Here is a 47,704-nt window from a genome sequence, read left to right as displayed (position 1 = left end):
CAATTCGCGTGACTGTGCAGCCTTCAGGGTTTTGTGAAGATGGCTAAAGGTTAAAGGGTAAAGGTTAATAAGAGCTAATATTCCCTTTCCCCCTTCCCCTTTCCCCTTCCCCCTACAAGTTTCCTGGTGCCTATGGCGCGGTGGAACCACTCTGACCCCATCCCGAACTCAGTTGTGAAACGCTGCTGTGGCGACGATAGTTGGCGGTAGCTGCCTGTGACAATAGCTCGGTGCCAGGACTATTTTTACAACCATAAAGCCCTCCAAGACATGTCTGGGGGGCTTTTGGTTTGCAATCAAGGCTAGCAAATACTTTATTTACAGCAGTTTTCACGTATTTGAACCACACTGTAAGGGCACAGCATTGCTGTGCCCCTACGGCAAATATGGTCTATTTACCTGAAAATAGCTGTAAATTTGAGATTTAAATTAGAGAATAAGATAAAAACAAAAGAAATCCCAAAAGGATTCCCGGCTCAGTCAATAAGGGGACTGTTTTGGGAACGACCAGAAATCCTCTGAGACCAGCTTAACACCCATCAAGAAGTTAACTGCTTTTGTTTTACCCACACTTCTATCGCAAGAAGGATGTGAATGTTACATTTAGATGTATGCTTGAATACGTTGTCAGCATGAAACCAGTGTAATGAATCTTGCGGATGATCTAAGCGGGTCGAGGTGCGATGGGCAGCGTAAAGTGAAACTCACTACCCTGATTTTTGCCACCAGAGACAGCCCAAATCTTTCCCCCTAATTTTTGAATAATTTGACGACAAATTGCTAAACCCAATCCAGTACCACCAATGGTACGTTGCAAGAATCCTTCTTCTTGATAGAAGAGTTCAAAGATAGCTTCTAGCTGACTTGGCTCTATTCCTCGACCTGTATCTGCAATCACCACTTCTAACATATGAGTATGATTTTGCTGATCTTGAGAATTCGCAACTCCAATAAATCCGGAACCCAGAACTTGGGCACGAATTGTCACTGTTCCCTCAGGATTGGTGAACTTGCAGGCGTTGTCCAAAAGTTTCATTAGGACTTCTATGAGTCCTTCCCCATCGGCTAGAACCAAAGGTAAGTCAGATGGCAACTCTAAAATAATCTGGGGTAAACTTTTGGGTGATTGATTTTTTTTGAAGCTACTGAGAACGAGATCTAAACTTGCCTGGAATGAGATAGGTTCAAGTTGCCAGTTCACCCAACCACCCTCTAAACGAGAAAGAGTGAGAAAATCTTGAATCAGCTGACGCATACGCTGTGAATCAGCCAGAGCAGTTTGCAGCATTGACTCCTGGAATTCTAGCGGCATATCTGGTTCGGTGGCTAAACTTTCCAAGCACACTTGAATTGTAGACAACGGAGTCCGCAATTCATGCCCTACAATGGCAATCAGGTTACTTTGGGTACGCTCTAAAGCTGCCAGTTGATGGTTAAGAGTTTCCAGGTTGTTGTATGCTTGAGCTTGTATCAAGGCAACTCCGACTTGGGTGGCGATCGCTTCTACTAATGCTTTGTCCGAATCACTCCAAACTAATGGTTCAACCCCACAGTGATGCAGTTCCAAAATTCCCAACCAGCTTTCTTGATAGCGAATAGGAACCACAAGGCAAGACCGAATCATAAAGCGCTGAAGTTGAGCGCTTAACTTAGGATACCCCCGAATACCCAAATCTTGTGTCGTGTCAGCAATGGCAACAGCTCTATCCTCAGCCAAAGCCACTTGAAACAGCTCATGCTTTGCTAAAGACCAAATTTCTCCCTTTAAAGAAGGTACACCATCAGTTACTGCTTCATACTCAATAGGCGCTGGTTGGTCAATTGCATTATAGCGGTAAAGCAGACACCGGCAAGGACTAAAAACCTCACCCAGTTCCCTCACCGTAATTTGGAAAATCTCTTCTGGGTTGAGAGAGTGGCGGATAGCGGTACTAATCGTATTAATGAGGCGTTCTTGACGCTCCTTTTTAGTAATGGTACGGTAGGCTTTGAGCTGCTTGTATTGATTGGATTGCAAATACGTCACCAAACGGTCAGTAAACAATCTGGCATCAATTTCCAGTACGCGCTCAGCTGTTATTTGATTCGAGCTTATCTGAGTTAGACCATAACGTTGCCGCGCTATTTCTACTTTATCAGCCAGTTCCGGTCGTTCACCTACAATCCGCTCTAGTAAAAGTCGGGCTGCATAAGTACTCACTTCACGCTCAAATGTCCAAATTCCTTTAAACTGTCTTGCTTGGTCTAACGATGCTGCGTCTACTGGGGAAGCATATTCTTGGCAGACTATGCAAGCGCTATACTGTTGTCCAATAATAATCAGATGCCACTCTTGCGCTAGAGTGTCGTTGGGGTCAAAAGGAACTGTAACATAAGGGTCTGAAATTGCGGCAAAATTCGATTCTGGTGCAGCTAAAATATATACCTGATCTGTCCGTTGGGCAATTCGCTGATAGCGACGGCTCTCCTGACGATAAAAACGCTCCTGCTGAAAATTGGCGATGACTAGCGGCTTATCTGTCCCTACCAGTACCAAGTCTTCCATTGCGTGAGATAGCGCTGTCAAGGAAGCTTTGAAATAAACTTGACAACGTAAATGTGGTGAAACCTGGAGGACATCGTGCAATAGGGAATTTAAAGTTTTCATCACTAGTAAACTATGGAGTTCCCTTTTGTTGCCAATTTCCAGTCAAAACAGAGGAGTCGCTCTTAGGGTTTGCTCCTCAAAAAATCATACCTTGTAAATTCATTAATGGATGAATGATACCACTGTCTAGGGTACTGCGAGTTCACCTTAATTGAGGGTTATTCACGTAAGTTCGTAGCGATTAAGTTTGCTTCACCTAGATCAACACCATCCAAATTGATGCTGCTGAGGTCGGCATGACACAGGTCGGTTCTTGACAAGATAGCTTTAGTGAAGTTTACTTTATACAAGTCTGCCTTTGTGAGTTTTGTACCCGTCAGGTTTGCTTTGCTTAGGTTGGCTCCTGCCAACTTAGCACCGCTAAGGTCAGCATAGCGCAAGTCCGCACCTTCTAGATTTGTGTTGCTCAGATCAGCGTAGCGTAAATCAGCTAACCGTAAGTCTGCCTTAGCCAAAGTAGCGTTGTGCAAGTCGGCTTTAAAAAGACTTGCTCTGATCAAATTTGCTTTGCTCAAATTTGCCCAAACCATGAAGGCTTCGCTTAAGTCGGCTCTCCATAAGTTTGCTTCTGCCAAAATCGCTTCACTCAGATTTGAGAGTCGTAAATTCGCCGCTGATAGAGTCGCCCCAGTTAAATCCGACCGACTTAGGTTAATTCCAGCTAAACAGATTTCGCTCAAATGCGCTTGGCGCAAGCTCACTTGCACAAAATCCCTGTTACCCACCCCGTAGTGTCTTATCAATTCATTAGCATCCATGATACAGACTGCAAAAATTGAAACTTCATAACCTGGATTTGACTGGAGAACCATAGTAAACAATTCAAAATTTAAAATACCCTGCGACAACCCGCTCGGGGTCTACAAAATTCACGCATTGGCACGCGCTACTTCCTGCAATCATCTTGCCAGAATGCTGTCTGCATTAATGTGAATCAGCCTATCTATCTGGTGATCAGTACATAGTTGTTGGCCTCTGTTGTCTTTTGTGTAATACATGAGCCTGTTTGATTTTTCAACTTTACGTTAATAAATGTAACAAAATATTAAAAAAATGAAAACTATCTTAACGCTTTTTTAATGAGTTTTGCTTTTATTAGCCATAATTTTTTTTATATAAAGCTGGCTTATGAGCCTGGGTATAGGGTGTGATACCGTTTCCACATGAAGGTGCTCCCGAAAGAACCCCACCGCCTGCGGCACCTCCCCGATGCTTTCGGGAGGTTAGGAGGGGAAAAATAATATGCAGGTTCATAGAGAATTGGTATGAGGCTTTGACAATTCAAGATACAAAATCATGAATTCAAAAAAATAATTTTGAATTTTGAACTTTTCTAGACCCTAACCTCTACTTCTGGTAGTATTCTTGTTACATTTTTCATGCTTTTACCTAAAAAATGAATCGCGAAAAGAGTCGGTCTTATTGGCGTGCAAACACTGCTTTGATTCGCAACCTTTTAATAGTTTGGGCGCTAGTGTCGCTCGTTTTCAGTATTTTGCTGGTGCAACCATTGAATACAATACGTTTTTTTGGCGTACCGTTTGGCTTTTGGATGGCACAGCAGGGCTCAATCCTGGTTTTTGTGGCGTTGATTTTCATCTACGCCTTTCAAATGGATAAGTTAGACCGCAAGCACAATATTAAAGGGTAAGCAAAAGCCGTGTCAGTTGAAATTTGGACGATTTTAATAGTTGGGCTTTCCTTCCTGCTCTACCTCTACATTGGTTGGCAGTCGCGGGTTAACGATAGTAAAGGCTTTTTTGTAGCGGATCAGGGGGTTCCGTCCATTGCAAATGGTGCCGCCACTGCCGCTGATTGGATGTCTGCAGCCTCGTTTATTTCCATGGCGGGGCTGATTAGTTTTATGGGGTACGATGGCTCTATCTATTTAATGGGTTGGACGGGAGGGTATGTGCTGCTGGCACTGTTACTGGCTCCTTACCTCCGCAAGTTTGGTAAGTATACAGTACCCGATTTTGTGGGAGACAGATACTACTCCAACGTTGCCCGTCTGGTGGCAGTCGTGGCAGCCATTTTTGTCTCCCTCACCTATGTTGCTGGACAAATGCGAGGAGTTGGTATTGTTTTTAGCCGCTTCCTACAGGTAGACATCAATACAGGTGTCATCATTGGCATGGTCATTGTGGGCTTTTTTGCTGTGCTGGGTGGCATGAAAGGCATCACTTGGACACAGGTTGCACAGTACGGCATCTTAATTATTGCTTACCTCATTCCAGCTATTGCAATTGCTGTATTACTTACAGGCAACCCAATTCCCCAGTTTGCATTTACCTTTAGTGATATTGCCGACAAGCTTAATCAAATTCAGGTTGACCTTGGGTTTGCAGAGTATACTCAACCATTTGTCAACAAGCCCATGCTGGACGTGCTATTTGTCACCATTGCCTTGATGGTGGGAACAGCCGGGCTACCCCATGTTATTGTACGGTTTTATACAGTTCCAGACGTGCGTTCAGCTCGGTTTTCTGCTGGTTGGGCACTGTTATTCATTGCCATTTTGTATACTACGGCTCCCGCCCTCTCTATGTTTGCCCGCTACAACCTGATTAATTCCCTGCACAATCATACAATTGCGGAAGTGCAGCAGTTAGACTGGGCAAACAAGTGGGAACGCACTAAGCTGCTGAGTTTTGAAGATAAAAACGGTGATGGGCGTTTACAGTTAACTCCAAAAAAAGACACAAACGAGATTACGATTGACCGAGACATCATTGTGCTTGCCACTCCAGAAGTTGCTAAACTGGCTCCTTGGGTCATTGCTTTGGTAGCGGCTGGGGGATTAGCAGCAGCTTTGTCTACAGCATCAGGGCTGTTACTGGTCATTTCTAGTTCTATAGCCCACGATGTCTACTACCGCATCGTCGATCCGGGAGCATCAGAACAAAAACGGCTGTTTGTCGGACGCTTGATGGTCGGTTTGTCCCTCGTTGGTGCTGGATACTTTGGGGTGAATCCACCAGGTTTTGTCGGTGAAGTCGTGGCTTTTGCCTTTGGATTAGCCGCTTCTAGCTTCTTCCCAGTTATCATCCTGGGTATCTTCGACAAACGCACCAACAAAGAAGGGGCGATCGCTGGTATGGTGACAGGTTTAATCTTCACTATCGCATACATCGTAGGCGTTAAGTTTGGGGGTATGCCAGCTTGGTTCTTCGGGGTTTCTGCTGAAGGAATTGGCACTGTAGGTATGGTGCTAAACTTTATTGTCACCCTTGTCGTGTCTCGTCTCACACCACCTCCTCCAGCAGAAATTCAGGCGCTGGTGGAGAATTTACGCAGTCCAGATATTGAGGAAACGCAACCCATTAGGACTGTCCATTAGTAGAAACTATCGCAGTTCTCAATTCGATGCAATTATAGAATGTGGAGACGCGCTGTTTAAAGCGTCTCTACACATATACAATCTCCAGAAACAACAGACTTCTTGTAAAAATCTGATTTATGAATTTTTGAACCACAGATGGGGACAGATAATTTATCTGTGTTTTTTTGCTCATAAGAATAACTTAGACCGCCACTGGCGCAATGCTCGGATCTCAAGATAAACCTTATTGCTGCATTGCTGGCGTTTTTGGAAAGTCAGGAGAAAGCTTTGGATCAGATGAAACCGGACGGCGATTTTATTCAAAGCATCACCCAAAATACTGACCCCAACGTTCAATATACGATAATCGCTGGCGATCGCTCAATTCGTCCGTCAGCATTAGAAATTGAACCTGGAAAAAACTCCAGTCAGATAAAGCGACTGATGCAGAAATTATTTAACTCTGCTGTAGATGGGATTATAGATAAAGTCTTTGTCCAGCAACCAAACGATATTGCAGTGACGCTGGAAAGCATTAAAAGTATCAGCCTAGAGCGAACGCCTCAGCCAAGAATCATATCACCAGATGTCGCTTGCGACCATCTCACCTATTTCACCACTCAAGCAGGTTTGGATGCGTTAGTAAAAGTGCTGTGTGACGATTTGTAAATCGGGAGCGTCCCAATTTTGCAAAAATAAAAGAAGAAAGATTATTCGCTATAAGTACTCGCGAAGTTTTTTCTGTTTCTTTCATCTTCTTACAAAATTGGGATGCTCGCTAGCAGTCGGTAGTTTTGGCATGGGAATGAAAAGAAGAAATAATTTGGGTACCTAAGAGAGAGGTTGGAAGCGTTACCTTTGCAAACTACGCGGATCTAAAGCATCCCTCAAACCATCACCCAGTAAGTTAAAAGCCAACACCGTAAGAATAATCAACACAGCGGGAGGCCAAATTAGCCAAGGTTGCAACACCAAAATAGAAGCGTTCGTTGCCAAAGACAACATATTACCCCATGAGGGATCTGGTTGTTGAATTCCCAACCCAATGAGACTGAGTACCGCCTCTGCTGCAATAAAGCTAGGAACGGCAAGCGTAGCGGAGATAATGATATAAGTGGCGGTTTGCGGTAATACGTGACGCACGATGATGTAAAGTGGATTAGCACCCATTGCTTTTGCCGCTTGGACATATTCTCTTTCTTTAAGAGACAGCACTTGTCCGCGAATCACTCGTGCTAATCCTGCCCAACTGATAAACGAAGTAATCACGACTATCAGCAAAAAGCGTTGGGTACTCGATAATCCTGGCGGTAAGACTGCGCCTAAGGTCACCAAAAGATAAATACTGGGAAAAGTCATCAGCACTTCGGCTAGGCGCATAATGACACTGTCAGTCCATCCACCGAAATACCCAGAAATTCCTCCAATCAACATCCCCAACGGAAAGGTGAGGGCAACTCCGATAATACCAATAAATAGACTGATGCGACCGCCATGCAGCAGGCGACTCAGTTGATCCCGACCTTGGTCATCTGTGCCTAAAAGGTTAAACTTTGCGTCACCGGCAGCACCAAACAAATGTATATTTAACGGGATACCACCAAATATTTCTACCTCATCCCATTTTGGAGGTAGAGGTAAACTCGTCTGCAACAAACGATACTCTGGTCCAGTGACAAATAGCCTCAGAGGAGAGGGCTTTTTGAAGTCTACAATAATTTGGCGATCGCCCGTTTTTAAATCTGTGTCTCCCTGAGTTGTTGGATAAATGTGAGGACCAATAAACTGTCCTGTTTGTTGAGAAACCCAGTAAACACGAGTTGGTGGCAATAGAGAACCGTTTGGTTGTGAGGCGTAAGGGTTGTAAGGGGCGACAAAATCCGCTGCAATCACTGCCACATAGAAAACCAAGAGTAAAATTGCCCCAAATTTTGCCAAAGGATTTTTCTTGAGTCGATGCCACCAATTCATAGGACTTATAAGTTATGAGTTATAAAATATGGATTATAAATTATGAATTATAAATTATGAATTATGAATTCTAGGCATTCATAATTCATAATTCTTAATTTTTAAGCGCGGAGTTTTTCAAGGAGATACAAAGGTTCTTCCTGAGGTTTTTCGTGTTCTACGACAAATACATTTGAGTAGAGATTAGCAATAATTTGCTTTCCCTGCTGTGTTAAGGAAATGTAGCGCAATGCATCCTTAATATAAGGATAAACGACATTCCAGTAGAATTTGGCATAATTCTTGCGTAAGTCGCCAGGGGTTTCATAACCCAACACGCGATTCATTCCAGTCTCTTCAAATTCGTAAAACAAAGAAGTAATCTTCTTTAAGTAACGCGGATCACTTAATTGTCCAATCAAATCAGCAGCACGCACTAAGCCCGCAAAATTATTTGTATCTTGATGGTCTTCTGCGGCTGGTACTGGAAACCGAGTTAACTCAATATTGCTCTTAATCACCTGTGAATCTATCAATTTATGCCCACCAAAACGCTCATCAATGAACAGTTTGGCTCTGTCTACATGATATGGTGTGAGACTGGCATCAGAAGCTCCAGGAGGAAGAGGAATCATTTTTGCATCTTTACCAGTGGCATACAAACCTTCGTCCTCTCGGTCTTGTCGGCAAACTCCTTTGACATAACCAATATCATGACACACCAAGGAGATCATAAAATGCAACCAGTCTTCACTGGAAACACCTCCTTCACGGATATGTTTGCCGCGTAAAATTTCTTGTCCAACCAGCGTGACTAAGATAGAGTGTTCTACATTATGATATAGGGCGTCACTATTAGCAATGTTTTCCAAAGCCATATTGCCCGCCCAAGCGATAATATCTTGGTAATCGTTTTTTAAGCAGCCGTAGGTGCGCCGATAACCTTCGCGAATTTGAGCGACAAACGCATCAATTAAAATTTCGGTGGCATTAAACATAGTAGTTACTCAAAGTTGTATACTAAATTATTTATTATTGGTTTATCTCAAAGAAAGCATAATTGGTAACTGTTGGAAATTCAGCCGAATGCAGATAAGTCGTTGTAGCTCTTTATAATGTAAACATAGGTGCTAGCAGGATGTGTAAGCCTGATGTCCCAAATCTTTACGACTTTAGCATAAGATAAACCGTAGTTTGTAACTCATGAACAGGCTGAAAGCATTAGCGATGTAGAGCTTCAGCCAAAAACAAGCTTTTCTTTCGTATCTCCCCATCACCCCATAGCGCGAAGCTTCTCCCCTACCTAGACAAAATGGTGACGATAGTCATGGGTATATTTTGGGAATAATGCAACAAAATGCGTCATATTTAATATACAGTAATCAAATGTAAACTTTCTTAAGCATAACTGCTTATTAATGCTTGGGCAGAAAGTGGAGGCACAACTGTGGGTGAGGAAAGTTTTTCAGAACTAGAGGTGGAAGAACCAGTGGCGTTTGAAGACGCTAATTGGCAGAAAAAACAAGTGTATAGAAGGCGACGTTCATGGCTGGTACCACTGGTAGTAGGTACTGGCTTGGGAGTTGTCATCGCCTTAGGGGGAATGCGTGTACTGAGTCAGCGTGCACCTGGGAATACAACAGTATCTGAAAATAAATCAGCAGCACAAAAAGTTGCGCCAACGATGACAGTCACCGTCGCCCCGGCAGAAACGACTCGTGTTGCTCGAACCCTCAGCACTACGGGGACTGTCGCAGCACGCGATTTAACTCCAATTTTGCCTCAAGCCAACGGCTTGCAAATCAAAAAAATTCTCGTGAATGTAGGAGATGTTGTCAAAGCAGGTCAAGTGATGGCAGTGCTGGATGATTCCCTACTGCAAGACCAAATTAGACAAGCAAAAGCGGATGTGGAAGCAAAGCAGGCAGATGTTGCTTCAAAGCAGGCGGACTTGGCATCAAAGCAGGCAGGTGTGACATCAAGTCAGGCAGGTGTGACATCAAGTCAGGCGATCGTCCAGCAAAAATTAGCAGACTTGGCTCAAGCAAAGGCAAAGTTACGAGATGCCGAAATCAATTTCAAGCGCGATCAAGAACTGGCAGATCAAGGGGTGATTAGCCGTCGGCTGTTGGATACTGCTACCACAAATTTGGCAACAGCAACAGAAGGGGTGCGCCTTGCCGAGGCAAATATCAAAAGCGCTGAAGCCAATGTCCTTAGTGCAAGAGCGAATATTGGTAGTGCCGAAGCAAGTGTCAAGATTTCAAGAGCGAATATTGGTAGTGCCGAAGCAAGTGTCAAAAGTAGTGCCGCCAAGGTGGAACAACTGAAAACTCAGTTAGGACAAACAATAGTTCGCGCCCCAGTTTCAGGCGTTGTGGCGGAGAAACTAGCAAGAGTGGGAGATGTGACCGGTGTACCACCGCAAACACAGATAGCAACTGTGGTTGGTGGAACACAAAAGCTGTTTTCGATTATTCAAGATGGGAAGTTGGAATTGCAAGCCCTCGTTCCGCAAGTTCAACTACCACAGGTGAAAATTGGCAGTGGAGTCCAAATTACTTCTGATGTTGATAGCCGGGTGAAGCTGCAAGGACGAGTCAGAGAAATAGAACCTGTGGTGAATCAGCAAAGACGTGAGGCGACGGTAAAAATTGATTTACCGCAGACCAACTTCTTCAAACCAGGAATGTTTGCCCGTGCTGCGATTACCACCGTAACCACAAAAAGCTTGGCGGTTCCCCAAAAAGCTGTGCAGCCTCAACCAGATGGCAGTGCAATTGTATTCATGTTATCGGATGTAGACCCGCAAAGCGCGGGTTCCCGCCGGGAATACACAGTTCGCGCCCAGAAAGTAGAAGTAGGAGAAATTCTCGTTGGTGGCAGGGTGGAAATCAAAAATGGTTTGAAACTAGGCGTTAGCGGAGCTCCTCTGAAAGAGGCTCGCGTGGTCGTTGACGGTGCTGGATATATCAAAGATGGCGACAAAGTGCGAGTCGTTAATAGTCAACAGCCAATAGTCAACAGCCAATAGGCAACGGTCAATAGGCAAAAACGCTTGATTGGACTATCGACTGATAATGCGGATACTTGATAACTGATAATGCGGATACTTGATAACTGATAACTGATAACTAGTTCCATGTCCTTCAATATTTCAGCTTGGTCGATAAAAAAACCTGTTCCAACGATAGTTATATTCTTAATTTTGACGGTAGTGGGTTGGTTTTCCTTCACTTCCTTAGGGATTGATACCAACCCAAATATTGATATCCCTACGGTATCGGTTACAGTAACACAACCAGGAGCAGGTCCTGCGGAACTCGAATTCCAAGTAACGAAAAAAATTGAAGATGCCGTTGCTGGATTGGGTAATATCGATGAACTGCGATCAACAGTTGCCGATGGCTATTCTACGACCACGATAAATTTTGTTTTGGGGACAAACACGGATCGCGCCACCAACGACGTTCGTAACGCTGTGGCGCAAATTCGCCAAAACCTCCCTCAAGACATCAACGACCCGATAGTCAAGCGCGTGGAATTTTCCGGGGGTCCGATTATGACCTACGCGGTGAGATCCGACAAGCGTTCGGTAGAAGAATTGAGTAACTTGGTTGACCAAACCATTAGTCGCGCTTTGTTAGCTGTCAGGGGAGTAGCACAAGTTAAGCGAGTGGGTGGAGTTGACCGGGAAATTCGCATAAACCTTGCGAGCGATCGCTTGCAGTCTTTGGGCATCACCGCCACCCAGGTCAACGACCAAATCCGTGCGCTTAACATTAACTTACCAGGCGGACGTGCCGAAGTTGGCGGTAGCGAACAAACGATCCGCACCCTTGGTAGCGCCTCTAATGTGAATGTTCTAAAAACCTACGAAATCGTTCTGCCAAATGGTGGTTCCGTCCCCTTGTCCAGCCTAGGAACGGTAGAGGATAGCTATGGCGAAGTGCGACAAACTGCACGCTTAAACAACCAACCTGTCGTGGCGTTCCAGGTGTTGCGTAGCACTGGCAGCGTTTTGGTGACAGTGGAACAAGCAGTGAAGGAAGCGGCAGCACAACTGCAAAAAACACTCCCGCCAGATGTAAAACTGGAATTAATTTTTACCAGAGCAACTTTCGTGGAGGACTCTTACGAAAGCACTATTGATGAATTGATCCAAGCATCGCTGCTGGCGGTGATAGTCATCATGCTGTTTTTGCGAGACTGGCGAGCAACATTAATTACAGCGGTAGCCCTGCCGTTGTCAATCATTCCCACCTTTGCGGTGCAGCAAGCGCTCGGTTACACGCTCAACAACATGACTTTGTTGGGATTAGCACTGGCGGTGGGTAACTTGGTGGATGATGCCGTCGTGGAAATTGAAAACATGGAACGGCACATGGCAATGGGTAAATCACCTTGGGAAGCTGCTTTTGACTCGTCTGACGAAGTGGGTCTAGCAGTGATAGCAAGTGCGGCAACAATTATTGCCGTGTTTATGCCTGTTGCCTTTATGGGCGGTGTTCCGGGTCAATTTTTCCAACCTTTTGGACTTACCGTTGCCGTTTCGACGATTTTCTCAACCTTAGTAGCGCGGATGGTGACGCCGATGATGGGGGCGTATCTGCTTAAGGATAAGCATGGGGAGCAGGGGAGCAAGAAAGCAGCAAGAAAACTGTTCAATTTCAAATCCAAAATCCAAAATCCAAAATCGTCGCGGCGGCGCTTTCAACCCTATAAATCCCTGCTGAAGTGGGCAATCAGCCACAGGTTAACAACCTTGGGTATTGCGATCGCTTTCTTCATTGCCAGTTTGACGCTGCTTCCGTTAATCCCTAAGGGATTAGTTGATGGTGGCGATATTGGAATTTCCTTCATTACTGTAGAATTACCTCCCGGTTCCACCATAGAAGATACCAACAAGGTTGTGTCGCAAGTGACCAACCTTGTGCGGCAAAACCCGAATGTGATCAGTGTGCTGGCTACAGAACAGGTAAATGCTGCTACTCTCACCGCCAAACTCAAACCTAAAAAAGAACGGAAAATTTCTCAAAAGGAGTTTGAGCAGCAAGTGCGTCCGCAGTTCCAGGAAATTGCGGGAGCGAAAATTAGTTTTGAAAGTGCGGGAGCAGTTGGCGGTCTTAAAGATTTAACAATACTTCTGCGGAGTGAAAATCCGGAAGCGTTGAATCAAGCGGCTGCAGCAGTAGAAAGGCAGATGCGGACGATACCTGGATTGGTGGAAGTGTCTTCGAGTGCCAGTTTGGTGAAACCAGAGATTGTGGTGGTACCCGATCCGCAACGAGCGGCAGATTTGGCAGTGACGGTACAATCAATTGCCCGTACCGCCTCTCTCGCAACGATAGGAGACACCGATGCCAATTTGGCGAAGTTTAATTTGAGCGATCGCCAAATCCCCATTCGCGTGCAAATTGACCCGAAAGCGCGTGAAGATATCAACACGATCAAAAATCTCCAAGTCAACAGTCAAAATGGCAGCTTGGTTCCCCTCCTAGCAGTGGCAGATATCCGCTTTGGCAGTGGTCCTGCAACCATCAACCGCTACGATCGCTCTCGTCAAGTTTCCCTAGAAGCGAATTTGCAAGGCATTTCCTTGGGAGATGCACTCAAAGCAGTGCAACAGCTACCAGCCATGCAAAACTTACCGCCTGAAGTCAGACTGCAAAACTCTGGTGATGCCAAGATTATGTCTGACATCTTTGGTCGCTTTGGTGGCGCACTCGGGCTGGCGGTCATGTGTATCTATGCCATTCTCGTCCTGTTGTATAACAACTTCCTCCATCCCTTGACAATTATGGCGGCTTTGCCCTTCTGTTTGGGTGGCGCACTGGTAGCGTTGATGGTTGCCCAAAAAGCTTTAGGAATATATGCCCTAATTGGTATCGTCCTGTTGATGGGCATTGTGACGAAAAACTCGATTCTGTTGGTGGATTATGCAATCATTAACATACAAGAAGGCAAAACCCAACGTTATGCGCTTCTAGAAGCTGGGGTGTCGCGTTTGCGCCCGATTATGATGACTTCTCTAGCAACGATCGCCGGTATCGTTCCCCTTGCCTTGGGAATTGGTGCGGGGGCTGAAGTCCGCCAACCGATGGGTATTGCAATCCTGGGAGGTTTCACAACTTCTACCCTGCTGACGCTTGTAGTCGTGCCGGTGTTGTTCTCTTACGTTGACGACTTTCAATGCTGGATTCTAGATGTCGCGAAATACGGCTTTGGCAAGAAACAACGGCGCAAAATTGCTGAAGAAAATGGAGTGGTGAGGAATCTGCCACCGACTGGTTGAAATGGGCAAATCGTGTTATAATGGCGGTTAGCTTTATTGAGGCTAACATCCATTTGCGGGTGTAATTCAGTGGTAGAATGTCACCTTCCCAAGGTGAACGTCGTGGGTTCGAGTCCCATCACCCGCTTTCAAATCTGTTGTACATTCGCAAATTAAAGGTCGCGATTCGCAAATTAATGTCGTTTTTTGCAATCTAATGTCGGTAGTTTGGCTTTGTCTCATGAATTTAATTATAGTGACTTTTCGCAAATTAATGTCGTCTTGTTTCTCCATTTAGTGTCGTTAATGTCTGAAAGCTTAGACACTGACAAGCTGCTACTATTATTGGATGGTCTTGACGAGGCGAAAAGCAGCGATCTCGAAAAGAGGTGTAGAGTGACAAATTATTTGTCAGTGTTACTTGAATGTCAGTAGAGCACAAACTTTTCCCCGAGCTTAATCCCTAAAAAATAAACTCGTATAGTCAAGTCATCTAGGGTACTTTAGAGCGACAAACAATTTGTCATTTGTTTGAACGACCAATTGTTTGTCACTCTTGCTTTTTTATAACTGGTAGAATCTTTTCTTTGCAAAAAAATAGCGATTAATTTCAACCTTCCATTAGCCAGCATAGCTTTTGACACTCTTCTAGTATTGGGAAGGTGACATTCCTTTCAACCCTCACAAGCAAACTTGAGCCGGGATAGTTGTTGAAACCTTGCTGCATACAGCAGTAACAGATTTGCTCTTCCCGTCGTTTCAACCCACCCCTAGCCGGGATGGTTGTTGAAACCCTTCTGGACGCTCTTGTACATTTGAACCTAGATCTTTCAACCCACCCCTAGCCGGGATGGTTGTTGAAACTCGATGGCAGTGGCAAGGAAAAACTGTATGTTCAATCTTTCAACCCACCCCTAGCCGGGATGGTTGTTGAAACTTTGAGGCAGTTGAAGCCAGATTAGAGCTATAGCACCTTTCAACCCACCCCTAGCCGGGATGGTTGTTGAAACGTGTGTAATTTGAAATCCTTGAGTTTTATTTTCTAACTTTCAACCCACCCCTAGCCGGGATGGTTGTTGAAACTTCTAGTACAAGTATACGAGAGCAAGCGTATAGCTTTCAACCCACCCCTAGCCGGGATGGTTGTTGAAACTTGAATTTCAATATTTAATACGTCATCACTAATATATCTTTCAACCCACCCCTAGCCGGGATGGTTGTTGAAACCTTATTTTACCTTCTTTGTTTAGTGCTTCAATTCCTCTTTCAACCCACCCCTAGCCGGGATGGTTGTTGAAACTTTTGGTCACCCGATACGGCGTCAGGTGGCTGCACACTTTCAACCCACCCCTAGCCGGGATGGTTGTTGAAACCTGAATACATCATGCTACATCCGCACCGAATACACTTTCAACCCACCCCTAGCCGGGATGGTTGTTGAAACATGATGTATTCAGAAACCTTGCACTTAACCAAATTCTTTCAACCCACCCCTAGCCGGGATGGTTGTTGAAACACACTCGATCCGCCGGATGCCGAGAAGTTATTTACTCGCTTTCAACCCACCCCTAGCCGGGATGGTTGTTGAAACCTGGAAGCAGAGAAGACCACGCTACAGGGTAAAGTCTTTCAACCCACCCCTAGCCGGGATGGTTGTTGAAACTCGGTGCGATCGCAAGGCACAAAACTGATCCTGGCAACCTTTCAACCCACCCCTAGCCGGGATGGTTGTTGAAACGAGATGCCCAAGCCACAGCCGCAAGCCACACTAAGACCTTTCAACCCACCCCTAGCCGGGATGGTTGTTGAAACTTCTTCCAAGTATGCACTCGACAGTTCATTGACTACATCCTTTCAACCCACCCCTAGCCGGGATGGTTGTTGAAACCATTGCAGGCTTTAGGATCTCAACAAGCTGGTGGCTCTCCTTTCAACCCACCCCTAGCCGGGATGGTTGTTGAAACTCCGGTTGTTTAGTGCTGCGATATGCCAAAACTTTCTTGTTGGCAACATCTACCACAGCTACCGTTGCAGGTTTATCCAGCCCAAAGCTGACACCGACAATAATATTGGGTTTACCTTTATATATAGGTTTGCTGGGACGATTTGGAAAGAGGTTGTTAAGTTTCTGTCTATGAGATAACAGTTTTTGTTTTGGCTTTCCTTTTTGTTCGCTCTCTCTAATTTTAGTTTCAGCTTGATTAATTTTCTCAATATGAACGAGTTCTGTTTCCTCTTCTGTCCCCAAGCGTGTCTCTATAGAGCATTGAAGAATCAAGCGGTTAACCTTCCAAGGTGCGCCTGTACCTTTTCTTTTTTGCCAGAGTAGACGTGCAGAACGAAGAAAAAATAAGCTAGAAGAATAGGTTTCTTCATTATCATGCCAAACTTGCCAATCCTGGCAGAAGCGTTGAAAATAATGACGCTGGCGAGAATCACAACAAATATAAAATTCAGGATTAATGATTTTTTGCTTCAAGCCATTAAACTTAACAAAAATACGACCTGGTTTGTTTTTCAGATTCAACCAATTCACATCTCTTTTAGGTAAGCATCTTCTTTGAAAATAAAGATATTTAATGAAACTGTATGAATCGGATTCTATTAACTGCTTTAAAAAAGCTATCTGCCAAACTAGGATTACCTTTTTCTTAATTTCATCATCATCAGAATGTATTAACCAATCTAAGTCTGTATTGCTTTCATAATCAACCGGATACGGTATATCGCTAGTTACTTTTAACAGACTAGCTTGCCAATATTTTGCCTCCAGTTGATCCAGGGGAACTTGATTAGATGCCTCTTTTAAAGTTGTTAACCATTTTTCTCCTGTTAAATCTCTACCTTTGGCTTTTCGACTTTTGAGTTGCTCTCTTAATCGTTGAATTTCTATTTCTTTCTGACGCCGACGTTTAACATATTGCTCTGGGTCTTCATCAATCTCACTAACCTGACAATTATTTTTGAGTAAATATGTAAGAGCACATTGAGACAGACAGTCTTTAGTTTTATCGTAAATCTTAAATAATGCGTTGAAAAGTGTAGACTCTTCCTCTTCTTTTTTATTTTTTTTAGTCTTATTGCCTTTTTTTTTAATTGCTGATTTCTATTCTCAGTGAAATTGGCAACAAATGAAGTCAAAATTTCGTTAGCTTTGTTGCGAATAATATCCAAATTGCACTGGCTTTCTTGCTGTAATTCTATATCGCTCTTCAACATCTTGAGCCAACGTTCTTTTCCTTCTATTTTGCGTTGTCGTTCCTGTTGTAAGGCAAACCAAGATTTGTATATTTCTTTAACTAAAGTAACTGCTGATGTGTAAAAACGACCTGGTTGACCAGCAAAAGGCTCTTGAGTTATGAGAGATTTTTTTATCGTCTCGATAGCCTCTTCAGGTACTTCACCTTTTTTTAGCCATTTCTCGAAGTCCGGATGTTGTCCTACTTGTTCTAATAATTCATTAATGAGTGGCGTATTTTTCTCAGCCATCAGTTCCCACAGTTGACGGAGGGTGTTTTCTTCAGCAACCAAGCGACATTGAATTGTAATAACGCTCATGGTGTCCTCAGCTTTGTGGATTCGGTGAAACTGACAGGCTTGTTGATTGTTTTTTTACTTCTCTTATTATAGCGCAATGCCGCAATAGCGCAATAACGCAAATGTTCTTTTGCTGAGAGGCTGTGCAAAAATGAAAGCCGCAAGCTTTGGCTTCAAATTAGGATGGCAGAAGAAACTAGAGAAGTGCGGGAGACTCCCTAAAGACTTAAAAATCGCGTTTGAAATTGCTTGTGCGCGTCTGGAAGTGACGCAAACTGCGGCTTTGGAGGAGGCGATTAGAGATTGGTTGAAAAAGCAGGAATCTACTTCTGGTGAGAAATAGAGAGGGTTTGAGGATAATGTTGCAATTAGATTTCTTGGCTCAGTTGCAAATTACTTAACATTTCGCGATGATTTCTGGATGCGGTTTGTACGCGTTCTCATTAGGGTTGGGGTAGTACCTATCAACATCCTCAATCGATTCAATATTTAAAGTCTTACCCATTGCCCTTCCTATGAGTTCCATTAACGCTTTTGCTCTCGTTTGGAAAAATGCGTCAAAGTTGTCACAGCGTAGGGTTTCTAGTTTGATGCAATGCGATCGCAATATTTCCTCAAAGCTAGCTACTACAGTTCCATGTAGCTCAAATTCCTTCAAGTAAAGCGAAGGTGCTTTGCTACCAATCCTTTTATTGGTTTTCGCACTCAACGGGGTGCGATTGACCAAGCAGTTATATTTTTTAGGGTCAATCCCTTGCTTACGACACCACGCCACTGGAAAGATGTGGTGGGAATCAATCTGTTCCTCAAAATAGACCACATCATTGATTTCTTCGCCTGTACTCCAATCAATTGCCCCTTCGCATCGCAGCAACGCCGCTAACCCTTGATAAACTGCACCAAATCGCTTTCTGACGCTGAGTAATCGCTCAAAAGAAAAATTTGCCTGCGTGATGGTAAAAGGAACGGAACCACCTTCCAGCCATGCTGGCACTTCGACAATATCGCGTCCAGCCTGCGTATCGTGCCATTGCGTATAAATCTCGCCAAACATCCCGCACCAAAACCAGCGTTCCAACATACAACGCACTTGAAAAGAACGAGAGCGATCGCCCAGAATTGTCAAAATTGCACTTAAGGCGACTAATTGAATGGGGTAAGCAACATCATTCGCGTCAAAAATTTTTTGTCCGTGCAGAAAACGAGCCGCTTCTTCAAAACCTCTGGAAACAGGCTCAGCCCATGTTTGATATTCTTCTTTGGCTAGTTTCAATACCTCTGTACGCCCACAGGCGACACCAGGCAATTTATCTAAATTCCAACCTTGTTTGGCAGCTTCAATTCTTCGAGCATAACCAGCTACCAAGGTCACTGCTTGAACAAAGTCTGTATTTCTCAGTTTCCGCAAAACTTTTAACGATTTGAAGCGGCTTTCGCGGTGTTTCCAATCATCTCGCAGGCTAAAATCCCCCGCACAATAGCTCGAACTCATTAAGTCGAAGAAATTGAGGTCGCATCCGGCGGTGTTTGTATCCTCAAATACTTGGCAAACGGCTTCTTTAGGCAATGAGTCGCGCAGTTGAATGACGGGTATTTGATAATGCTCGAATTTTTTGAGAACTTCCAGTTCTAAAGTGTCGATGAGTTGAAGTTTTTGCGGGTCGTATTGCCAATACTTAGAAAATTTGCTACGCCATTCGGAGAAAAAGAAAACTTTGGATAACGGGAACAACAGTGCTTCATACTCCTTTTCAGGAGTCGAACAATCAATAAAATCGTGTGTCCGAGTTCGCATGAATTTTGTTTCGGGTAATGCCATAATAGCTGTTTTGCGTTAGCGAAGCTTTCCGAAGGAATCGCACTCCGGTTCAAGGGATTTTTCGATATCCAGGTAGTACCATTTTTTCGTTAATTTCTGACTTTTTGCGTCTTTGATAATAACGGGTTGCTCGGATAGCAACACCATGAACAAAGTAGTTAGGCGTTGTTGACCATCGAGTACAAGCAAATGAGGTGTTTGAGGTACAGCAGTTGCTACGCCATCAAGCAGACGCGGTTTAAATTGTTGGTGTTGGATGCCCTGTTGAAGCATCATGACTGCACCAATGGGGTAAGCCAGCGATATGCTCGCGAGTAAACGACGCACATGGCTATCATCCCAAATCCAATCTCGTTGGAAATCTGGCAGTTGGATGCGTCCAAATTTGATGTCTTTCATGACATCGAATAACGGATATTTTGTAATGTCAAACGTTGATATTGAATCCATTTGCTGTTCTGCCGTTGCTATCATCACATACGCCTCAAAGGCACAAAATGCAAGGAATTAACTGGTACACAGATAATTACACTCTGTACGTCAGCCTAAAATTGTCGTTGTAGCAAGCACAAGGGGTTTTTCGGGCAATTAGTCGTGAGTGGCGATTGCTTACTCTTGAGGGAAATTAGGCGGTAAGTTGATAATTCCTGTTGCAACTAGCTGTTTAAATTGATTGATGAGGTCTGCTTGCCGCAATATTCGGGTAACGTATTTAGGTCGTCGGCGAAAGTCTGTCCCCCAGTCTTTGACAGTTTTTGGACTAGCACCTGTGACTTGTGCGTTAGCGAAGCTCCTCCGAAGGAGGCTCGCATTAATGCAAGCCTTACGATAATTACGTCCTGGTTCTCGACTAACCCAACGACGACAATACTCCATCGGTTCTAGGGGCAACTGACGGAGAATATCAATTCGATGTTTATTTTGATGGGAGTGCCTCCCAGTTTGCATCTTTCATCTTTGTGAGTCAGTGACAGCTAACAAAGGTGAGGAGTGCTTAGACTTTTCTTGCTTATTATGCTGGCACTCCCCAACATCCTGTGCTTGCTGAACTCAACTTAGGAAATCTCTGCTTACAGCACAAGTAGTTTAGTCACGAATCGCGAGTAAATTATTCTTGCGGAAAGTCAGGAGGTAAGACTATTTTCTTGATTTGATTAAGCATATCTGCCATGCGTAAGATATGCACCACGTAGTTGGGTCGCCGCTCAAAGTTCTGTCCCCAATTCCCTATAGTCCTCTCACTTAGCCCTGTTGCTTCAGCTAGAGCAGCAATGCAGGCTTTTCTATACCCCCGCTCATCTGCGGACATATCAACCCATCGTTTGCAGTATTCCAAAGGCTCCAAGGGCAGGTCACTGAGTTCATCGATTCTATATTGAGTTGTCTGGGGATTGCTGTCTATTACTCTATTTGTTCTAAGCAACACTTAAACTCACGATTCGTGACTATTTCATAGATATTATGAGTCACGATACGTGTAAGAAAGCAGTGCGATCGCTCTTACTTCGCCATACATACGCAACTGAAATTTAGCAAGCGAGTTGAGAGATGCGATTGCGCTCCGCGCACTGCCCAAGGGGCAATCGCCAATCATGCCAGCCAATTTATCATAAGTGCAAGCCTCCGTCTGCAAGCAGCAACTAACTACTTATAGTGAAATTACTGAATTTACTTAGCACGTACAAGCCAACACAGCAAAAATTAGATTGACGCTTCAAGTGTAGCTTGCTACATACTATAATGCCTGTCTATGCTATTTTTGCCAATAATTACAACGCTAAATCTTCATAAAATCTTCTCTGTATATACCTAAATTATCTTTCAAGTTTTTTATTTCTCTAGAAAATTCCCGGATATCAGAGTGTTTTCTACGACATTAGAATTGTTGAGGAAGTTGTAGCAAATTTTATTTTGGTACTTGGGATTTGGTAGTCGGGAATGTATCCTTACCGCCTATCTCCTGCTGCCTGCTCTCCAAAACAGGGGAAAGATGACAGATACCTTAAATCCCACACCTGGTTCTATAGTTAGCTGTCGTAGCCGGCAGTGGGTTGTACTACCTTCGGAAAATCAAGACGTTATCCGCTTGCGCCCGCTAAGTGGAAATGAAGACGAAATCACTGGACTTTATCGGCAGCTTGGGCTGGAAACTATTACATCAGCAACTTTTCCCTTACCTAAAGGCGAACAAGTACAAGACCATGCGGCGGCACTCCTGTTGATGGATGCTGCGCGTTTGTTACTCCGAAGCGGTGCGGGACCATTTCGCAGTTTGGGACGTTTATCACTGCGTCCGCGTCCCTATCAGTTAGTTCCGCTGTTGATGGCACTGAGATTAGAGACGGTGCGGCTCTTGATCGCGGATGATGTGGGGATTGGTAAAACTATCGAAGCTGGATTAATTGCGCGTGAAATGTTGGACAGGGGCGAGGTGAAGCGGATAGGTGTGTTGTGTCCGCCTCATTTGTGCGATCAGTGGCAGCAGGAGTTACGCGAAAAGTTTCATATAGATGCTGTGGTGATACGTTCTGGCACTGCTTCTAAGTTGGAGAGGAATGTACCAAATGGTTCTCATATTTTTAGTTACTATCGACACCTGATTGTTAGCTTGGATTATGCCAAGGCAGAACGCCGCCGTGCAAGTTTTATTACACACTGTCCGGATTTGGTAATTGTCGATGAGGCGCATACTTGTGCCAGTGGAAATAATAAGAGCGCATCGCAGCAACAGCGCCATCAGTTAATTCAGGAAATTGCCAAGAAAAAAGAACAACATCTATTGCTACTTACCGCTACTCCTCACAGTGGCATTGAAGAGTCGTTTTTGTCGCTGCTGGGATTGCTGAAGCCGGAGTTTGAGCAGTTGACTCTGGAGAAACTGACAGAACAGCAACGGGACAGTTTAGCCAGTCATTTTATCCAGCGGCGGCGGGCGGATGTGAAGCTGTGGTTGGGAAATGAAACGCCTTTCCCAGAAAGGGAGTCGCAAGAACAGCCTTATAAGTTATCGAAGGAATATAGAGCACTATTTGACGATGTATACGACTTTGCCCGTGGGCTGGTAAAAACTACGACTAAAGAAATGAGCTACGCCCAGCGCCGGGGAAGGTATTGGTCGGCTTTGGCGTTGATTCGTTGTGTGATGTCTTCGCCTGCGGCGGCTGTAGCAACGTTAAATCGTCAAGTTAGTAAAAACCTCACCCCCAGCCCCTCTCTACTTGCGGAGAGGGGAGCAGATGTGTTAGTTGCTGACTTGGACGAAGATTTGATGAGTTCTTACGTCTACGATCGCACCGAACAGGAACAAGCGGTTGATGCATCACCAACTGTAGTCATTGAACAGGGACAGCAAAGTTATGGGGATACAGATAGGCGCAAGCTAAAGGCTTTTATTCAAGCAGCAGAGAATTTGCAGGGTAACAAAGACCAGAAATTACAATCATGCATCGCATCCGTTGATTCTCTACTCAAAGAAAATTACAACCCAATTATCTGGTGTCGCTACATTGCCACGGCGAATTATGTTGCAGATGCGCTGAAGCAAAAGCTGGAGAAAAAAGGCAGCCGACATATTCGGGTCATTGCGATTACTGGGGAACTATCCGAGGATGAGCGGGAAATCCGCTTGGAAGAGTTGAAGTCCTACGAAAAACGAGTGTTAGTTGCTACGGACTGCTTAAGTGAAGGGGTGAACCTGCAAACGCACTTCAACGCTGTCATTCACTATGATTTGCCGTGGAATCCCAATAGACTTGAGCAGCGCGAAGGACGTATCGACCGCTACGGACAAATTGCATCTCAGGTTAAGTGTAGCCTGATTTACGGTCAAGATAATCCGGTGGATGGTGCAGTGCTGGAAGTGCTGATTCGCAAAGCTGTGCAGATTCACAAGACTTTGGGCATTACCGTTCCCGTACCGATGGACAGCACTACCGTATCGGAAGCGGTGTTTAAGTCGCTGTTTGACCGCGCTACCGATGCTGTGCAGTTGTCACTGCTGGATTTGCTGGATGAGGGAGAATCCCCGCTTGAGCAAGTCCACAAGAGTTGGGACAAAGCTGTAGAACGGGAAAAAATCAGCCGCACTCGCTTTGCTCAACGCACCATCAAACCTGAGCAAGTGCAACAAGAGTTGATTGACTCTGACCAGATTTTAGGGAATGAGGAGGATGTTGAGCGGTTTGTGAAGTTGGCGTGCGATCGCCTTTCGTGTTCCTTAATCAAAAAAAAGCAGGGGTGGTTACTTCCACAACCACCGAATTTTCTCCAGCCAGTGCTAGGGGATAAGTCGCGTTTACTGACGTTTACAACTCCTGCACCAGAAGGTGTGGAATATGTAGGACGAAATCACCCTTTAGTTGAAGGATTAGCGCGTTACATCCTGGAAAATGCATTGGAAGGCGCTAAAACGCAACTACTAGCGTCACGTTGCGGGTTTACCACGACAGATGTTGTAGAGAAACGAACAACGTTGCTGTTATTACGGCTACGGCATTTGTTAGATAGCCCCAAACACCAAACATTGCTCGCGGAAGAGTGTGCAGTTGTTGGGTTTACTGGTTCTCCGTCTAGTCCTATCTGGCTTCCACCACAGCAGGCAATGTCGCTATTGCAACAGGTGACTCCGGTGAGTGATGCACCAAAAGCCTTAAAGCAGCAGGAAATTACGGAATTCCTGGAACGAATTGACGAGCTAAAAGACGATTTGGAACTGTTTGCAAAAGAGCGATCGCACGAACTTTCTCAAAGCCATCGCCGTGTCAGGGCAATCACCAAAGAAGGAGCTATTCAGGTTAAACCCCAGCTGCCGATGGATATTCTGGGCGTGTATATTCTGCAACCCGGAAAGCGTAAGCAGAGTTAGGCGTTTTGTCGAGGCGTGATTTATCGCGTCTTTTGTTGTGTCTTGAATTTTTAATTTGATTTTTATTTTTAATTAGAGTGGAGCAACGAATGGCTGTAGCAGGCGTTACCTTGGCGGGAGTACAAATCGAAGGAAATTTGCTAGCCCCAGATATGACTTCTCTGTTGCTGACAGGAAGTATCAAAGGACAAGCACCAGAGGATTTTGGTTTTACCAAAACTGATAAGCTAGCAGATGAAATTGCTACCGCCTGGGGTGACGCAAAAGCTTACTGGGCAGCATTTCAACGGGCGTTGGAAAGGCTAGATGAAAACGACTCGGCTACAAGTATTACCCGTGAAATGTGGGCAGTGCCGCTACTACGGAGTCTTGGTTTTCACCCTATATATACCGCAAAAGCCGAAGTGGTGGAGGGACAAACCTATGCAATTTCTCATCGTGCCGAACCAGGGGAAAACAAACCACCCATCCACATAATTGGCTGTCGAGTAAAGGTAGATCAGCGTCCACCTTCTGGTACACCCAGGTTATCAGCACACGCGCTGGTGCAGGAATATCTTAACAAGACGGAACATCTTTGGGCGATCGCCACCAATGGTTTTCGTTGGCGGTTACTGCGGGACTCTTCCCTGATGACTCGCCTTACTTATATCGAATTTAACTTAGAGCAAATTCTCAACGGTGAAAACTTTGCCGAGTTTGGGCTATTTTATCGCCTGTTCCACCGTTCCCGCTTACCCGAAGGTGTGGATGATGCCGATAAGTGCTTGCTGGAATATTACCACCAAGAGGCGTTGCAACAAGGTGGACGCGTGCGCGATCGCCTCCGGGATGGGGTAGAAAAAGCATTGAAACAGCTAGGCACGGGTTTTCTACAACATCCTGCAAATGAACATCTGCGACAAAAATTCGTTAATGGAGGCTTAACGGATATCGGGTATTACCGCCAACTGTTGCGGCTGATTTATCGCCTATTGTTTTTAATGGTGGCAGAATCTCGGAACTTATTGTTAATTGGTGAGACAGCGCTGCAGGAGGGTTTCCCTCCGCAGGCGACTGCGTTCGTCGAAGACGTGCCGAAGGCATACCCGAAGGGAGATGATTTAGAAAAAGCTAGAATCTACCGTGAATATTACAGCATTGAGCGACTGCGAGAGTTAGCCGAACGTCCGAATTGGCGACGCGAAGGTTTCCAAGATTTGTGGCAGGGTTTGCGAGTGACTTTCCTGCTATTTGATGAAAACTGGCGAGGACAGTTATTAGGATTATCGCCTCTCAATGGTGATTTATTTGGTTCTGGAACGCTGTCAGCTTTAGATGATTGTGCCATTGATAATTACGACTTACAGCAAGCAATTAAGCATCTGTCGCTGTATCAAGATAAAGGACAATTGCGGCGAGTGAATTATGAGGCGTTGGACGTTGAAGAATTAGGCAGCGTTTATGAAAGTTTGTTAGACTTTCATCCCCAGATCATCCAGCGTCAGGGGATATATCAATTTGAGTTAGTATTTGGTAGCGATCGCAAAACCACAGGTTCTTACTATACCCCGCCGCAACTTGTACAACAACTGATAAAAACGGCATTAGAACCCGTCATTGAGGAAAAGGTTCGTAGTAGCGCTTCAGCGCCAGAAAATCCAGATGCGCTAAAGCGTAATTGCGAACAAGCATTACTAAGCCTAAAAGTAGTTGATCCGGCTTGTGGTTCAGGACATTTTCTCTTAGCCGCTGCACGCCGCATTGGCAAAGAATTAGCCAAAATCCGTACAGGAGAAGCTGAACCAGCAGCGCAATCCTTACGCCAAGGGATTCGAGATGTCATTCAAAACTGCATTTATGGGGTGGATTTAAACCCACTAGCAGTCGATTTGTGCAAAGTGGCGTTATGGATTGAAGGTTTTTCTCGTGGTTTTCCTCTCAACTTTTTAGATCACAGAATTAAGTGTGGGAATTCCCTTGTAGGAGTGTTGGATTTGGATTGTCTGAAAGAGGGAATTCCGGATGAAGCGTATAAGGCGGTGACTGGGGATGATAAGAAGTTATCTACACAGTTTAAGAAGCGGAATAAGAAAGAACGGGAGACAGATAACGAGGGACAATTGTCACTGTTTGGGAATTTAGAAACCGAACGTACAAACTACGCAGAAAGTGCGCGGGAGTTGGGAGGAATTCCCGAAATCACACCGCAACAAGTCAGAGAGAAACTGGCACGATACCAGCAAAGTCGTCAAAATCTGGGATGGTGGCGAGACTATTCGGCGTGTAATTTGTGGACTGCCGCATTTTTTATGCCGTTGACGGAAGATAATTTGCAATTGTTACCCACCACAGCCGCGTTAACTCAGCTATTACAGGGTAATTTGTCAACGCAAAAGATGGTAGATGCGGCGAATCAGTTAGCTGAAGAAAAGCACTTTTTTCACTGGTGTTTAGAGTTTCCGGAAGTGTTTGAAGCGGGTGGATTTGATTGTGTATTAGGAAATCCACCTTGGGAAAGGATTAAGTTACAAGAAAAGGAGTTTTTTGCTTCTCGCAGTGCTGATATTGCTAATGCTGTAAATAAGTCAGCGCGGGAGAAGTTGATTAAGGAATTGCCAAAGAGAAATCATGAGTTAGCGCAAGCTTGGGAAGAGGCAAAACATGATGCTGAGGCGCAAGGTAAATTTATCCGTGAGTCGGGACGATTTCCGCTGACTGCGGTGGGGGATATCAATACTTATGCTGTGTTTGCAGAAACTACAAGAAAGTTGATTTCATTTGATGGAAGAGTTGGGGTGATTGTTCCTACAGGGATTGCAACTGATGACACTTGTAAAAAATTCTTTGGAGATTTGACACAAAAGGAGGCTTTAGCAAGTTTGTATGATTTTGAAAATAGAGAAGGGCTATTTCCTGCTGTAGATAGCCGGATGAAATTCTCCCTACTAGCTATCAGTGGTAAACCAATCAAACGCGGTAATTTTGCCTTCTTCCTGACTCAACCTAGACAGTTAGACAATCAAGCGCGTTTGTTTCAGCTTGCACCTCAAGACATTGCATTAATGAATCCGAATACTCTCACTTGTCCAGTTTTTAGAACTAGTCAAGATGCTGAACTAACAAAGAAAATTTATCAGCGTGTACCTGTTTTAGAAAATGAGAAAACAGGTAGCAACCCTTGGGGTATTTCATTTATGGCTATGTTTCACATGGCAAATGATAGCGGATTGTTTAAAAATGAGGCGGGTGATGACTTAGTTCCACTTTACGAAGCTAAGATGTTTCACCAGTTCACTCACCGTTGGGCAACTTATACAGATAGTGGAGATACTCGTGATTTAACAGATTTAGAAAAAAGCGATGCGTCTTTTTCGATTCAACCTCGTTATTGGGTTAGTAAGGTTGAGGTGGAAAATCGGTTAGCAGATAAGTGGAATAAACATTGGCTTTTGGCTTTTAGAGATATTTGTCGGTCAACAGATGAACGTACTGCTATTTTTAGCTTATTACCTAAAGTTGCTGTTGGACACACAGCCCCTATATTATTCAGCGATAAAAGTACATCTTTTGTTTCATGCTTGATAGCTAATTTAAATAACTTAGTATTTGATTTTGTAGTCAGGCAAAAAGTCGGCGGTACTCATCTAACTTTTACCGTGTTTCGACAACTTCCTGTCCTTTCCCCAGAAGCATACACCCCAGAAGACATCGAATTTATCAGCACCCGCGTACTCGAATTAGTCTACACCGCCTGGAATATGCAACCCCTCGCCAAAGACATGGGATATGACGGCGAACCCTTTATTTGGAATAGCAACAGACGCGCATTATTAAGAGCAGAATTAGACGCATATTACGCCAAACTCTACGGACTCACCCGCGATGAATTACGTTATATTCTTGATCCTACTGATGTCTACGGCGAGGATTTTCCGAGTGAAACATTCCGGGTGTTGAAGAACAATGAAATTAAGCAGTTTGGAGAATACCGCACGCGGAGGTTGGTATTGGAGGCGTGGGATAAGATGTTGAAATAAAAATAAATTTTCTATTTTCAGTGTTTCATTAAAATTAAACGGTAGGAACATAGTATGTCTAGTGGCAATGAGACAGTTATCAAACCTCAAGAACTCAAAACGCAAATAGAAGAATATATAAAAAATTATAAAGCTAGATTTATTCGCAATCAGTACGCAAATAATATCATCATAGCTCTATCTATTTTACTGACAGTTTTAATTGCAATCACTGGTACTAGCCTCGCCTTTAAAGATGTTAAGAATCCTTGGTCTGCTCCTCTTGGTCTTACAGCCTCAGCTTGGCTAGGACTAATATCGACGGCAATGGTAAGTATTCAAAGACTTTACAATGTTCAAGAAAAAATTGCCTTTTATCCTTCTTATATAGTTAAGGCTGAAGAACTTCTTGAAGATTTTGATGCTATTAAAAATGAAGCAGACCTTGAAGCAGTTCGCAAGCAGTTTAGGCAAATGCGTGCGGATGAAGCACTCAAGAGACCTATAGAACGGTCAAATCCTTAGATTTTTAAACAATCAAAGCATTTGAGCATATATCTTATTACCTACTATACAAACTATGAAGCTCCCAATTAAACTTCAGGATTTATTACAGCAGAATGAAAGTGCAATTTCAGCGGCTAGCACCTTCCTTGGTCAAAAACTAGCATTGCTAGATTGTACAGGTGTGGTATCTGCTACACAGGAAAAATTAGCACTTTTATTCTCAGGAATACCCGATAATTGGGGCTTTAAAGAACTCGAAGAAATTATAGATTTTTCTACTATTAACCCAATCTTCAGTCACCAACTTCAACAATGGATTCACCAACGCTTAGAACCAACATCGCAGCAAGCATCAATTACAAATGACGAATCAGAAATTACGAATTATCTTGATATTTTCAACTTCCGCAACGAAGTCATAGGCGATTACCGCCGCTATATTGAAAGCTTCCTCAAAATCCGTGACCCTAAAGTTAAAGCATTTGTAGACCAAGAGTTAGACAAAGGACAACTCTGGACTGACCCCTTAGTACAACTAAATCCTACTTATAAAAAAGGTGCAACTGTCAATGAATTAGTACAACAGGGAGTCCTTGATCGGGAGTGCGATCGCTATTTTTCAAAAGACGGCAAACCCTTTACTTTTCACTACCACCAAAAACAAGCTTTTGAAAGCGCACAACGCCAAGAACCTTACGTTGTCACTACAGGAACAGGTTCTGGTAAAAGCATGACTTACGTTGTGCCTATTTTCGATGATTTACTCCGCCATCCTGAAATTCAGGGAGTTAGGGCAATTTTGGTTTATCCCATGAACGCCTTAATTAACTCCCAGGAAGAAGAACTCAAGAAATTTCTGAGTAATGTTCCAGATACTCACATTCGCGTTGCCAAGTACACTGGACAAGAAAGTTTAACCAGAAAAACGGAAATTCAAAACAACCCGCCCCATATTCTACTAACCAATTACGTGATGCTGGAGTTGATGCTTTCGCGCACTCACGAAAATAAACTTGTAGAATCTCCCGATTTAAAATTCCTGATACTCGATGAATTGCACACCTATCGCGGACGCCAAGGCGCAGATGTCGCTATCTTAATTCGCAAACTCCGCCAACGCTGTGGCAGAAAGATTCTGTGCATTGGCACTAGTGCAACTATGTCTAGCGAAGGTTCCCGCGAACAACGCCGTCAAGTGGTGGCGGATGTTGCCAGTAAATTATTCGGTGTGGAAATTAAGCCGAGTAATGTCATTGACGAAACCCTACAACGTTCTATCCAACGTGCTGAACCTAGCATAGAGGAATTACGAGAAAGCATTCAAGCAGGTTTACCAACCGAGTCCGAACAAACCTTAAAAAACTTCCAGAAGCATCTCCTCAGTTACTGGATAGAGATGAACTTCGGTTTAGAAGACAAACAAGGACATCTTGTCCGCCGTCAACCTATCACTCTTCAAGAAGGTGCAGAAAAATTAGCTTGTAGTAGCGCTTTAGCGCCAGAAGACGAAGATGCACTGAAGCGCTACTACGAACAATGTTTAAACGTTCTCAAACAAATGTTCCTTTGGGGAAGCAAAACTAAAGGACTGGCATTTCGCTTACACCAGTTTATTTCCCAAGGGGGTAGTGTTTATGCCACTATTGAAAATCGAGGCGATCGCCTTCTCACCCTCGAAGGTCAGTATACAACCACCGAAGACCGTCTACTATATCCCCTCGTCTTTTGTCGGGAATGCGGACAGGACTACTACGTCGTCCGCTTCGATACTGAAAAAGAAGTCATACTACCCCAATTACCTACAGCATTAGATAGTCCTGAAAATGAAGATATTCAACAAGGCTACCTCACCTTAGATGAATCAGGACTTTGGGATGAAAGCGATGAGGATAGATTACCTGATAGCTGGTTCAATGAAACCAAAAAACAAGGACGGGTTGCCAAAAAAGATTATGCCCGGTTTATTCCCCGCAAACTACGAGTCCTAGCCAACGGTAAAATCACCACCTCTGCGTTGCAAGGAACAGTATGTTGGTTTATTTCTAAACCCTTTCTGACTTGTCTCAACTGCGGTGTAGTGCATGATAAGAAGAAAAACGAATTTACCAAACTCTCTCGCCTCAGCAGTGAAGGACGCAGTACTGCAACAACCCTGCTATCTCTTTCTACTGTCAGTCGCCTCAAGCAAGTTTTTACCGACGAAAAAGCCAAAGCTGCAAAAATTCTCAGCTTTACCGATAACCGCCAAGATGCGTCATTACAGGCGGGACATTTCAACGACTTTGTGCAAACCAGTTTCTTACGCGCAGCACTTTTAGTAGCACTGCAAGACAAAGGACAACTCACCCATAGCGAGCTAGCAAGTATTGTTGTCCAACATATGGGACTGTCTCAAAACGACTACGCTAAACAACCTGCCGAGTTTGGTAGGGGCAAACAGCGGAATGAAGATGTGTTTCGCAAACTCATCGAATATCGTCTTTACGAAGACTTGCGGCGGGGATGGCGTATTGTCCAACCCAATCTGGAACAGTGCGGACTGTTGGTTATTGAATATGATGGTTTAAAAGAAGAATGTGCTAACAACGCCCTTTGGCAAAAACACCGCCATCCCATCCTACTGCAAGCTGCCCCAGACGAACGTTTCATTGTTGCCCAAGCCTTCCTCAACCACCTGCGGCGGGAATTGGCAATTGATGCTAAACTTTTGCAACCAGTCCAACAAGACCAAGTAAAAAGCGAAGTTATTCAGGCAATTAGAGAACCTTGGGTATTTGATGAAAACGAACAGTTACATCAAGCAACCTGGGCAACTATTAACAGTGGTGGTAGCGTTAGCCCCCAAGGGCGTGAAGGTATTCGCAATAAAGTTAAGCTAACACCCAGAAGTAAAATAGGACGATTTTTACGTTCTGCAAACACTTGGTTACTCCGCAGCCAACCCCTAACGGATGCAGAATTCAACAGTTTAATGACTACCTTAGTTAACGCCCTGTGCGATGCTGGGTATTTAGTGCAACAAAAATCTGAGGTACAGCTACGTATCGATTCCCTACTATGGAAAGCGACTCGCCTCAGTGAAATTCCCCTTGACCCATTAACATCACGCCGCTTGCAGGGTGATAATCAAACTAGTATTTCTGTTAACAACTTCTTTCAGGAATTTTACCAAACCAACGCGCGCCAAATTCAAACAATGGAAGGGCGGGAACATACGGGACAAGTTAGTAACAAAGACCGCCAAACGCGGGAAGAAAAATTCCGCCAAGGCGAATTAGCAGCGTTATTTTGTTCCCCCACAATGGAATTGGGGATAGACATTTCCGACCTCAGCATTGTCCATCTGCGGAATGTTCCCCCCAGTCCTGCCAATTATGCCCAACGTAGCGGTCGTGCTGGTAGAGGCGGACAGGAAGCCCTGGTATTTACTTATGCCTCCATTGGTAGCGGTCACGACCAATATTTCTTCAAACGCCAAAATCAAATGGTTGCTGGGGTCGTCGCCCCGCCTAAACTGGAACTAGCTAACCAGGACTTGATAAAATCCCATGTGTATTCGATTTGGCTGGCACACACTGGCGTTTACCTGGACGACTCCATGAATAAAATTCTGGACTTGGAACTGGAAGGCTATCCCCTCAAAGACAGCATTCGTCAGGAACTTACCCTAAGTCCTGCCAAACTAGCCGAATGTCTCCAAGCTACCCAGTCGATCCTCTCTGATATTTTCTGCCAAGACGACCTGCAAAAAGCTTCCTGGTATTCTGTACATTGGTTACAGCACACACTAGAAAATGCACTCAATGCTTTTGACCGAGCTTGTAACCGTTGGCGCAAATTATACAGTGATGCAGTCACCCAATTAGAAGCCGCCCGCCGCACTATCGACCGTTCTGCAAGAGGCGATATCACCCAAGAAGACCGCAAGAACGCCGAAGCCCAAGCGCGAGAAGCACAACGACAAATTGACTTGCTGGTAGGACAAGTTCAAGGCAAGAATAATACTGAGTTTGAATTTTATCCCTATCGCTACTTTGCCGCTGAAGGATTCTTACCAGGGTTTAACTTCCCCCGCTTGCCAGTGAGGGCATTTATTCCTGCTGGAGAAGGCGGAGAATTCATCTCTCGCCCCCGCAGTGTGGCTTTACGAGAATTTGCACCAAGTAACATTGTTTACTATGAAGGTAGTAAATTTATGGTGGCAAAAACTAAAGTACCCGCAGGAGGAATTGAAAACGAGTATAGGCAGGTAAAAGTTTGTTTCAATTGCGGTTATTTTCACAGTGATTCCCCGGATACGTGCGAGAATTGCGGTAGAGGTTTTGTTGATCGCAAAAATGACAAGTTTTTGCTGACTCGCGTGCTACCAATGGAAACTGCGATCGCACGCCGCCGCGAACGAATCACCTGCGATGAAGAAGAACGCCTGAAGTACGGCTACAACATCACCACCCACTTCCGCTACGCTAGGCAAAAACAGGAATCAGCGATCGTTCAAGCCGCCGATGGAACTCCATTATTCAAGTTAACCTATGGAGCCACAGCTACCATCTGGCGGATTAATCGCGGACTGAAGAAGAACACAGAAGAACGGGGATTTAAACTTGATGCCAAAACAGGTGTATGGGGAGACAACAAAAACCAACAGGCTACAGATAGCTTGCACACCGATGTTAATTTAATGGTTGATGATACCTGCAACATCCTGGTTGTCGAACCGTTAAATGTCTCTGCTGAGAATAAAGAAGCATTTATTGCCACTCTGCAATACACCTTGGAAACAGCAATCCAAGCGGTGTACAAATTAGAAGCCAATGAACTCGACTCTGAACGCCTAGGGGAAGGTAAGTATCTACTGTTTTGGGAAGCCGCCGAAGGGGGTGCAGGAGTTCTTTCTCAGCTGCTAGAACAACCGAATGCTTTTGAAAAAATTGCTGATGCGGCTTTAGATATCTGCCATTTTAAAGAACCAAAAGAGACTTGTGTTCAAGCTTGCTATGAATGCTTACTCTCTTACCGTAACCAGTTTGACCATGCATTGATAAATCGCCATCTTATCAAACGCTGGCTTGAGATACTACTGGAGAGTCGCGTTATCGCTCAAGTCAAAGGACTTTCTCGTGATCAGCAATATCAACAATTGCTGCAACAAACAGACCCCAATTCTGATTTTGAGCGAGTCGTTTTAAAGGAGATTTATCAACGGGGATACAAATTACCGGATGCTGCACAGGAATTGATTCCAGAGGCGAACTGTAAGCCAGATTTTGTTTATAAAGACGATGGTATTGCCATTTTCTGTGATGGTTCAGTTCACGATAGTCCTGATAAACGCAGACAAGACCAGATTGAGCGGGATAATCTTAGGTATGAGGCTAGTTATCAAGTGATTACCCTGCGATATGACAAAGATTGGCAAACAGAATTGACAAAATTGGCAGATTTATGAAGTTGACCAATGTTGTAGTCATGAAAAAGCGATTGCCTCCGGCACGCTTCGCGATGCTCCTGCAGGGAGCCGCGCAAGGCGCGATCGCGTCTTCGCTTCAACTACATTGGAGAGTTGGGTAACCGTTCGGCTTTGACACCTACCAGGCTACCCAACCCAGTTCAAAAATTAGATCGCTCCGCTCCGCTCCGCTTACAGAGGGTAAATAAAAAAGAGCAAAGGGTAAAAGGGCAAAAGTGTCAAGGGCTACTGAAGAGTCCTCGCCGCAGCACCGCACACCACCCGAAAACCGTTGAGGTAGAAGTCGAGGTCGGGGAAGAGCGAGTAGCGGTTGGCAGAACGACAGAATTCAGGATCGTAGTTCCACGAACCACCGCGCAACAGCCGCGCGTTATTATCATTCTCATTAACTTTTTTTACCCATGCACTGCCATCCGTGGGCGCTCCTTCATACTTATGATGCCAAGTATCAGCACACCACTCCCACACATTGCCGTGCATATCGTATAAACCAAAAGCATTGGGGGGAAAAGTTCCTACTGCCGTAGTTTGTTGTCGAGACTCTCCTTGTGGTTCGTCACCAAATCTTTGGCTTGCACGGTAATTTGCTAACTCATATGTAATTGTCTCACCAAAATGAAACGGTGTCGTCGTCCCAGCACGACAAGCATATTCCCACTCTGCTTCACTGGGTAGTCGATATTCCCGTCCTGTTCTTCTAGAAAGTCTCGCACAGAATTCAACAACATCATACCATGCGACAGATTCTACAGGACGGTCATCACTTTTAAAATCAGATGGTTCTGGATGAAGGTCACGGTTAATTCTGGGTAAGGCAGCAACTGCTCGCCATTGCGCTTGAGTCACTGGATATTTACCCATAAAGAACGGTTGAACAGTGACTTCATGCTGTGGTTTTTCGGAATCATATCCTTCCCCTTCTGGCGAACCCATGAGAAATTTACCACCGGGGATAGCGACCATGTATAGAGTGATACGGTTGCCTAAATCTTCAGTAAAATATCTCGCTTGTTTGGTTTCACGTTTGATGATGTCCCCGCGACGGTTGACTGTGACCACTTCAAAGGAGAAACGTTGCAGGCGGGGGATTTGCCCCCAATTCATCTCTGGTCGCTCTAGGGTGACTCCTTCTATATTGATAGTTTCTCCAGACCCTAACAGCTGCTGCAATTGATTTTGAACACGTACTATTCCTGTTTCATCGCCACGCGCTAAAGCGCCATAACCCCTTGCAACAACAAGCAAAGGTTCATATTCTTCTGCTAACGGTTCTGCCAAAGTTTCAATCACCTCAGACAAGCGTACCAACTCAGCTTTGTTGTTTTGCAGATAGGCTTGGCGCAGTTCGTCTGCCAGTTTTCGGGCAGCTTCATCTCGCTTTTTGGTGTAAGCTAAAGCTGTCCATTGCTGTGCTTGCAGTAACTGAGACTCCCAAGAGTTTGGTTTTTGTTTGTTAACTTGGCGTTTGATGTACTCAATCAGAAATCCGGAGAGTTCTTGAAGCCGCTTTTCTCCAAAGTGCTGTTGGCAACGTCTTAGCAGTTCATTGCGAACTTCACGCTCCATTTCGTACAATTCCGAATCGACCTGCTGGCATAAATTTGATAGCAGCAAATCAGGTACAGCATACCAAGCCACAACAGTTGCAGCTTTTCCAAAAAACTGCCACCACAGGCAATACAGCAAATCCGGTGTCAAAACGAGGGGAAAAGCCGCATGATATGCCAAATGCAAATGAGCTTCTCCAAACTGTTTGCCAAAAGCTTCTACAATGCCTTGAGCATCAAATCCTAAATCAGGAAAGTAATAACTATTTAGCCCTGAGCGTAGCCGAAGGGCATCTTGATGACTTTCCCAAGCAACATATGCTTTTTGGTCTGCCTGTGCCAAGAAATTTTTCACACTCGGTTTGCCGTAGAGCAACCATTGCAGCATTTGTTGGTATTCAGCAGGCTCTAGGGCAAACATTGGAACTAACGGATCTATCTTGGCTATTTCAAAAGCAGTGGTATCCATCCAGTGAAAGCGCGGTAAGGGATTGAGCCACGCTACTCTGTAAGCTTGCGGCGTCAGCATTGCCAGAAAGTCAACAGTTTCTTCCCATCTTGAAGGTACAGTACGGCGACGTGCAGCCCCGGCATCGCTGACAATAACAACCAGGGTATGCTCTTTAGATAAACCAGCCAAGATAGACTTGACAGATTCACCGTCCCAACACTTAGGGTCATAGTACAGCTCTTCGTTGGGACTGTTGTGGAAGTAGTAAATTTTCGCACCCTTCCAAGTTTCCACTAATTGACGGCACAACGGATGAAAAGGAACCATTGAGCCTTCTTGGTCAATCAGCAGGATCACTTCTCTAGACTTAACTTGAGCGGGAGTTAAAACAGGTTTGAGAAAAAAGCCCCGCTTGGCGACATCTGCAACCGTCGCAGAGATATCTAACTGACTGGGGATACTACTTGGCAACTTTTGAGCCAGAAGCCGCCAACCTTGTCGTAGTTGCTTACGGCGGATAGGAAAATAATCTCCTTCTTTGAGTGGTGCGGAGACGGAAGTCACAACTGCTACGTTGCTAGGAGTCGGGATCAACAATTCTTCTTCTTCTTCTGCTTGCTGGTTTTGAGCCTCCTCACTTTCTATGTATGATTTTGTATCATCAGGTGAACTTGATTCTGAGAGGGCTTGCTGTTGTTCAACTGTTGACTCGATAGTGAAAGATTTACTAAGTCTCGTCCGATGAGACACTATTTCCGCCCAGCACTGGTCAAACAAACGCTGTTGTTGTTTAGATTTGACCCAAATTGACCGACACAGCCGGGCTACTGCTTGTTGGTCAGCAATGTCTAATCCTGCTTCAATCGACTGTAATAATGCCTCTACTGCTAAATGATACTGGTCAATGCCTAAGGGCAAACCAGCTTCTCGCAGCCGCAAAAATAAATCTAGCAGTGGGGGATTACTCATAGTCTTCCCGCTTAAAACCATATTCACTCTTATCTTGGCGAGTCTTGAGCAGAGTACTGGCAAAGGGAAGTCCTTCTTCAAGCTTTTTGAGAACCTCCTGTGCAGGATAGTCGTTTAAGATTGTAAACCAGTCGATTAACTCACTCGTGCTGACTTTTTTTGCTGTTTCTTCTTTATTTTCCTCCATATCTAAGCGCAATTCTAAAAAGCGGTCAATTGCAGCTTGCACAACTTTATTAGGGGACTTCTTAAACCTTGCCTTGACAATTTTGATGAGTTGTTCTCGACTGGGAAACTCAATGTAATGATACAAGCAGCGACGCAAAAATGCACTGGGAAGGTCTTTTTCTTGGTTAGAGGTGATAAAAACAATTGGTGGTGCATCGGGATTCGCTTTTAACCAACGCCGAGGACGTAGATCTTTGATTTCAAAGCATTGGTCTTCTAAAGCCAGTAAGAGGTCATTGGGAAAGTCTGTATCTGCTTTGTCAATTTCGTCAATCAAAACTATAGTTCGACAGTTTTTTTTCTCAAAAGCATCGCCCAGTGGTCCCAGTTGGAGATAATTTTTGGGATTTGCAGGGTTAGATTCTTCGTCCTGAATCTCCACTTTTGCCAGTTGTGCAGCTTGTAGTCGTCCGATGTAGTCATAACTGTAAAACCCATCTTGAGCTTTGCTGGTTGACTGCACATTCCAAAGGCGGTAAATCCACTCACACTCAGATTTTTTCTGACTTTTTTCCTGACTACTGAATTCATAGAAAACAGCACGAGCAAGTTCGCTTTTCCCACAACCTGGTTCTCCTTCTAGCAGCAATGGGCGATTCAGGCGAATTGCCAGATTAACTGCTTCTTTGAGAGAATCACTGGGGTAGTAAGGATACAGCGTGCGCTGCACCTCCTTATTCCATTCTCCTCCAACAGCAGGCTGAACCTCTCCGGTATATTCTAAAAATGAGGATATCTTTGCCATACAGAAAATTCAGTTGTCCTACACTCAAAGTATCGATAAATCTCTTGGAGTAACTTGTCTGTTTTGCCTTGACTTTTTTGAATTAAGCTATGAGCAATATCTAATGCTGGCTCAGATAATGGCTTTCGGAGTTGTAGCGCGACTTTTGGTAGTACCTGAGCCACATCTTCTGGCTGAAAGGGATTTGCTGGTAGTAACTCAGTCATGTGCTTGCATAAAGTAGGATTGTTTTGCCATTTTCCTTGCCAATCATTACCTCGATTAGTCGCTAGTAAAAACATTAACAGCATACCAGGGGTTTTTGGTGGTAAGTTGCTAACTAAAGGCTGCCAAAATTCTACAATCAATTGTTCTAGGCGTTGTAAATCATAACTATCTATATCAAAAACAATAACTATATGTTCTTGCTTTAAAATATTAATTATTTTAGTTGGTAAATATTTTTCTTCAAAGTGAGCTTTTAGTTCTCCAATTCCTAATGAAGAGTAAAGCGAACGTTGTAGAGAAATAGGTTTGCACTTCAGTTTTATATTGGCAGAAATTTCAGACTCCAAACGTCTCAGCATCCAGGTCCGACTGTAATGACAGGGATTAGCAACTAGAAAAGCTCTGTTTCCATTGGCTAATTTTTCCAGTAGCAAATTAACTTGCTTTTGATGGTTAAATAAGCTCAAACCTTCAACCAAACGAGCCTGTTTTGTATTGTCTTTGCTGTCAATGGGACGAGCCTCAGCAACATCACGCCAATCTTCTATCTCTAATGCATCACAAAAGGCAATAAAAACAGGCTTGTCAATTTCTTTTCCTTGTAGGAACTTTTGCCAGTTGATATATGTAATTCCCTTAGTATGAAGGTCTTCTGATTCAATAATTTGCAAAAAGTGAGCAATAGTAATTTTTTGAGTCTTTTCTTTTAACAACTTACTAATGCACTTAAAAACCGCATTTTTTGCATTCGTAGTAAAAAAATCCGCCAATTTTTCAAGCTGTTCAATTGTTAAAAGGGTATTATCTACACTTTGTGTCAGCAGGATTTCATCTACTGCTTTTTTAAATTCCTGCTGACTAGTGATAATCAAAGCTTCACTATTTTGGTCTTTCGTCCATCCTTTTGCTTCTCTATCACTATTAATCTGTTTAATTCCCTCTCTTGAAGCTTTAATTTTTCCCATCGCTTGTTAAGTATCGCTTGGTTCAACTAGCTCCTGATCAGATCCTGATCAGATTTTTACATATACAAATAATGCTGGCTTAATCAAAACAGAAAACATAAAGCAGAGGTAACTTACATGATTCAGCCCAGCCAACCCAATCCCAACAACTCCCAAGAAAACTATCTGCAAGAGAGAATTAGACAAGCCAAGTTAGCTTTTAATGCACTTTTAGGAGCAACGGTACTAAGTGGTATTATCGGTTTTGCTGGTGTAGGTGTTTTACTCTCAGGACAAGTTTCTGAAGGAGCTATAACCAGCACAGGAGGATTACTCTCCAACGTAGCTTTTGCCAAACTAGCTAAAGATGCCAATGACCGTTTAGACCAAGTAATGAAAGAAGCTATGGAGGAAGATGAAGAAACATAGGCGAGCATCGCAATCATTATAGTTACTACACAGTAATTACCAATAATTACATAATTAGGAATAGACAATCCCCCTCCTAACAAAGCCAAACCCGTCAGGTGTCTGACGGGTCTTTTGGAATTCTAGGAGCAGAATTAATAATTTCGTCTATCCATTGCCTGAGAGAATCGTTTTCATCTCTCAGGCTGCGGATTTTCCCATAAGTTCATTTTGAAGTACAGCAACTTGTTGCTTTAGGTTCTCCAAGTCCGCGTTCATCTTGCTCAAATCGGGCGTTGCTTGAGTTTCCTCCGTTAGGTAAGAACGAATCCATCCCATGATTAATTCCGAGGCTGTCTTCCCCTCAGATTGAACTTTATTCATAAAAGCTTCCTTTGTCTCATCGTCCATTCTGACGATGATTTGATTGCTCAGCTTAGTTGTCTGACGCTTTGCCATATGACTTGCCGCTTAAAAGTCTAAATCTGTAATAACTGTATTTACCTTATTTTGCAGGGTTTTGAAAATTTTGTAGTAACGTGCTTGTTTTAGTAATAACAAGTTATTACAATAGAGTAACAAAACAAAAGCGATCGCCCAGTCGCCAAACCATGCGATCGCGAAGCGGGCGCTTTGCGCCATCGCCTTTATGCGGGGCTTTGCGCCATCGCCTTTTGTCAACCCCATCGATGAGGTCATTATTCAATGATTACACAAGAGATATTTGACAATCAAACTTTGGCACAGTCAGAGTTTGAGGAATGCGTTGATCACTTAGCTGATGCAGTAGCACCAGAAATCGAAATCGACTCAGTACCAGATGAATTGGGAGAACTATATCGAGTTTGGAACAGCTATCATCTGCTGGGAACTTTTTATCAAAATCTGGAGGGCAAATGGGTAGCACAACCCTGTAATAGCGATAAAAGACCCTGTTGTGACACCCCTGAATTAGCACAGCTTTTCATCATTGCTGTCAACGGTTTGCTCGTAGCCGATGTAGCGTAACCATTGACAGAAATTGTGTTTTCATTCCCTAGAGACGTGGTTAAATCTCACGTCTCTTTCTTGTTTGCTGTTTTTGTCAATAGCGCTTCTGACGCCTTGCCATTTTTGCAAAAGGTAAAAAACAATGCGGACATTCCCCTTGTACCCAATCTGCTGGAATCGGGAACGGTGTCTCACAGTTAGTGCATTTTGTGAGTAAGCCTAATTGATGGCGATCGCATTTCATTTTTTCCTTAAACTGCCACTCAATCCGGTGACAGGGTACTTCTGCATAGCAAGCCCCACATAACCGAATTGGTCTAGGTTTCATTGTTACGCCCTTTGGTGGCAACATCTCATACATCCGCTCAACCTGCACGCGGATGAGCCTGCCCAAGGCTTCTAACTCCTCGCTGCTCGGAAATGGATTGAAATAAAGCTTCTCCCATCGCGTCGTGACAGCACCAATACCAGCAATTGTTCCTAGAGAGTATCCTGAAGGAAGACTATTAGCCTTAAATCGGCGCAAACGCCCCAGGTAATGACTAATGCTTTCACCTTCATATGGTTCAACATAGCCCAACCTTGGCAGCATTTCATTATTTTCATTTATTCCTATTTCTGTTTTCGAGGGGAACGTATTTTCTGCCATAGCGATTAGCGATTTTTTCTAAAATGCTTGGTTCAACTTTGCCAAAGCCATTTTTGAGAGAATGTAAAACTGCCTTCGTTAGTATCTTCACCAGCAGTCCAATTCGCGCACCTGTACATTCAACTAAAAGCTCGAATGTAGTCCCATCAACTAAATTAGAAGCTTCTGGAAGAGCCAAAATATCGAATTCAATTGTACTTAGTGTCTTGCGAAAATCATCGTATTCTAAGCAGTCAAACTCATACAACGTCGGAAAGCTAGTCCCCAAATCAACGTTGTGCAAAATGTCATCTAACTCCTGTCCTCCGACTAGGACAATAGGAACCTTAGATTCGTCAAAAAGTTGCTTAAGGTCTAGCAGTGCTTCTTTTTGAAGATTTTCAGCATTGTCAATAATGAGTTGTTCTATCCCAAATAGTTCAAGACTACCAGCCAATCTTGGACGTAAATCTTTTGACTTACCTGTTGGTGCTGCGTGGTTAATATCCTTAAGAATTTGTGAAAACAAACGCTTGGAACTCGATGCTGACCAAGCTCTTACATACGAAATTCGTTTCCTATCTTCCTCCCGATAGTGAATAGAAGCTCGGCTTTTCCCCACATCTCGTGGTCCATTAATACCGACCACATTGCTTGATTATCCGCAGTTCATCTAACCATCTGAAGTACCTCTAAAGCGCGATCCGTAGGTATAAAACAATGAGTGAATATCCCTCTTCAATTTCAACGACTTTAGCAAGTTGAGCATTTAATTCTAATTGAGGAGCTAGGACTTCAACAGAGGAATCAATTGCAGTTGTGCTCGTGCCATAGGTTACCAAATCTTCTTCAAATGTTGTTTACGGTTAGGGATAACCAGCTTGTGTCTATCCTGTTGTTGAGTGTCAGCTTGACCAGATACTTCTTCGCTGCAGTTGATTTTCTGAGGCTGTAGTTCTTCCCTTGAAACTCTCTCTGGCAAGAGTTCCGGTTGGTCATCTTTCTTTGAAGACCGATTAGCTCTACTTTTTCTTAGTTCAACAACATTTGAGTTTTTCTTGGATGCACAGCGTAGACGCTTTTGCTCTGCTATTCTTCTTTCTTTGTCCTGTTTACGCTCTTCTACAAGCTCCTTGTTCAAGACCAAGGTCAACGATCGCATGTCGCTTCACTTCGCGAACCACAGATGCCGACGACATTGGATGTTTGTCTTTCAGGCTCTTTTCGTAAGTCGTTTTAATAAATTCTTGCCAGTATTCGTTAACTCGATGTTTTCCCTTGTCTGAGCGTTGTACTCCTGCTGTCTCTGTTAACTTGTCTTCCTCGTATTGCTTGAGGAGACGCTCCACCTGCCGAGTTGAAACACCAAGGGTATCTGCAACTGCCTGCTTCCTCTGAGACTTAATCGTGCGATTTGGCGATTCAGCAAGCCACTGGATGAGGTTAAATGTGAGCTTATGCCTATCTGAAGTTTCCAGAATAATTTGGGATGGATCTACCGCAAAATTACTCTCACCAAGGAAAATAGTTTCTGGAACCTGTGTAAATTCTTCTGTCAATTCAAATTGTTCGTCTGCCATTGGAGCGAGAAACACTCATTGAGGTACTAATGTACCATTCATAGGTTAAGAATGCGACAAACAATTTGCAAATTGACACAATTGAAATAAACGACATTTAATTTGCAAAAATAGGATTTACGACATAGAATCTGCGAAGGAACAAATTTGCCTATTTTATTGGGAAAAAGATTGAAAACATTGCAGAACAAAAATTACAGGGATTAATGAAGTTACGACATCATTTGCGAATCGCGACATTTAATTTGCGAATGTACATGCGGTTGATGCCAGATTATCTGGCAGAAATTGCAACAGTTGAAGCGAGTATTGCCGAATTAGAACAGCAGAAAGAAGCCTTTGAACGCCCAGAAGAGGCGGAGGCGGAAGCTGGGGAAGAAAGCGAGGAAGATGCAGAGGCGGTTAATGTTGTCAAGGAGTTAGACACAAAGCTTAAGCATCTGAAAAATTTGATAAAGGAGCCGAAGAAAGAACTCAAGATTTTAAAGAAGTCGCCGTTGTTGAATGCAGATAAAATTGCTGAATTTGAAGCGTTAATTGAGCAGACTGAAGTAGAAATTGCTGAAATAGAAGCACAACTGGAACCTTATAAAGAAATTACCAAGCAACTGAAGGAAGCTAAGGCAAAATTGAAGACGCTGAAGAATGAATTGGTGAAGCGTTTGGATGTTGCGCGTACGGCGTTGACTAATGAAGAATGTCAGGGTTTGGTGTTAGGAATTTTTAAGGATGGGTTAATCGTTGAATTGGAGAGATATGTCACCGCGCACCGTCAGCAGGTGATTGCAGCAGTAGAGAATTGGTGGGATAAGTATCGGGTGACGTTGCAGGATATTGAGACAGAACGTGATGCGGCGGCGCAGCAGTTGAATGAGTTTTTGCACTCTTTGGGGTATGCTTAAACTATCTTAGTAAATATAGTAGTGATAAGATGAATGGCTTATGAAAGTCAAAGTAACAGAACAAGGCGTAGTCATTCCCAAGGAGTTTCTAGAGGGAGTTCAAGAGGTGGAAATTCGCAAGGAAAATAATTTAATTGTAGTGATAACAACTATTAAAAGCGATCCAATTTTTGAAATGGGGACAAACCCGGTAGCTTGTGGTGTACCTGATGCTTCTGAACAAACTGATACTTATATTTACGGTTCTGGTGAATGACTACTGTTTTTTTAGATACGAGTTATATTATTGCCTTGGAAACAGCCGATGATCTAAATCACGATTTGACATTAAAACATTGGCAGAGTTTTATTCAGGAATCACCTCGACTGGTAACGACATCTTATGTTTTTGATGAGATAGTTACCTTCTTTAATAGTCGAAATCGTCATGCTAAAGCTGTTGAAGTTGGTAATCGCTTGCTAAGTAGCCCGTCAGTTCAGTTTATTCATGTTGACGAATTACTGTTTTTTGAGGCTTGGCGGTTATTTCAGCAGTATGATGATAAATCTTATTCACTGACTGATTGTGTTTCGTTTGTGATAATGGCACAGTTGGAGATTCGCACAGCTTTAAGTTTTGACAAGCATTTTGTTCAGGCTGGTTTTCAAAAGCTGCCCTGAAAGCTGATTGAGTTTTTGCAGGGGTTGGGGTATGCGTGATGTTTTGGTGAAAACTGAGGAGTTTAAGGATTCGCCTCTGGGGAAAATTCCGAAGGATTGGAATGTATTAGCTCTATTTCAAATAGTTAAGAGAATTAAACGTGGTCCCTCACTTGCTGTCAATACAGATGGGATAGGAGTTCGATACTTAACCAGTGACAATATTAGTGAATCAGGAGAAATTGATTGGACAATTCAAAAGTATTTAGACATAGAACCACATTTTTTGGGTAGCCTTCTTTCTCTAGGAGATGTAATTATTAATTGTGTTAATAGTGCTGCTCAAATAGGTAAAGTAAGTTTTATTGATTGCTTGCCAGAGCTAACAACGGTAGGATTTAATAATTTTGCTATCTCTTTAGATAAAAACTTTGTCGTACCCCGATTTGCATTTTATCTATTGAGCCACAGCATTTTTCAGAGGCAAATAAGTGCAACTGTAAAGCCTGCAATCAACCAAGTCAGCTTTAGTTCTGAGGATTTAATCTCTCTGTTGCTTCCCTTGCCACCAATATGTGAACAAAAAAGTATTGCTGAAATACTGGACACGGTGGATGAAGCGATCGCCCGCACGTCCTCCCTCATTACAAAACTTAAACAAATCAAGGCTGGACTGCTGCACGACTTGCTCACACGCGGGTTAGATGAGGATGGACAGTTAAGGGATGCAGGGGCACATCCTGAACAGTTCAAAGATTCGCCACTGGGACGAATTCCCAAGGAGTGGGAAGTAGTAGAGTTAAAAAATTTATGTAACCGAATTACTGATGGTTCACATCAATCAGTCAAAACATCAGACAACGGTGTTCCATTTCTATATGTTTCTTGTGTAAGAGACGGTCAAATACTTTGGGAACAAGCAGCAAAAATACCTGAAAGTACCTATCTAGAAATCTCAAAAGGAAGAGAACCCATACCAGGGTTAATTTTATATACTGCTGTAGGCTCTTATGGACATGCTGCTTTAGTGCTAGAGAATTATAAATTTAGCTTTCAGCGACATATTGCTTACATTCTTCCTAATGCCGAAAGCATATTACCTGAATATTTAGTGGCATGGTTAAACAGTCCAGAGTGTAGAAAGTATGCTGATCAAGTTGCTTTAGGCAATGCTCAAAAAACAGTTACACTCAGCGCACTATCTGGTTTTCCTGTTTTGTTACTAGGATTTGATGAACAACGACGCATTGCTGAGATCTTCAATTCTCACGACACCCGCATTCGCAAAGAAGAAGCCTACCTCAACAAGCTCAAACTCCAGAAACAAGGACTCATGCACGACTTATTAACTGGCAAAGTGCGAGTCAATGACATGAAATAATCTGAGGATACAAGCGATCTAGCAAACGTAACAACAACACTACCCAACGCCTACGCCATCCATATCGACAACTTGCCCTTAATGACAATATATAGTATATATGTACTATATAACAACAACAGATAATTGAGTTCAACCAAGGTCAGCATTTGGAGGAAAGTGTCGAAACCCTTACATAATAAGTGCTAGAAAAACTTCAAGATATCCTAACAATCTTCACAATCAGCTTAAAACTCTTGTCACGATAAGACTTACAATATAAATATCAGCGATTCACCCCAAGCCTGAAGTCAGTCATTGTATAATGCTGAATCTACTTGATTTAACTTGGGGGGAGCTTTGCGTTTTCAGTTTAAGAAAAAGAAACTCGAAGCACTTTACACAGAAGAAAAAGATGCTCATAAATACCCAGGTGTGGTTGATGACTTTTTTGAAGTCATGGCGATTATTGATGCTGCTGTAGATGAGCGAGACTTATATGCTCAAAAAGGGTTGAGATTTGAGAAACTCAAAGGAAAACGAGGAAAAGAGGGGCAACGTTCCTTACGTTTAAATGATCAGTGGCGTCTAATCCTAACAGTGGATGAGGATGAACAGGGAAACTACCTCACAATTATCGACATCGAGGACTACCACTAACCTTTATCAGCAGGGGAGACAGCAATATGAGCCAGAAGCTAGCACCAGCAAGAGTACCAACACCAGGAAAAATTTTAAGTCGAGAATTAGAAGCGCGTGGCTGGACACAGAAAGATTTAGCAGAAATTATGGGGCGTCCAGTTCAAACCATCAACGAAATTATCCGGGGAAGCAAGCAAATTACACCTGAAACAGCTATCGAACTCTCCCAAGCCTTGGGGACTTCTCCTGAGTTCTGGACGAACCTCGAAGCTAAGTATCGACTTCATCTAGCGGGAAAAGAAAAAAAGGAGCAAGATATAACTCGTAAAAGTCGATTGTATACAATTGCTCCCATTTCTGAACTAATCAAAAATGGGTGGATTCAAGCAACAGATTCTATTGATGATTTAGAACAGCAGGTTTGTAATTTTTTCGGTATATCTTCCTTAAATGAAACACCCCTGCTAGATGTTAATTTCCGTTGTTCCCAGCATCGAGAACCAGAAGAAACCTCTCGGATGGCTTGGGTAAAGCGAGTTGAAAATCTAGCAAAACAACAAACCGTTGCTAGTTTTGACCGCACAAAACTAGAGGCTGCTATCCCTGAAATTCTCGCTTGTGCTGAACAAGTTGAAAGTATTGTGCAGATTCCTAAATTGCTAGCAGATTTAGGTGTACATTTTATCATTGTGCCGCATCTAAGCAAAACCTATTTAGATGGTGCAGCCTTTTATTTAAACGGCAACCCCGTTGTTGCGTTGACATTGAGATACGACCGGATTGACGCATTTTGGTTTACTCTCATGCATGAGCTAGCGCATATTGTTTTAGGACATCAAGGAGCTTACTTAGACAACTTCGATGCTTTAGAAGAAAACGATGAGGAAACAGAAGCTAATCAAAAAGCGGCTGACTGGTTAATAAATCCTCAGACATTAAATGAATTTATTATCAGGAGTAAAAAAGTATTTTCTCGTAAAGCAATTGAAGAATTCGCTCAGAATCAACGTAGACATCCAGGCATAATTCTTGGTCGCTTACATTATGACAAATTAGTTCCCCATCAGAACTTGAGA

General features: G+C 43.6%; 34 protein-coding genes, 1 tRNA gene, 1 rRNA gene, 1 pseudogene and 1 CRISPR repeat array. Of the genes and pseudogenes, 20 read left to right on the top strand and 17 right to left on the bottom strand.

Going from position 1 to position 47,704, the window contains the following annotated elements; genetic code table 11:
* Positions 1–122: 122 nt before the first annotated feature.
* A 5S ribosomal RNA gene (gene rrf / locus V5G28_RS24615) occupies positions 123–239 on the top strand.
* Between the two features lie 425 nt (positions 240–664).
* Here rrf and V5G28_RS24610 read toward each other — a convergent pair.
* Positions 665–2,647: a DICT sensory domain-containing protein gene (locus V5G28_RS24610; protein ID WP_332994675.1), complete on the bottom strand. Its 1,983-nt coding sequence runs from the start codon at positions 2,645–2,647 to the stop codon at positions 665–667.
* Positions 2,648–2,805: 158 nt separating this feature from the next.
* Positions 2,806–3,405: a pentapeptide repeat-containing protein gene (locus tag V5G28_RS24605; RefSeq protein ID WP_332994677.1), complete on the bottom strand. Its 600-nt coding sequence runs from the start codon at positions 3,403–3,405 to the stop codon at positions 2,806–2,808.
* Positions 3,406–4,043: 638 nt separating this feature from the next.
* On the opposite strand from V5G28_RS24605, the gene V5G28_RS24600 reads away from it, so the two are divergent.
* The 3 genes from V5G28_RS24600 to V5G28_RS24590 all read left to right on the top strand — a co-directional run bounded on the left by V5G28_RS24600 (position 4,044) and on the right by V5G28_RS24590 (position 6,638).
* Positions 4,044–4,298, top strand: coding sequence for a DUF4212 domain-containing protein (locus tag V5G28_RS24600; protein WP_096562993.1), 255 nt, complete (start codon positions 4,044–4,046; stop codon positions 4,296–4,298).
* Between the two features lie 9 nt (positions 4,299–4,307).
* Entirely contained in the window at positions 4,308–5,987 is a 1,680-nt protein-coding gene (locus tag V5G28_RS24595; protein WP_332994671.1) for a sodium:solute symporter family protein, read from the top strand.
* 270 nt (positions 5,988–6,257) lie between these two features.
* Positions 6,258–6,638 carry a hypothetical protein gene (locus V5G28_RS24590; protein WP_336231322.1) on the top strand — a complete coding sequence of 127 codons (381 nt, stop codon included), beginning with the start codon at positions 6,258–6,260 and terminating at the stop codon, positions 6,636–6,638.
* Between the two features lie 183 nt (positions 6,639–6,821).
* On the opposite strand, the gene V5G28_RS24585 is transcribed toward V5G28_RS24590, so the two are convergent.
* Both V5G28_RS24585 and V5G28_RS24580 read right to left on the bottom strand, forming a co-directional pair.
* Positions 6,822–7,940 carry an ABC transporter permease gene (locus V5G28_RS24585; protein ID WP_332994666.1) on the bottom strand — a complete coding sequence of 373 codons (1,119 nt, stop codon included), beginning with the start codon at positions 7,938–7,940 and terminating at the stop codon, positions 6,822–6,824.
* 101 nt (positions 7,941–8,041) lie between these two features.
* Positions 8,042–8,917: an Npun_R2479 family HD domain-containing metalloprotein gene (locus tag V5G28_RS24580; protein WP_096562996.1), complete on the bottom strand. Its 876-nt coding sequence runs from the start codon at positions 8,915–8,917 to the stop codon at positions 8,042–8,044.
* A 449-nt stretch (positions 8,918–9,366) separates the two neighbouring features.
* Here V5G28_RS24580 and V5G28_RS24575 point away from each other — a divergent pair, with 449 nt between their 5' ends.
* The 3 genes from V5G28_RS24575 to V5G28_RS24565 all read left to right on the top strand — a co-directional run bounded on the left by V5G28_RS24575 (position 9,367) and on the right by V5G28_RS24565 (position 14,341).
* Complete coding sequence (locus V5G28_RS24575) at positions 9,367–10,953, top strand: efflux RND transporter periplasmic adaptor subunit (protein ID WP_332994660.1); 1,587 nt, start codon at positions 9,367–9,369, stop codon at positions 10,951–10,953.
* A gap of 108 nt (positions 10,954–11,061) precedes the next feature.
* Entirely contained in the window at positions 11,062–14,214 is a 3,153-nt protein-coding gene (locus tag V5G28_RS24570; protein WP_332994657.1) for an efflux RND transporter permease subunit, read from the top strand.
* Between the two features lie 55 nt (positions 14,215–14,269).
* Positions 14,270–14,341 (top strand) — tRNA-Gly (locus V5G28_RS24565).
* A 608-nt stretch (positions 14,342–14,949) separates the two neighbouring features.
* A CRISPR array of direct repeats spans positions 14,950–16,157; the repeat unit is 37 nt; unit sequence CTTTCAACCCACCCCTAGCCGGGATGGTTGTTGAAAC.
* Positions 16,158–16,222: 65 nt separating this feature from the next.
* Here the strand turns inward: V5G28_RS24565 and cas12k are convergent.
* Positions 16,223–17,682: pseudogene (cas12k, locus tag V5G28_RS36855) on the bottom strand (type V CRISPR-associated protein Cas12k); the annotation flags it as partial.
* A gap of 199 nt (positions 17,683–17,881) precedes the next feature.
* Here cas12k and V5G28_RS24555 point away from each other — a divergent pair.
* Positions 17,882–18,073, top strand: coding sequence for a hypothetical protein (locus tag V5G28_RS24555; protein WP_332994652.1), 192 nt, complete (start codon positions 17,882–17,884; stop codon positions 18,071–18,073).
* Between the two features lie 54 nt (positions 18,074–18,127).
* On the opposite strand, the gene V5G28_RS24550 is transcribed toward V5G28_RS24555, so the two are convergent.
* The 4 genes from V5G28_RS24550 to V5G28_RS24535 all read right to left on the bottom strand — a co-directional run bounded on the left by V5G28_RS24550 (position 18,128) and on the right by V5G28_RS24535 (position 20,975).
* Positions 18,128–19,549 (bottom strand): hypothetical protein, encoded by a 1,422-nt coding sequence (locus V5G28_RS24550; protein WP_336231321.1) that lies wholly within the window; start codon positions 19,547–19,549, stop codon positions 18,128–18,130.
* A gap of 15 nt (positions 19,550–19,564) precedes the next feature.
* Complete coding sequence (locus V5G28_RS24545) at positions 19,565–20,023, bottom strand: DUF262 domain-containing protein (RefSeq protein ID WP_336231320.1); 459 nt, start codon at positions 20,021–20,023, stop codon at positions 19,565–19,567.
* 135 nt (positions 20,024–20,158) lie between these two features.
* On the bottom strand, positions 20,159–20,497 hold the full coding sequence (locus tag V5G28_RS24540) for a hypothetical protein (protein WP_332994646.1): 339 nt from the start codon (positions 20,495–20,497) through the stop codon (positions 20,159–20,161).
* Positions 20,498–20,657: 160 nt separating this feature from the next.
* Positions 20,658–20,975 carry a hypothetical protein gene (locus V5G28_RS24535; protein ID WP_332994644.1) on the bottom strand — a complete coding sequence of 106 codons (318 nt, stop codon included), beginning with the start codon at positions 20,973–20,975 and terminating at the stop codon, positions 20,658–20,660.
* Between the two features lie 564 nt (positions 20,976–21,539).
* Here V5G28_RS24535 and V5G28_RS24530 point away from each other — a divergent pair.
* The 4 genes from V5G28_RS24530 (at position 21,540) to V5G28_RS24515 (ending at position 34,367) form a co-directional block, all read left to right on the top strand.
* Complete coding sequence (locus tag V5G28_RS24530) at positions 21,540–24,413, top strand: helicase-related protein (RefSeq protein ID WP_332994641.1); 2,874 nt, start codon at positions 21,540–21,542, stop codon at positions 24,411–24,413.
* An 89-nt stretch (positions 24,414–24,502) separates the two neighbouring features.
* On the top strand, positions 24,503–28,432 hold the full coding sequence (locus V5G28_RS24525) for an Eco57I restriction-modification methylase domain-containing protein (protein ID WP_332994639.1): 3,930 nt from the start codon (positions 24,503–24,505) through the stop codon (positions 28,430–28,432).
* A 54-nt stretch (positions 28,433–28,486) separates the two neighbouring features.
* The gene (locus V5G28_RS24520; RefSeq protein ID WP_332994637.1) at positions 28,487–28,936 is read left to right on the top strand and encodes a hypothetical protein; all 450 of its coding nucleotides are present in this window, start codon (positions 28,487–28,489) and stop codon (positions 28,934–28,936) included.
* Positions 28,937–28,991: 55 nt separating this feature from the next.
* Positions 28,992–34,367, top strand: coding sequence for a DEAD/DEAH box helicase (locus V5G28_RS24515; RefSeq protein WP_332994635.1), 5,376 nt, complete (start codon positions 28,992–28,994; stop codon positions 34,365–34,367).
* Positions 34,368–34,613: 246 nt separating this feature from the next.
* Here V5G28_RS24515 and V5G28_RS24510 read toward each other — a convergent pair whose 3' ends face one another.
* The 3 genes from V5G28_RS24510 to V5G28_RS24500 are packed head-to-tail and all read right to left on the bottom strand — an operon-like array spanning position 34,614 to position 39,500.
* A complete protein-coding gene (locus V5G28_RS24510; RefSeq protein WP_332994633.1) occupies positions 34,614–37,355 on the bottom strand; it encodes an SUMF1/EgtB/PvdO family nonheme iron enzyme in 2,742 nt (913 codons plus the stop codon).
* Positions 37,348–38,328, bottom strand: coding sequence for an AAA family ATPase (locus V5G28_RS24505; protein ID WP_332994631.1), 981 nt, complete (start codon positions 38,326–38,328; stop codon positions 37,348–37,350). Before V5G28_RS24505 ends, V5G28_RS24510 begins: the two co-directional genes overlap by 8 nt.
* Positions 38,304–39,500, bottom strand: a complete 1,197-nt coding sequence (locus V5G28_RS24500; protein ID WP_332994629.1) for a hypothetical protein — start codon at positions 39,498–39,500, stop codon at positions 38,304–38,306. The genes V5G28_RS24505 and V5G28_RS24500 overlap by 25 nt, the downstream gene beginning before the upstream one ends.
* A 117-nt stretch (positions 39,501–39,617) precedes the next feature.
* Between V5G28_RS24500 and V5G28_RS24495 the strand changes: the two genes are divergently transcribed.
* Positions 39,618–39,908: a TRADD-N-associated membrane domain-containing protein gene (locus tag V5G28_RS24495; protein WP_332994627.1), complete on the top strand. Its 291-nt coding sequence runs from the start codon at positions 39,618–39,620 to the stop codon at positions 39,906–39,908.
* 180 nt (positions 39,909–40,088) lie between these two features.
* Here the strand turns inward: V5G28_RS24495 and V5G28_RS24490 are convergent, their stop codons facing one another.
* The gene (locus V5G28_RS24490; protein ID WP_332994625.1) at positions 40,089–40,346 is read right to left on the bottom strand and encodes a hypothetical protein; all 258 of its coding nucleotides are present in this window, start codon (positions 40,344–40,346) and stop codon (positions 40,089–40,091) included.
* Positions 40,347–40,358: 12 nt separating this feature from the next.
* Complete coding sequence (locus V5G28_RS24485) at positions 40,359–40,586, bottom strand: hypothetical protein (RefSeq protein ID WP_332994622.1); 228 nt, start codon at positions 40,584–40,586, stop codon at positions 40,359–40,361.
* A gap of 6 nt (positions 40,587–40,592) precedes the next feature.
* Here V5G28_RS24485 and V5G28_RS24480 point away from each other — a divergent pair, with 6 nt between their 5' ends.
* Positions 40,593–40,895, top strand: a complete 303-nt coding sequence (locus tag V5G28_RS24480; RefSeq protein ID WP_332994620.1) for a hypothetical protein — start codon at positions 40,593–40,595, stop codon at positions 40,893–40,895.
* Between the two features lie 76 nt (positions 40,896–40,971).
* Here the strand turns inward: V5G28_RS24480 and V5G28_RS24475 are convergent, their stop codons facing one another.
* From V5G28_RS24475 to V5G28_RS24465, 3 genes are all read right to left on the bottom strand, one after another.
* Complete coding sequence (locus V5G28_RS24475; protein WP_332994617.1) at positions 40,972–41,526, bottom strand: hypothetical protein; 555 nt, start codon at positions 41,524–41,526, stop codon at positions 40,972–40,974.
* Entirely contained in the window at positions 41,480–42,154 is a 675-nt protein-coding gene (locus tag V5G28_RS24470; protein ID WP_336231319.1) for an AAA family ATPase, read from the bottom strand. Before V5G28_RS24470 ends, V5G28_RS24475 begins: the two co-directional genes overlap by 47 nt.
* Before the next feature lie 463 nt (positions 42,155–42,617).
* A complete protein-coding gene (locus V5G28_RS24465; protein ID WP_332994612.1) occupies positions 42,618–43,085 on the bottom strand; it encodes a hypothetical protein in 468 nt (155 codons plus the stop codon).
* Between the two features lie 206 nt (positions 43,086–43,291).
* Here V5G28_RS24465 and V5G28_RS24460 point away from each other — a divergent pair, with 206 nt between their 5' ends.
* The 6 genes from V5G28_RS24460 to V5G28_RS24435 form a co-directional block, all read left to right on the top strand.
* Positions 43,292–43,987, top strand: coding sequence for a hypothetical protein (locus tag V5G28_RS24460; protein WP_332994609.1), 696 nt, complete (start codon positions 43,292–43,294; stop codon positions 43,985–43,987).
* A gap of 40 nt (positions 43,988–44,027) precedes the next feature.
* Positions 44,028–44,243 (top strand): hypothetical protein, encoded by a 216-nt coding sequence (locus V5G28_RS24455; RefSeq protein WP_069350790.1) that lies wholly within the window; start codon positions 44,028–44,030, stop codon positions 44,241–44,243.
* Complete coding sequence (locus V5G28_RS24450; RefSeq protein WP_332994604.1) at positions 44,240–44,647, top strand: type II toxin-antitoxin system VapC family toxin; 408 nt, start codon at positions 44,240–44,242, stop codon at positions 44,645–44,647. The genes V5G28_RS24455 and V5G28_RS24450 overlap by 4 nt, the downstream gene beginning before the upstream one ends.
* 31 nt (positions 44,648–44,678) lie before the next feature.
* Positions 44,679–46,007 (top strand): restriction endonuclease subunit S, encoded by a 1,329-nt coding sequence (locus V5G28_RS24445; protein WP_332994601.1) that lies wholly within the window; start codon positions 44,679–44,681, stop codon positions 46,005–46,007.
* A 339-nt stretch (positions 46,008–46,346) separates the two neighbouring features.
* On the top strand, positions 46,347–46,646 hold the full coding sequence (locus tag V5G28_RS24440; protein WP_332994599.1) for a type II toxin-antitoxin system RelE/ParE family toxin: 300 nt from the start codon (positions 46,347–46,349) through the stop codon (positions 46,644–46,646).
* A gap of 26 nt (positions 46,647–46,672) precedes the next feature.
* Positions 46,673–47,704, top strand: a 1,032-nt coding sequence (locus V5G28_RS24435) for a HigA family addiction module antitoxin (RefSeq protein ID WP_332994597.1), incomplete at its 3' end; no start/stop codon positions are given.

Origin of the sequence: Scytonema sp. PRP1 (genome assembly GCF_036697665.2) — a bacterium.
GTDB lineage: Bacteria > Cyanobacteriota > Cyanobacteriia > Cyanobacteriales > Nostocaceae > Kalymmatonema > Kalymmatonema gypsitolerans.
Note: the sequence above shows the minus strand (reverse complement) of the source record. Positions and strands in the feature narration are given on the sequence as shown.

Excerpts from the sequence above, each read along its gene's own strand:
- V5G28_RS24610 (WP_332994675.1), bottom strand. The coding sequence starts at position 2,647 with ATGAAAACTTTAAATTCCCTATTGCACGATGTCCTCCAGGTTTCACCA.
- V5G28_RS24605 (WP_332994677.1), bottom strand. The coding sequence starts at position 3,405 with ATGGATGCTAATGAATTGATAAGACACTACGGGGTGGGTAACAGGGAT.
- V5G28_RS24600 (WP_096562993.1), top strand. The coding sequence starts at position 4,044 with ATGAATCGCGAAAAGAGTCGGTCTTATTGGCGTGCAAACACTGCTTTG.
- V5G28_RS24585 (WP_332994666.1), bottom strand. The coding sequence starts at position 7,940 with ATGAATTGGTGGCATCGACTCAAGAAAAATCCTTTGGCAAAATTTGGG.
- V5G28_RS24580 (WP_096562996.1), bottom strand. The coding sequence starts at position 8,917 with ATGTTTAATGCCACCGAAATTTTAATTGATGCGTTTGTCGCTCAAATT.
- V5G28_RS24570 (WP_332994657.1), top strand. The coding sequence starts at position 11,062 with ATGTCCTTCAATATTTCAGCTTGGTCGATAAAAAAACCTGTTCCAACG.
- V5G28_RS24555 (WP_332994652.1), top strand. The coding sequence starts at position 17,882 with ATGAAAGCCGCAAGCTTTGGCTTCAAATTAGGATGGCAGAAGAAACTA.
- V5G28_RS24550 (WP_336231321.1), bottom strand. The coding sequence starts at position 19,549 with ATGGCATTACCCGAAACAAAATTCATGCGAACTCGGACACACGATTTT.
- V5G28_RS24545 (WP_336231320.1), bottom strand. The coding sequence starts at position 20,023 with ATGATAGCAACGGCAGAACAGCAAATGGATTCAATATCAACGTTTGAC.
- V5G28_RS24540 (WP_332994646.1), bottom strand. The coding sequence starts at position 20,497 with ATGCAAACTGGGAGGCACTCCCATCAAAATAAACATCGAATTGATATT.
- V5G28_RS24530 (WP_332994641.1), top strand. The coding sequence starts at position 21,540 with ATGACAGATACCTTAAATCCCACACCTGGTTCTATAGTTAGCTGTCGT.
- V5G28_RS24525 (WP_332994639.1), top strand. The coding sequence starts at position 24,503 with ATGGCTGTAGCAGGCGTTACCTTGGCGGGAGTACAAATCGAAGGAAAT.
- V5G28_RS24520 (WP_332994637.1), top strand. The coding sequence starts at position 28,487 with ATGTCTAGTGGCAATGAGACAGTTATCAAACCTCAAGAACTCAAAACG.
- V5G28_RS24515 (WP_332994635.1), top strand. The coding sequence starts at position 28,992 with ATGAAGCTCCCAATTAAACTTCAGGATTTATTACAGCAGAATGAAAGT.
- V5G28_RS24510 (WP_332994633.1), bottom strand. The coding sequence starts at position 37,355 with ATGAGTAATCCCCCACTGCTAGATTTATTTTTGCGGCTGCGAGAAGCT.
- V5G28_RS24505 (WP_332994631.1), bottom strand. The coding sequence starts at position 38,328 with ATGGCAAAGATATCCTCATTTTTAGAATATACCGGAGAGGTTCAGCCT.
- V5G28_RS24500 (WP_332994629.1), bottom strand. The coding sequence starts at position 39,500 with ATGGGAAAAATTAAAGCTTCAAGAGAGGGAATTAAACAGATTAATAGT.
- V5G28_RS24495 (WP_332994627.1), top strand. The coding sequence starts at position 39,618 with ATGATTCAGCCCAGCCAACCCAATCCCAACAACTCCCAAGAAAACTAT.
- V5G28_RS24490 (WP_332994625.1), bottom strand. The coding sequence starts at position 40,346 with ATGGCAAAGCGTCAGACAACTAAGCTGAGCAATCAAATCATCGTCAGA.
- V5G28_RS24485 (WP_332994622.1), bottom strand. The coding sequence starts at position 40,586 with ATGACCTCATCGATGGGGTTGACAAAAGGCGATGGCGCAAAGCCCCGC.
- V5G28_RS24480 (WP_332994620.1), top strand. The coding sequence starts at position 40,593 with ATGATTACACAAGAGATATTTGACAATCAAACTTTGGCACAGTCAGAG.
- V5G28_RS24475 (WP_332994617.1), bottom strand. The coding sequence starts at position 41,526 with ATGGCAGAAAATACGTTCCCCTCGAAAACAGAAATAGGAATAAATGAA.
- V5G28_RS24465 (WP_332994612.1), bottom strand. The coding sequence starts at position 43,085 with ATGGCAGACGAACAATTTGAATTGACAGAAGAATTTACACAGGTTCCA.
- V5G28_RS24460 (WP_332994609.1), top strand. The coding sequence starts at position 43,292 with ATGAAGTTACGACATCATTTGCGAATCGCGACATTTAATTTGCGAATG.
- V5G28_RS24455 (WP_069350790.1), top strand. The coding sequence starts at position 44,028 with ATGAAAGTCAAAGTAACAGAACAAGGCGTAGTCATTCCCAAGGAGTTT.
- V5G28_RS24450 (WP_332994604.1), top strand. The coding sequence starts at position 44,240 with ATGACTACTGTTTTTTTAGATACGAGTTATATTATTGCCTTGGAAACA.
- V5G28_RS24445 (WP_332994601.1), top strand. The coding sequence starts at position 44,679 with ATGCGTGATGTTTTGGTGAAAACTGAGGAGTTTAAGGATTCGCCTCTG.